This window comes from Pedobacter hartonius, assembly GCF_900107535.1.
Classification (GTDB): domain Bacteria; phylum Bacteroidota; class Bacteroidia; order Sphingobacteriales; family Sphingobacteriaceae; genus Pedobacter; species Pedobacter hartonius.
The window spans coordinates 1-57,671 of record NZ_FNRA01000010.1; the positions used below are offsets into that span (position 1 = coordinate 1).

Here is a 57,671-nt window from a genome sequence, read left to right on the forward strand (position 1 = left end):
AACTCCTTCGGGTACGCTTTTCTTACTTGTGACATAATTTCTGTTAAGGTATGTAATTCTCTTAACTTACTGTCTACTCAAATATAGCAACTCCACTCTATACAAAGTATAAGCACGAATATCACCTGAACTAATCCAACAGCACTTTCTATGTACTATGTAATAGTACCAAACACTGGTAATGTATTGATGAAGTTACCCATCAGTTTACCTATCCTGTTACCACCATACACGTTAGGGTGAAGTTTATCACTTAAATGTGTATCCAAGTTATAGGAGTTGATACCTGTGTTGGACAACAAATCATAAGATGGTATACCTAAGTATTTACAGCAATCTTGTATACCATCCGCAACATTCTTAATAGTCAACCCATTGGTATTAGGTGCAAAACCATTACCTTCACCGTTATAAACACCCCTATTAAATGGAGTAAAGAATACAATACGGATGTTTGGTTTTAAAGTTAGAATCCTATTGATAACAAGCTTAACAGAACCATAAATAGTTGTAGCATTCATTGGACTATTGATGTCCCCAACGTTGCGCTACCGTGTCCGTAGTCATTGGTTCCCGCTAAAACAGTGATAATATCTAGGTTTGCAATAACATCAACAATCCTATACAGCCGTTCTTCGTTTAAAGCGGGCCCATGATGACCTGACGCGCCTAATTGTCTGATCCATTCTATATATAAATTTAGTTTAAGTTCAGTTTTTGCCGGCTAGCTAAGTATCGGGACGTTCAGTTTTTTGATCACCTCAGCAAATATCTCATAAGAATGAAGTCGTGCCTGGTGATCGAATATATGAGAGGTAACCATCAATTCGTCAACCTTTGTCTGGTCCATAAAAGATTGCAAATCTTCCTGAATCGTTTCAGGACTGCCGATAAATGAACAGCCGAGCATCTGCCCTACTGCTTCTGCTTCCTGTGCTGTCCAGATACTCTCCATATTGTCTACAGGGGGTTGCAGTAACCTGCGTTTTCCTGTGATCACACCCATAAAGAACTGCAGCAGAGAGGTAACCAGTCTGTTTGCCTCAGCATCAGTATCTGCAGCAACTACGTTTACACATGAAATCACATACGGTTCTTTCAAATGTTCTGAAGGTTTGAAATTCTGACGGTAGATGTTGATCGCGGTTAAAAATTGTGCCGGTGCAAAATGACTGGCGAAAGCATAAGGAAGTCCTTGGGCAGCGGCAAGTCTGGCGCTGTCAGTACTGGAACCCAATATCCATATAGGAATATCCAGTCCTTCGCCCGGGACTGCCCTTACCTGGCTGTCTGCATTATCATCCGAAAAATAAGTTTGCAGCTGCTGAACATCCTCCGGAAAATCATTGGCAGCATTGAAACGGGTACCCCTGATGGCCATTGCTGTGATCTGGTCAGTACCGGGTGCCCTTCCAAGGCCGAGGTCTATCCTGCCGGGATACAGCGACGCCAAAGTTCCAAACTGTTCTGCAATTACTAAAGGAGAGTGGTTTGGCAGCATGATACCGCCCGATCCTACCCTGATCGAGGTTGTACCTCCTGCAATATATCCGATCAGTATTGATGTTGCCGAACTGGCAACGCTGATCATATTGTGGTGCTCTGCCAGCCAGTACCTGGTATAGCCTAATTTTTCCACAAATCTTGCCAGGTCGAGGCTATTGCGAAAGGTATCTTCAGGCGTCTTTCCTGCCACAACGGTGGCTAAATCTAATACGGAGTAAGGGATTCCTGTTATTTTATGTGTTTGATCTGCCATTTCTATAATTTTAGCACGCAGCTGAAACTGCGATTAATATAAAATTAGAGAATAACTATGGTAAACATTTACTGTAACTGAAGATTTGACTTTACATACAGATGGAACAGACACATCGTGCTAAAACCTTTTGATCGTTACACAGCCACAGAAATCTGTTCCTGTCCTGAGGACATAAAAAAACCTGCAGACCAAAGATCTGCAGGTTTCTGTTTTGCCAGAAAATAGAATGAATCTATTCAATGTGCCCGAAGAGAGACTCGAACTCTCAAGGATCTTACTCCAACGGCTTCTGAGACCGCAACGTTTACCAATTTCGCCATCCGGGCATTTGACAACGCTTAGAGCATCCTGTCGTGGCGACAAATGTAGCATTATTTCTTAAATGATGTAAAATTTTTAATAAAAAACCTTCTTTAAATTGATCAAAGGGCTTGATTAGATCTTTATATAAAGCTATCCTACTCTAAATTAAGCAGGTAAGTTTCGGGACGAAAATTAAAAACAAACACCGGCTTTGCACTGTTCAACCTGCAACCACTGATTTTCAACTAAAAATTCAGATCCGAATGCTGATGAATAGCTAATTTTACAATTATGAACCCACCTATATCAAAATTACAGGCTGTCATCCAATGCAAGTGCCCAAGATGCAGAAAGGGCGATATCTTTACCGGAAAAATGTATTCACTTTCTTTTAAAGGACAGATCACCAATGAATATTGCCCGTATTGTAGCCTGCGTTTTGAAAGGGAACCCGGATTTTTCTATGTATCTATGTTTATCAGTTATGCCATGAATGTAGCAGAAATGATTACCGTAAGTGTAGCATCCTATATCCTGGGTTTAGCCCTCACTTATGATAATCTCTGGTACTATGTGGCCCTCCTATTCCTTACCGTGCTCATCTTTTCTCCTTTTAACTATCGCTATTCAAGAGTAATGCTGCTGCATTGGTTAACCCCGGATCTGGGTTATGTACCCGGCAGCGGCGATGATATGCAACTGAATAAATAATTTAAATACCAATTCGGTTTTTGGTATAAAAACATCATCTATACAGATTAAAACTAATATATTTGTAGAATATATAATCATATTCGCACAATGGATATATCCAAGATTTCACAACTGCCCGCTGCTCAAACGCTATTGGTAAATGAAATTCCGGTTACCTTTTATGAAGCAGGTACAGGCCAGACGATCGTATTACTGCATGGATGGCCCCAGACATCTTATATATGGAGAAAAGTGTTTCCGGAATTAACCAGAGACTATCATGTTCTTGCAATTGACCTTCCGGGGATGGGAAATACACATCAAACCGCAACTGCCGATACGCAAACGGTCGCAAGGCTTTTAAGATCATTTTTTGATCTGCGCCAATTGGAACAGATAAATTTAGTGGGACATGACATTGGCGCATGGGTGGCTGTAGCTTTCGCCCTCGAATATGAGGATACACTCAAATCACTTACCGTGATGGATGCAGGTATACCCGGACTGATGCCGGCTGAACTGTTTTCACCTGCAAACGCCGGTAAGATCTGGCAGTTTTACTTTCATGGTGTCCATGATATACCGGAGTTCCTGATTCAGGGAAAAGAAAAGGAATATTTCACCTGGTATTTCACAAACAAATCAGCTGTCAAAACAGCCATTACCAGTGATGACATCCAGTTCTATTCCGATGCATACACGGGCAGGGAACTGCTGAGCAATGGATTTGCCTATTACCGGGCCTTTTCTGAGAGTGCCAGCCAGAATACCCGGCACCAGCATCAGTTAAAGATACCGGTGCTGGCTATAGGAGGTGAGCAAGCCCAGGGTTTGAATATGGGTACAACCATGAACAAAATCTGCCAGAATGTTGTAACGGCAGTGAGTATTCCGGATTGCGGCCATTACGTTGCGGAAGAACAACCGGATGAGTTTATAAGATTAATGAGGGAATTTTTAGCATCATCCGGCCCCAATACAGTACTCTAATTTAACATCAATACATGCAGTAAAACCTCTCAGGCTCCCGAACTGCGAACTACATTAATCATAACTTCACAAAAAGTTAACAAAATAACAAACACCTTTACCCTGTTATATTTACCGGTTAACACTAAGCTCCAGAAAATCAGGATGGCAATAATTATGAAAAAACAATTTTCAATCACACTCCTTGCCTTGTTTATGATCACAGGGCAGCTTATGGCACAGACAGCCAAACACGTTATATTTCTAACCATTGACGGATTCCGCCCCGATTTTTACCTGGATAGCGAATGGAAGATGCCCAACCTGCACGCCCTGATGAAAGACGGGGCCTATGCAAAAGGTGTAAACAGTGTATTCCCTTCCGTTACCTACCCTTCGCATACCACGATTGTTACGGGTGTGCAACCCGCAAAACATGGCATTTTCTATAACAATATATTCACCCCCGATGGAGCACCGCAACAGCCTTACTGGCAGGACAGTTCCATTCATGTTCAAACCATCTGGAAGGCGGCCAAAGAAAAAGGCATGACCGTTGCTTCGCTTTACTGGCCCGTATCTGCCAATGCTCCTGTAGACTACAACATCCCGGATATAGGCAGCCTCGGCGAGGCGGTTCTGGAACAATATTCTTTACCGCAGGGTTTTTATGCCGAGGTAAAAAAAGAAGTGTTTGGCGGCGTTGACAAGATAGATGCAGGAAAAAATCAAAACGTGGCTAAGATTGCCGCATACGTGATAGAGAAAAGCAAACCTGAACTAATGACTATCCACCTGTTTTCTGCCGACGGTGCACAACACGCCGTGGGGCGTTACGGAATACGGGTACAGGAAGCGGTGGCTGATGCAGATGCCGCCGTAGGCATAATCATAGATGCCCTGAAAGCAGCAGGTATATGGGAAAGCACTGTATTCCTTATCGGTGGCGACCACGGGTTCTATGATGTAAAGAAAACGATCTCGCCCAATGTATGGCTGAAAGAAGCCGGACTGATCAATGACCTGAAAACGGGCGACTGGAAAGCGCAATTCAATTCAGCCGGCGGATCTGCTTACCTTTACCTGAAAGACCCTGCTGATAAAGCAACCATCAACAAAGTAAAAGCAATACTGGAAGCACAGCCTGACAGCGTAAAGCAATATTACCGCCTCATCAGCAAGGAACAAATGGACAAAGGCGGTTATAACCCGAATGTTGCTTTCGCACTTACCGGAGAGCATGACGCCGCATTTAGCACTACAACCACCGGTGATGCCGTAAAGACTGGCAAAGGAGGTACACACGGGCATTTCCCCGACACAAAAAATATCCGTACCGGTCTGGTAGCTCATGGTCCGGGTATTCGCAAAGGCGCTGTAATTGAAAACATGAACCTGCGCGACATGACGCCGATCATCGTAAAACTTCTTGGTATTCCATTTCCAAAAGTGGATGGAAAGATCCCGGCAGGACTATTGGAATAACAAATCAGGATAAAAAATGATGCGGTAATGAAGGGCAAACGACTGTTTATATCTATTGGGGTTCTTTTCAACGCAGTTCACTCTTAAATAATCTGCAAGAGACCCATTGATCTTTAATATAATGCTATTGAAAAAGCCAAAGTATAAGGTAATTGATCTATATATCCCTGAGCCGCACAAACAAGTAAATTGATCTCTGTGAGAAAACTTTAATACCATAGAAATACAAACTTTGTGTCATTAACTCAAAATGAATAAAATGACAGCAATAGATAAAATACAACTCGGCAAAAATGGACCGATGGTCTCTAAGTTAGGACTTGGATGTTTGCGCATGTCGCAAAACTTCACCGATCCGGTGAACAGTGATGATGAAAGCATCTCCACCATCTCGGAGGCATTAGACTGCGGTATCAATTTTCTCAATACTGGCGACTTTTACGGTAGCGGAGCCAGTGAACTGCTCATTGGCAAGGCCATCAAAGGGCGCAGAGACGATGCTTTCATTAGTGTCAAATTTGGCTCAATCATGTACAACAAACGATTCATTGAACTCGATTTTCGTCCGGCGGCCATCAAAAACTTTATCAACTATTCTTTGGTACGCCTCGGTATAGATACCATAGATCTGTATCAACCCTGCAGATTAGATGGTAATATTGTTCCCATAGAAGATGTAATCGGAACGGTGGCCGACCTTATTCAGGAGGGTAAAGTACGCTACCTGGGCGTTTCACAGGTCACGCCAGAACAACTTCGCATTGCGCATGAAATATATCCTGTGAGCGCACTGGAAGTAGGTTACTCGCTGGCCGACCGTCAAATAGAGGATAAGTTACTTCCTGTAGCTGACGAACTGGGAATTGGCGTCGTTGCCTTTGCTGTGACTTCTGAAAGATTGCTGACAGGCAACATGAAAGCGCCTTTGGCAGATGATGATTACCGTAGGAATTTCTCCCGTTTTCAGGGTGATAATTTTTTAAAGAACCTTGAAAAGGTTGAGATGCTGAAGGATCTTGCACAAAAAAAAGGATACACCCCTGCACAGCTGGCAATTGCCTGGGTAAATGCACAGGGCGATCATATTATGCCCCTGGTAAGCATGGGCAACAAATCAAGACTAGCAGAAAATATCGAAGCAATGCATATAAAATTCGATCCCGATGAAATGGAAAGTTTGCATCAGCACTTTTCGCAGGGAGCTATAATTGGCAACACTTTCCTTCACCTATAATTACTATCTTTAATCCAGGTTATAGTATAGCTAATATTACACTAATGATCAATCCTACTGAACTCAGACCGGAGGTGCTGTTTTTATCCTTTATCTCTTCACAGAAAAGAGAAAGAATAGGCTTTATTGAACATAATGCTCTGGTATTGCAGGTCTCCGGGCATTTCACGCTCGAGACTGCCGGTGAACGCAACTCAATGAAACGGGGTGAAATGATGCTGGTAAAAAAGAACCAGTTAGGAGAGATCACAAAATTACCTCTGGAGGGTGAACAGTACCAGACAATCGTGATCTTACTGAAAGAAGAACTGCTGAGGAAAATTGCACTTGAAGAGCGGATAGAAAGCGTGCCAAAATACAACGGGCCGTCAACAATCCATATCAAAGTGAATGATTATCTCCAGGGCTTCTTTCAGTCAGTTATTCCATATGTACAGCATGAGGATAAAGAGATCACGAAGGCACTGGGCATACTTAAAGTCCGGGAAGCAGTAAAGTTACTGCTCTATACACAGCCCGGCCTGCAAGAATTCCTTTTTGATTTTTCGGAACCTCATAAAATAGATCTGGAAAAGTTCATGCTCAACAATTTTCAGTTCAATATCCCGCTGGAGAAGTTTGCAATCCTTACAGGAAGAAGTTTGGCAGGATTTAAACGGGATTTTAAAAAAACATTTAATATGGCACCCCGGCAGTGGCTCCTGGAGATAAGACTAAACGAGGCGCGGCACCTGATTGAAAAAAAGAATAGCAAACCATCTGCCATCTATCTTGACCTGGGATTTCAAAGCCTTTCACATTTCTCCCACTCCTTTAAGAAAAAATTCGGAAAGTCACCTACCGCCGGGTGAATGACATTACATCCTTAGTAAATCTGCATCCTCAGTCCTTACCCTGCTCTCAGCTACTTTTGGATATCAATAAAAAAGCACCCTTCTCCACTGATCATAAAAAGGGTTTAATTTGGTAAAGCACAACATCTGCTGAACAAAATTTAACAGCGTTCAATTGAACGAAGCCTTTAAAATATATAATTTCTTAGTTTGGCTACAAAGTTCTTCAATTAGGCTACAAAACAGGTATTTTTAATAATGACTTTTGTATTGTTAAGCGCGTTATCATATAAGTGGATAGCGCATCAGGCTGATCGTTTTAAACTGCATTAGTAACAATAACGATGATTAAGCTGGCTTAAAATATGAAAATTTGAATTTAAGTAGTTTCACTATGAAGAAGAAAGACAATAGCCCGTTGAAATTCGATTCTATATCAGAGGCACACCTGGCCTTTGGCTTGCCCATGCCCCCGCATCCGCTGATCAGTCTTGTTAACACTGCTGGTCTATTAAGTGATGCAGTACGGCCTTCAGGAAGCCATCTCCTTAATTTTTATAAAATATCCCTGCGGACAAAACTAAGCGGATCTTTAAGATATGGACAGGGATACTATGACTTTGCCGAAGGCGGACTATTATTTGCCGCACCGAATCAACTGATCGGGAGCAGCGACAACGAGGGTAATGATGGAATCTCAGAGTATGTCTTACTGATTCACCCTGACTTTTTCATCGGATATCCGTTAGCCAAAAATATCAGGCGATATGGATTCTTCTCCTATTCTACAAATGAAGCCCTGCATCTGTCAGAGCGGGAAAAGGCAACAATTGTTTCCACTTTTAAACTTATGGAGGAAGAATTGAACAGTATAATCGACGATTTCAGTCAGGAAGTCATTGTTACGCAGATTGAGTTGCTGCTCAATTATGCCAAGCGTTTTTACAAACGTCAGTTCATTACCCGTAAGGCTACCAGCAATGCTTTATTGCAAAAGTTTGAACTATTATTGGATGAATATTTCAACAACGAAAAATCCTTAAGCCAGGGCGTTCCGACCGTTCAATATTTAGCGGAGAACTTAAATATTTCACCGAGTTATCTCAGTGATATGTTACGTTCGCTGACAGGACAAAGTGCGCAGCAACATATTCATGACAAGCTTATTGCGAAAGCAAAAGAAAAATTATCGACTACCAATCTATCTGTTAGTGAAGTAGCTTATGTCATGGGATTTGAACATTCCCAGTCTTTCAGTAAGCTGTTTAAACTCAAAACAAAAGTGTCGCCACTGGCATTCAAGAGGTCTTTTAATTAAGTTCAGGCCAGCTCCCGTAGTATAACATTAAATATTCGTTTGATGCATGTAAGCAATTTCAATTGCTTGCATGCAGGCGACTTTCTATGTCCAAAATAAGCGCTTTAGGAATCATAAACATCTCAAATTTAATTATTATAACATGAAAAAAGTAAAGATTGCGATAGCAGTGATGAATATATTACTTAGCTACTCAACAATTGTCAGGAGCCAGACCCCGGCAGCATCGGCAAACCAACAGATGGAAGATCCATTGATTGGCAGAGCTTCAAAGATCCCCGTAAACCCTGCTACAAGCATAATATCAATCAGTCCGGTAATCTTGTCTGCCCCCGGACGTGTGGTCAATCTTCAGGTACGGATCACTGCGCCGCGAACAGGCAAAAATCTGCCGATTATTATTCTGTCACACGGGCATGGCAATTCCAATTACCTCTCTTCCCTGTACGGGTATGGTCCGCTTGCTGACTTTTATGCTGCTCATGGATTTATAGTGATTCAGCCGACGCATTTGGATTCTAAAACTTTGAAGCTAAATCCTATGAGGCCAGATGGCCCCCTGTTCTGGCGGTCACGGGCCAGGGACATTAAAAATCTTCTTGACCAGCTTGGTGCTATTGAAAGTTTGGTTCCGGAAATTAAAGGCCGCCTGGACAAAAGCCGTATAGCAATTGTTGGGCATTCCCTGGGTGGCCTCACTGCCGGGATGCTTTTAGGCGAGCAAAACACTGATGAAAAGGGGATAAAAGTGGATTTGTCAGACAAGCGCATTAAGGCCGGGGTAATCCTGAGCGGGCCTGGTAATGGCGGTGCTGATTTGAACCCGCTGGCAGCTAAAGCAGGCCCCTCATTTTACAACCCGAACTTTGCCGGAATGAAAACGCCGGCTTTAATTATTGCAGGCGACAAGGATACATCAGCCCAGGAAACCGTTCGTGGCCCACAATGGCATGCAGATCCATATAAGCTAAGTCCGGCGCCGAAATGCTTACTGACTTTTATCGGTGCGCAACACAATTTAGGCGGAATTTCCGGATATGATGCAGCAGAGGCAAAAGACGAAAATCCTGAACGTGTAGCCTTAATTCAGCGGCTTACCTGGACTTATTTGAGAAGCCAATTGTATGCAGATGACCCGGCTTGGTCAAAAGCAATTGCGGCTTTGCAGGAAATGCCTGATTTGGTCAAATCAGCATGTAAGTAAGCGATATGTTAACTATGTGTTCAGTCATTCTGTTGGACGTAATAACGCACAGCTAGCAATTGTTCAGATTTTACAGGAAAAGGCCAGAAGATATCCAAATATTAATCAAATTTTAAATGAAATCAATAATCATCACAGGCGCTAACAGCGGAATAGGTTTTGAATGCGCGTTGCAACTGGCAAATACTGCGAAAGATGCACAAATTATCCTGGCTTGCAGGAATGAACAGACCGGCGAAGAAGCAGTTAAAAAAATAAAACATAAAACCGGTCATCGCAATTTGGTTTGCCGGCCCCTGAATTTAGCTTCGCTGAAATCTATAAAACAATTTACCATTGACTTTGCAAAGTCGCCCGATCCTGTGATCTCAGCATTGATAAACCATGCCGGAGGCTTGTTTATGGGTAAAACATCATACACAACGGACGGCTTTGAAATGACCTTCGGCACAAACCACCTCGGCGGGTTTTATTTGACTTTATTATTGTTGCCCTTTATAGAAGTGGGCGGTAGTATTACATTTACTTCCAGCGGAGTGCATGATCCCGCTAATCATACTGGCATTGCGCCGCCGGTATTTACAAGTGGAAAAGAATTGGCTTTTCCGGAAACAACTAATGGAGCTGGAATGGCCGTGGCACAAAAGCGTTATTCGACGTCAAAACTTTGCAATGTTTTAACGGCCTATATCCTGCACGAGAAGTTAGCCGGCAAAAAGATTAGGGTTAATGCTTTTGATCCGGGTAAGGTACCGGGTACGGGTTTCCTGAGAACCCTTCCAACTCCCCTGCGTTTAATTGCCAGTCAATTGGCTCATTTATTCCTGCTTTTTGGTAAGAAAGATACATTTAGTGCTGCAACATCCGGCAAAAGGCTGGCTACATTGGCGTATTCAAAAGAATTAGAGAGATTAAACGGCATATATTTCAAGCGAGGTCAGGTAACAAACTCATCGGCTGATTCTTACAATCCTGCTTTCCAGGCTGAACTATGGAAATCAAGCATTGAATTAACAGGATTAAAACAAGAAGAGACCAACTTAAACCTGGAGGAACAATAATACAATGATGAAAAAGAAGAACTATATGTCTACAAACCAAATAACAACGAATTCACTTTCTCAAGCTGCAATCAGTAAGGAAAAAGCTAATATCACTCAATATATAAAATGGGGATTTATCATTTTATTTATCATTTTAACGGTTGCCGTGAGAATAGATCTGCCAGTTATTCCTATTAAAGCCATTATGTTCGTACCTATGATTGTTTTTGCCTGGATTCATGGATCTCAAAGGTATGGCATAAGTACCATGATCATTTGGTTTGTGATTACATGGCTGGTGAGTAATGGTTTTGAAGCATTGAGCATACGTACCGGCTTTCCTTTCGGACATTATCATTACGCCAAAATGCCTGGCCCCAGGGTGTTAGATGTTCCTATAATTATTATGGCACTATATTTTGCGTTAAGTTATACATCATGGACCGTGGCTCAAATGGTAACAGGAAATTTCGGAAAGAAGATCGTCGGCGTTTATCAAATATTCATACCCATTACAACAGCAGTTATAATGTCCATGTTTGACCTTGTCGGCGACCCGCAGGCTTCGACATTGAGCTCGGATTGGGTTTGGGAGCGCGGAGGCGCATATTATGGAGTTCCAATATCCAATTATGCCGGGTGGATTTTTGTTGTATATGTTTTTATGCAAATATTCACTTGGTTTATTTCAAAGAAAAACATAGATGTGAGTAAAGACGCGGTAACAACCAGTCGAAGTTATTGGTTGGAAGCATCAATAGTATATCTGTCTATGGGCTTAGGTGTGGTATTGGAAGGATTTACACGTACAGCACACGTTGAGGTGTACTCTTCAATGGCAATGATATCAGTCTTTACAATGGTCTTTACTGCAATGATTTCAATATCGAATTTAAAATTTATTAACAATAAATTTTAAATTCGATATACAAGCAATAGCGCAGTGTTTGAAATAATGAACAATTGTACTTACGCGGGACTAATAAATTGGCAGCTTACAAAGAGTTACCAGAATGCTGGTGCGGGGAATAGTGGAAAGGATATTACCTAGCCTTTCAAATCTGTTTTCGAATTTACGATAAATGTAGCGTAACACAGAAGCATGCTATCGTTTGCGTGGTGTTCAAAGATAATCTGGTTTACGCCGGGGGGGCAGTTTAGAACTAATTAAATCGACCCGACCTTTCATCATAACTTACTGAATACCAACAAAAAAAGGATTGCTTTTTTATGAGCAATCCTTTCCAAATCCGAACGAAAAATCGTTAAGTACCCGAGAGCAGATTCGAACTGCCACGCCGTTGCCAGCACCAGCCCCTCAAGCTGGCGCGTCTACCAATTTCGCCACCCGGGTAGGTTCTGTGCTGCAAATATATATTTATTCGGAATAGTTTTAACACCTAATTTGAAAAAACTACAATTCAATTTGCAATCCATCATATGCCAGCCTGATATTTGGAGGGAGTTCGGCCTCAATATCAGCATGTTTACCAAGATTATGGCTCATATGTGTAAAGTAAGTTGTTTCTGCACCAATATCTTCTGCAAAGGTTATTGCTTCTGATAAGGTAAAATGAGAGATATGTTCTTCTTTCTGCAGGGCATTTACAACCAGGATCTTCGTTCCCCTAATCTTATCAATTGAGATCTGCGGAACCGTTTTCGCATCAGTGATATAAGTAAAATCACCGATCCTGTATCCCAGAATAGGTAATTTATAATGCATGATATCCAGGGGGATAAACTCAGTCTGACCGATATGAAAATTCTCTCCTGTCACGGTATGCATGTTGATCTGAGGCACTCCGGGATATACTTTATCCGCAAAAATATAGGAAAATTCCTTTTTCAGAGCCTCCTGTACGCGTACTGTAGCATAGATATCAATGTTCTTCCGCAGGAGATAGTTGAATGGCCTGATATCATCCAGCCCCGCAACGTGGTCTTTATGTTCATGGGTATAGACGATCGCATCAAGATCTTTCACCTTCGCCCTGAGCATCTGGTACCTGAAATCGGGGCCGCTGTCTATTACAATAGTTTTATCTGCTGTTTCCAATAGAACAGAGACACGCAGACGGTTATCCCTGGGATCGTCTGACTGGCAAACCTCGCATCCGCAGGTAATCACAGGAATACCCTGTGAGGTGCCAGTACCCAGAAATGTAATTTTCAAAATGCGAAAGTTAAAGTCATATTTCAAAATTAACAAAAAAAGGGTTAAGACAATTTGCCTTAACCCTTTTTTATAAATTTTATTTCATTACCGTAAATCAACCACCTCTACGCCAGGATACTTTTTGCCATCGAAGCCGAAAGTTCCGGCCGGAACCTTTACGTTAGGAACAAAAGTTGTTACCACGTAGGTGTACTTGTTCCCGTTTTTATCAAAGATCACCACGTTTGCGATCTGATGCGCTGTTTTGTCTATACCCAGCCTGATCTTAAAATAAGACTTTTTTGTATCCAGAGGTGAAAGGTCTATCATCTGGTAAGTTTTAGCTCCCGCCTTCTTCTCTCCGGTATACAGATATTTAAAGCCTTTTTCGTAAAGGGTAAATATTCCCGCAGGGTTCAGTGCGTCACCGCTGTTGTCTACCGCAGAAACCTGCACTTCCTTATCTTTTTTCAGGTAAGTCCACTGGCTCTTTCCATCACTGATCATATCCTGATCAGTCATGACCACTTTATATTTATTGGCGGCAGACTGCACAATCAGCGTCCCCTGCTGTGTATCCTTTTCTTTATTCTGCGGACTTTCCAGGGTGAAGGCAAACGTAGCTTTTACTGCGTCGTACGATTTATATTTTTTACTTACCTCTGCCAGAATAGCTTTCGCTTTTGCATCGGTCTGCGTATAACCTGCATAACTTATTCCTGATAATATCAGCAACAACAATAGGATCTTCTTCATTTGGCTGTTCGTTATTTCCTGAGGTTAGTCAAGAACTGTTCCAAAGCGTAATCATCCGGCAGCAGTACCTCTCTGGCCTTGCTTCCTTCAAATGGCCCTACAACACCCGCAGCCTCCAGCTGGTCAATGATCCTGCCGGCCCGGTTATAGCCCAGCTTCAGCTTCCTTTGGATCAGCGAAGTGGAACCCTGCTGATGCATAACAATCAAACGTGCAGCATCTTCAAACATCGAGTCCCTGTCATCCGGATCAAAATCAGCCTTGGCAGATTCTGCCGCTTCATCCAGGTATTCCGGTAACTGGTAAGCCTCGGGATATCCCCTCTGGTTACCGATAAATTCAGAAATCCGGTCCACTTCAGGAGTGTCCACAAAGGCACACTGTAACCTGATCAGATCGTTTCCTGTAGACAACAGCATATCTCCGCGACCAATTAACTGGTCTGCCCCACCACTGTCAAGGATGGTCCTGGAGTCAATTTTAGACAATACCCTGAACGCTAACCTTGCCGGGAAGTTGGCTTTGATCGTACCTGTGATGATATTCACAGAAGGACGCTGCGTAGCAAGCACAAGGTGGATCCCAACCGCACGTGCCAGCTGTGCCAGACGCGCAATAGGTGTTTCCACTTCCTTACCTGCGGTCATCATCAGATCCGCAAACTCATCCACGATCAGCACAATATAAGGCAGGAAACGGTGTGAATTATTCGGGTTCAGCTTCCGTTTGATAAATTTATCATTGTATTCCTTCAGGTTCCTCACCTGTGCGTCTTTCAGCAGGTCATAACGCTGATCCATCTCAATACATAAGGAATTCAGCGTATGGATCACCTTTTTTGTATCCGTGATGATCGCATCTGCCTCACCCGGAAGTTTGGCCAGGAAATGGCGCTCAATTTTATTGAACAGCGTAAGCTCAACCTTCTTTGGATCTACCAGTACAAATTTCAGCTGCGACGGATGTTTCTTATACAGCAGTGAAACCAGGATGGCATTGATACCTACTGATTTACCCTGACCGGTAGCACCCGCAACCAGCAAATGGGGCATTTTCGCCAGGTCAGCAATATATACTTCATTGGAAATAGTTTTACCCAACGCTATTGGCAGGTCCATTTCCGTTTTCTGGAATTTTTCTGTAGCCAGGATGCTCCTCATGGAAACCATCTCCGGATGCATATTCGGCACCTCAATTCCAATGGTTCCTTTTCCGGGCATCGGCGCAATAATACGGATACCCAGTGCCGCGAGGCTCAGCGCGATATCATCTTCCAGGTTTTTAATTTTAGAGATCCTGATTCCCGGTGCGGGAATGATCTCATAAAGGGTAACCGTCGGGCCGATCGTCGCTTTGATCTTATCGATCTCTATATTGTAATGGTTGAGGGTCTCAACGATCTTGTTTTTATTCGCCTCCAGCTCGTCTGCATTTACAGAGATCTTGTTTGATCCATAATTCTCCAGGAGGTCCAGATTGGGATATTTATAACTTGCCAGATCAAGCGTAGGGTCATAATTGCCAAATTGCTCTACCAGCTCTTCAGATTTCTTTTCCTCTTCACTTTTTTCTACCGTCAGCTGCGGCTCGGGCTTAACCTCCTCATAGACGATCTCCGACAGGGGCTCCACGACCGGAGAGAGAATGATCGGCGCATTCATCACATTCAGCAGCGGTGATTTCGGAAGGATGACCTCCTCCTCCATCGGCGGCTCTTCAAAACGGCTTGGGGTCAGTATGATATTCTGTTCTTTTTTTCGTTGTCCCGCCAGGCGGTCATTCAGCGTAAATTCTACCTGTCCCGGGTTTTTCTCAGGTACAGCAATTTCCCGCTCTGCATTTACGGGTGCGGCGGCCGCCGCAGGGAAATGATTACCGGTTTCAGGGACGATGATCTCTTCATCTTCTTCCTCAACAGCTGCCCGCGGCCTGCGTTCAGGAAGTTTAAAGTCAATATTGTAGGCGATGATTAGGATGGTAAGTCCAAGGAACGCGATCAGGCCGCCCACACCGGTGATACCGATCTGCGCAACCAGCAGCTTATTGGTCCAGTATCCTACCTCACCCTCGAGGTAGTGGGGCGCATCCAGAAAAAAAGAATGGAAGAACCCAAAGGTCATTGATAAAAAAAGAAGGGAAAACAGGCTGTAACCCAGCGTTTTTTCCAGGGCGAATATTTTAACCTTAAATAACAGGCGGTAGCCGATGACAAAGAATACGAATACAAAGATAAAAGAGGATACACCAAACCATTCATAGATAAACTGGTGTGACAGCAGCGCGCCGAATTTGCCAAGCCAGTTCTGCACTACAACAGGAATATTGTTCTGCTGCAGTTCTTCCATCGTTTTGAACAGATTATTCCAGCCGCCGTTGGCATCGATCACATAACTGTAATCTTCCTGCCAGGTAAAGAGGTAAGAAGTAAAAGCAACAAGGAAATAGATGGCCAGGATCAGAAAAAACAGCCCTGCGATCTTCAATACCCGCTCATTCTGAAAGTTCAGTGAAGGCATTCGTTCAAATAGCTCTCTGGGTGGTTTGGCCGACGCCCTTGAACCTGGCTTCTCCCCGTATTCGTTTTTGAATGAATTAGATTTAAATTGGTTTCCCCTTACCGACATTTTTTTTAACTCTATTAATAAACAACAAATATAAAATATATAGTTGTATGTGTCATCTTATTCTGAAGCGCAGAAGAATAATAAAATATTGAAGCCACCAGCCTCAGCATTACATATCCCAGATCCGCTGCCTGATCCTTTTAACATAATGGCGCACATCCAGTATCAGCGCTGCCATGATATAAAACACAATAGGAAACCCTACTGCAAGAAATGAGGAGTAGATAAAGAAAAGCCTGATTTTGCTGATAGACATATTGAACCGCTCTGCGATATAAGTACATACCCCAAAACTTTGTTTCTCAAAATAGGTGACGATGTTCTGAAACATGATAGTAGATTTATGTCCGTTCATACAGCCCCGGCCTTATGCAGGTTTCAGGGTACGCAATTGAATTCAATTATTGATCAATTTAGATATTATTTATTTTAAAACAAAAACCATACCCTAAATTCTCACTTATTTGGTGATAATTTCTATCCCTATCTCACAATTTAAACATTTCCTGGAAGAACAGCAGTATTTATGCAGCTGAAGTACGGCCTGGGAATCATAGGCAGTTGACAATTTCAGTCCCGCTTTCCGGTAATGTGCAGTGACGGCGTTCCGCTCGGCAGGTATCTTTTTCAGGAACCCGGTCGCGCGTTGTTTCAGTTCCGGCAGGTTAAAATATGTGCCATAACAATATAAAATGAAGCATACCGTATTGATGATCAGGTTCTCGGCAGATTTTCTGCCCAGCCTTACGGGCATCTCCCTGCGGCCACGGTCAAAGTTAACATGGTCTTTCCAGTACGGATGTACCTCGCCGGGAGAGAACAGGCGCCGCAGTTCTTTGAGATCATTCAATCCGATGATCTCTGCAAACAGGTGGCTGCTGCCGGTCAGCATGCCGGCCAGCTGTGCGATCCTTAACACCGGAAAATTCTGCGGGTGCATCCTCAGAAACTTCCAGAGTGACTTATCCTCCGGTTGTAACTGATATTTCTTTTTGAGGAACAGATACTCAGATTGTAGCTGCCGGGGATAGCTGTCTTTAAAATCGCCCTCCAGAAAGCCTGCCTGTCCAAAAAGCAGGGCTTCAATCTGCAGCGGCTGATCCCTGTGTTTGGCCAGCAGCGTGGCGGGTAAACCGGCAGCGAGCAGCTGAAAGGGGAGGTTATTTACCCGGAAACCGAAATTCCGGATGAGCAGCATGTGGAAAGTTTCATTCCAGTTGTGATGATTCTGTTCCAGGTGAAACTCCAGTTCGGCCGTTTTCTCCAGGAAACGTTCTGTGACCATTCTGTTCAGCATTCTTTGCACGGTGATGTGATCTACCTGCCCTATCTGCTGTGCACAGGGGAAAAAGTTCCGCCCTTCCAGCAGCGCGCGGTATTTGCCGAACATGGCTTCGGGAATAAGGTCCTTCAGCAAGAATACGGGAACCAGGCTGCCGTCTGTCCGGCAGATTACGGCGTCATCTTCACAAACTACATGCAGGATCACCGAATCATACGAGCGGTTTTCCTGGTGATGGTGCAGGAGCCAGTCGGACGCCCTGACATGGATCTCCACATCCCCTACCCATAACTGCCCGCCGATCCTGAGTTTAGCCGTATTGAAATCCGGACCCGCATTTGTATTCCGCGATCCCGGATGGATGATCTGTAAGGTTTCTCCGTTGGTGCAGTACAGATCAAGCCTGGTCAGCAACCTGTACTGCCAGATATAGTGTAAAAAATCTTCATTAAGTCGCATCTGCAAACTTAATTCAAAGAATTTATTTCCTGTAAATTAAATACTTTATATCAACTCTGCTTCTTCCAGTATCTGCTGCATTTCCAGCTGTAATTTCAGGGCTTCTTCCCTTGCTTTTTCTGCAAAATCTTCGCCTTTACCGGCGTATATAATGCCCCTGGCCGAATTGACCAGCAATCCGCAGTGGTCATTTAACCCAAATTCACAAACCTCTGCCAAACTTCCGCCCTGGGCACCCACTCCGGGCACCAGCAGGAAACTGTCCGGTGCCAGGCTCCTGATATTGGCAAATTCAGATCCCCTTGTGGCACCAACAACATACATCAGACGTTCGCTGTCTGCCCAGGTGGAGGATATCCTGATGACCTGTTCGTATAATTTACCTTTTGGTGTCTGCAGCAATTGAAAATCATTGTGGCCTTCGTTTGAAGTTGCAGCCAGCAGGATCACCCATTTATTTTCATATTTCAGAAAAGGGCTTACAGAATCCCTGCCCATATAGGGAGCAACAGTAATGGCGTCAAAGCTCATCCCTGATTTTTCTTTATTGAAAAAGGCATCGGCATACATGGCCGAAGTGTTCCCGATATCCCCTCTTTTTGCATCGGCTATGCTAAAAATATCTTCCGGAATATAAGCCCAGGTTTTCAGCAAACTTTCCCAGCCTTTCAAACCTCCCGATTCATAAAATGCAGTGTTCGGTTTGTAGGCAACACACAGGTCTTTTGTCGCATCAATAATCTGCCTGTTGAACTCGAATACCGGATCTTCATGACTTAACAGGTGTTGCGGGATATTTTCCAGCACCGGGTCAAGTCCCACACATAAAAATGATTTTTTAGACTTTATCTGTTCAAATAGTTGCTTTTTATTCATTTGGGCTTAGATTATGCGCAAATATGCCAATTTTTCTACAGGTTTTTAAAAAGCGGAATTACAATTGTTAAGTAAATTATTTCTAACATTTTCAAATTTTACTTGGAGATTCAGTTACAAATACATACAATTGCAACATAATTCTCTAAAGTTTATCTGATCAGTCCAGAAAATCTCACAAAATTTTGTTCTATTTTTCAAATCCTAGTTGCATTTTTTGCTCTGATATGCCGATAAATACGTTTATAAAAATTTCTCTACACCCACATAATGTTTAACAAAACAGAATTAAATGAAAAGCTTACGGCTGAATTGCGTGAGCTAGCAAAATCTAAGGGGATCCTAAATGCCGACGATATGCGCAAAGCCGAACTGGTTGAAGTCATCCGCCAGATCAGCGAACAAACTGGTGAGCCGGCCCCCATTCCAACAACTGAATCAACCATAGCCGAAATCATTACCAACGATGCAGTTAACCAGGCTCCGGTAAAACAGACAAAAGCGAAGGCTCCAAAGAGCAGCACAGCAGAAAAACCCCTGAGAAAAAGAACGCGCATCTCCAAAGATGAGCCTGAAACAGCCCCGGCTGCAAACCATAACTTTAACAGGGCTTCATTGTTTGACGGTCCGTCAGCAGAAGAACAACAGGAAGTTGTTGCCCAGCCTGAAGCAGAGACTGAAATTACAGCAGCAGCTGCTCCTCAGGCAAAAAAAGAAGAAAGCTCTCCATCCCAGCTACCTGCCAACCCAAATGCCGATCAGAAAAAAGTGAAGCCTTTGAGAGAAGACAACAGGCAGAAGAATGGCAATAACGGGAACAGCAGTAACCAGAAACAAAACGAAAACAGTTATTCTAACCTGGATTTCGACAATACGATCACCAATGAGGGTGTGCTGGAAATCATGCCTGACGGTTACGGATTTTTAAGATCGGCCGACTATAACTACCTTTCTTCTCCTGATGATATCTACGTATCACAGTCACAGATCAAATTATTTGGTCTGAAAACCGGTGATACAGTGAAAGGAAGTATCCGCCCTCCGAAAGAAGGCGAGAAATATTTCCCTCTGGTAAGGGTAGAAACCATTAACGGCCGTCTGCCAGCCGATGTAAGGGACAGGGTTCCTTTCGACTATCTTACTCCGCTGTTCCCTACTGAAAGATTAAACCTTTTCACCGAAACAAACAACTACTCCACACGGATCATCGATTTGTTTACGCCAATCGGTAAAGGTCAGCGTGGTTTGATCGTTGCACAGCCTAAAACCGGTAAAACCAACCTGCTGAAGGAAGTGGCAAATGCGATCGCCAAAAATCACCCTGAAGTATACCTGATCATCCTGCTGATCGATGAGCGCCCGGAAGAGGTGACAGATATGGCAAGAAGCGTACGTGCAGAGGTCATTGCATCAACATTTGATGAGCCTGCTGAACGTCACGTAAAAATTGCCAATATTGTTCTTGAAAAAGCAAAACGCCTGGTAGAATGCGGCCATGATGTAGTGATCCTTCTGGATTCCATCACCCGTCTTGCCCGTGCATACAATACAACGGCCCCTGCTTCAGGTAAAATCCTGTCAGGTGGTGTGGATGCCAATGCCTTACATAAACCAAAACGTTTCTTCGGTGCTGCACGTAACATTGAAAGAGGCGGTTCATTAACTATCCTGGCTACTGCCTTAACAGATACAGGATCTAAAATGGATGAAGTGATCTTTGAAGAATTCAAAGGTACAGGTAACATGGAGCTGCAGTTAGACCGTAAATTATCTAACAAACGTATCTTCCCTGCAATTGACATTACTGCATCAAGTACACGTCGTGATGACCTGCTGCATGACAGAGATACTTTACAAAGAGTATGGATCCTGCGTAACCACCTGGCTGATATGAATGCCCAGGAAGCAATGGAGTTTGTTCAGGCCCAAATCAAGAACACAAAAACCAATGAGGAGTTCTTAATTTCCATGAACAGCTAATTCAAAATGAAGAAACACATTCCTAATGCATTAACTTGCGCCAACCTTCTCTCGGGATGTATTGGTGTAGTTTTTGCATTTAAAGGTAATCTGGATGCAGCGGCCTACATGGTGCTGCTATCCGGAATATTTGATTTCTTTGATGGTTTCGCAGCCCGTTTTCTGGGCGTAAAATCTGCTATTGGCAAGGAACTGGATTCCCTGGCAGATATGGTAAGTTTTGGCTTTCTGCCTGGCGTAGTCATGTTTCAGATGCTTTCGCAAAGCGATTTTGCTTCACCATACCTTCCCTACACCGGTTTCCTGATCACCATGTTCTCGGCATTGCGCCTGGCCAAATTCAACATTGATGAACGGCAGACGGAAGACTTTATCGGGCTGAACACGCCTATGAACACACTGTTTATCGTTTCTCTCCCGTTTATTCAGCGCGATTACCCGGGCTTAGCCAATTCAACGCTGTTACTGCTCGCTATCACTGTGGTCATGTGTTTCCTGCTCACCAGTGAGATCAGGATCTTCTCCCTGAAATTCGGCTCAATGGAATGGGCACAAAACAAGATCAAGTTTATCTTTTTGATCTTGTCAGCATTACTGATTGCCTTTCTGAAATTCGCGGCCATACCTTTTGTACTGGTGTTATACATCAGCATGTCGGTTTTGCATTTCAGGCGTATCCCAAAAATATAAAAAGCCTTCCTTTTACAGAAAGCTTTATTCATCTGTTTACAGCTGAACTAGAGACGTTTCTCCAGTTCAGCTTTAGCTTCGTCCAGCTGCCTGTACAGAATTTGTGCAAAATCAGTAAATTCACGCAATGCCTGGGGCATTACCGAAAGATCTTTCTGGTCACGCGCAGTGTTCTCTATCAGCTGAAGATGTCCCCGCGCATCTTCCCTGCCTACATACGAAAGCGTAGGTTTTATCTTATGCGCATACCCGGCCGCTTTATCCCAATCACCGGCAGCGATGGACTGCTCCAGATCGGTGATATACAGAGGTGTTTGTGATTTGAACATGTCGATCATTTCGATCATAAATTCTGCGCTGTCGCCAGACATATCACGTAGATAAGATAAATCAAGAGGGCTGTTGTTTTTTTCTGCGTCAATCATTTGAGATAAAACTATATAAATTTATGGAAATTTGTGACTGCTAAGTTATCTTTTAATAAGGACAATAAGCCTGTAATATTTTGCTGTAATAACGGGTGGTAAACTTCTCCGGCAATTTCAGCCAGAGGTACCAGCACAAACTTTCTTTCGTGCATTCTCGGATGCGGTACCTGAAGTGTTTCGCCATCACTGACCACCTCCTCCCCATATAAAATAATATCAATATCAATCACCCTCGCGCCCCATTTTTCAGCCCTTATCCTGCCCAGCTCTTCTTCAATCTTCAGCGTATGGCTCAATATTTCGTGCGGTGCCATTGCAGTTTTAATGCCTATCGCAATATTCAGGAAAGAGGGCTGGTCTTCATTCCCCCAGGCGGCAGTTTCATACAGTGACGATACCGCAACGATTTCCCCGATTTCATCCCCGCTTTTGCTGACCGCCTGTCTGATGATCGCCTCCCTGTCCCCTAAATTACTTCCAAGTAACAAATAAACTGTTTTGGTCTCTAAGTGCATATCAACCTTGATTCATTTAATATATATTTACAAATTAATAATTAATCAGCCACATGAGAGAATTTTTTAAGTATGTTTTTGCTACAGTAGTAGGTATTATTATTTCTACATTCCTTATTTTCCTGGTCTTTATTCTTCTCGTAGTGGGCGTTTTATCATCTATAGACGAGGATAAAAGTGTAAATGTACTCAGTAACAGCGTACTTTATCTGAATCTCGACCAAAGCATAAAAGAGCGCACCCCCAATAAAACCCTGGAGAACCTCCCTATCGTTGGCTCCGGCGGAGGAAAAAGTATTGGCTTCAATGAGCTGATCAAAGCCATCAAAAGGGCCAAGACCGATGATAATATCAAATGTGTCTACCTCAATGTAAGTTCTCCCGGTGCAGGAAAAGCTACCCTGAAAGAGATCCGTGATGCCCTGATCGATTTTAAGAAAAGTAAAAAGCAGATCATTGCCTATAGTGAAGTCTATACACAGGATGCCTATTACCTGGCCTCTGTTGCAGATAAAATCTACCTGAACCCGCAGGGTGCCCTGGAGTTTAAAGGTTTCAGCTCGCAGCTTACCTTTTTTAAAGGTGCCCTGGAAAAACTGGGAGTTGAAGCACAGATCATCCGTGTAGGAAATTATAAAAGTGCTGTGGAGCCTTTTATCAATGATAAAATGAGTGATTATAACCGCAAACAGGTGACAGCTTATCTCGGCGGTCTGTATGATACTTTCCTGGAAGGTATCTCTGCCTCCAGGAAGATCCCTAAAGACAGCCTCTTTGTCTATGCAAATACGTACAGGATCCAGCAGCCAAATGATGCCCTGCAATATAAAATGGTGGACGGCCTTAAATATAAGGACGAAGTTCTGGATGAATTAAAATCTTTGAGCGGTACCGAAAAGAACGAAACGCTCTCCACTGTGACGATCAACGATTATGCGGCAAACCAGAAAACTGAAAACAGCGACAGTAAAAATAAAATAGCAGTCATTTATGCCAACGGGGAAATTACCGGCGGCGAAGGCAATGATGAATCTATCGGCTCTGAAAGGATCTCCCGTGCGATCAGAAAGGCCAGAATGGATGAAAAGATCAAAGCGATCGTGCTCCGCGTGAACTCCGGCGGCGGAAGTGCCCTGGCTTCGGATGTGATCTGGAGAGAGATCGTGCTGAGTAAAAAAGTTAAACCCGTGATCGCCTCTTTCGGCGACGTTGCAGCTTCAGGAGGTTATTATATCGCCTGTGCCGCCGATTCCATCTTTGTACAGCCAAATACGATCACCGGATCGATCGGCGTGTTCGGCATTATCCCCAACTTCCAAAACCTGTTCAACAATAAACTGGGCATTACCTTCGATGGGGTAAAAACCGGTCAGTATGCTGATATCATGAGTGTGAACCGCCCGCTTACCGCAGGCGAAAGGCTGATCATTCAAACGGATGTGAACCATGTGTATGACAGCTTTATCACAAGGGTAGCAGAGGGGCGGAAGAAATCCAAAGCTTATATTGACTCCATTGGTGGCGGTCATGTGTGGATCGGTACTGACGCCGTTAAAATCGGTCTGGCCGACAAGCTTGGCAGCTTCAACGATGCCGTAGCGGCAGCCGGTAAAAAGGCCAAATTAAAGGAATACCGCGTAGTGGAATATCCGGAACAGATCAGTACGCTGAAATCCCTGCTGGATGATGGTGCTGATAATGTAAAATTGTATTACGCAAAACAGGAATTCGGTGAGAACTTCATGTTATACCAGCAGATGAAAAAAGCGATTGTGAATGCAGGTATACAGGCGCGGATCCCTTTTGATATTACAGTTCAATAAGGGCATCATACGATCCTGATGCAGGAGCTGCTGTTATTTTCTCACCCAGATCATCACCGGGCAAGAAAATAACAGCAGCTTTTTTATAGAGAACACTTTACAATCTTTTCCAGTCCGGATGTACAGGCAAATAAACAGCATTTGCAGCCCGGTTTTTTACGTGTACTGTGATCGCTGTACAAGTATCGCTTTGCACGTCAAATGCAATCCCTTCAGCAATACTGTCGTAAACACGGAGGGTATCTGTTTTATCTTTACTGTTCAGATAAGTCTCCGTTTTTTTGAGCGAAGGATAAGCGGCCAGCAATGCCGACAGCCTGGTTCCCATACGGATGCCCTCAGCAGTTTGAAACCCCTGAGCCCCTACTGATATTTGTTTGACCGACTTCACCACCATATTGCTGTCGCGATAAGAGGAGAAAATCACAACCGGATCCTTTTTTCCCGTCAGCGTGTCTTTGCCGTACCAGATGCCAAGGGCACTGCCCATTGCCGCATCCCCCTCATCCGGCTTTCCCAGTAGTTTAAATACTTCCTCCATGTCCTGCCCCAGAGATATCTTACCAACCTGCTTTCCTGCAACGATCAGTTCAGAAGGGCCTGCCGTTGGTTTTTTCTTTTCTGTAAAGGTACCGCTGTCCTTAACTGTACTGTCCTGCTTTATTTTCTGATCGGTGGGCGCATGGCAGGCAGCCGTCAGGCCAAGCAGTACCGCTCCCAGATAATTTATACATTTCATACGCTGCAGATCCAAAAAACTATGCCATAAATACATTGTTGGGAGAAAAACGCATCTTTTTATTTATTTTAGCGCCCAATGGAAAACAAGACCATCGCCCGCAGTTTACGGCTCCTTTCTCAACTGATGGAGTTGCATAACGAGAATCCCTTTAAGATCAAAAGTGTAGCAAATGCCGCTTTCAAGGTAGATAAGCTGCCTTTTGCCATCAGTACAAAAAGCCGGGAGGAGATTGAACAGATCGACGGACTCGGTAAAAGTACAGCCTCAAAGGTCTGGGAGTTATTGCAAACCGGAACCATGACCGATCTGCAGCAGATCCTTGCAGAGACACCTGAAGGTATCGTAGAAATGCTGTCCATTAAGGGAATAGGCCCAAAAAAGATCGTAGTGATCTGGAAAGACCTGGGCATAGAAAATATCGGTGAGCTGTATTATGCCTGCAACGAAAACCGCCTGATCGAAGCCAAAGGCTTCGGCCTGAAAACCCAGGACGAGATCAGAAAGGTAATTGAATTTAAAATGGCTGCACAGGGTAAATTCCTGTATGCACAGGCAGAAACATTAGTGGAAAACCTCTCTGCGGAACTCCTGCTGTGGTTAACCCAGACCGGGCTTGCCCCACTTTTCAGTATAGCAGGTGCCTATCGCCGTTACAATGAGATCATAGAAGAGCTGGATTTTGTTGTCGGAGCTGATGACGCAGCAGCTGTAATGGATAAACTGTACTTATTTGCCCCGCTCCCATTTGAGCAGAGCAGCAGCAACCTGTTTACCGCCATGAGCCCTTTTGGCTTAAAGATCCGGCTGCATGTATATGATAAAACTGATTTTTACCTGAACCTGTTTAAACTTACAGGGAATGAAAAACATGTAAATTCCGTACTTCAGCTGGCAGGAAACGGGCCCTTTGCAGATGAAAACGAGATCTACTCAAAAGCAGGGCTGAATTTTGTGGAACCTGAACTTCGCGAAGGACTGAATGAAATTGAACTTGCCGCCTCGGGTACCCTGCCGCAGCTAATCACTTATGAAGATCTGAAGGGCAGCCTGCACAACCACTCTACCTGGAGCGACGGGGTCCATACGCTTGAACAAATGGCCACCTACTGCAAAGATACCCTGAAACTCGAATACCTGGGGATATGCGACCACTCCAAATCGGCATTTTATGCCAACGGATTAAATGAGCAGCGAATTTATGCCCAGCATAAAGAAATTGAAGCCCTGAATGAAAAACTCGCTCCTTTTAAGCTATTCAAAGGCATAGAAAGTGATATCCTGAATGACGGCTCACTGGATTATAGCGATGATATCTTAAAAAGCTTCGATTTTGTTGTGGCCTCTGTACACAGCAATTTAAGGATGGATGAGGAGAAAGCCACCGCCCGCCTGATCAAAGCGATAGAAAATCCGTACACCACCATATTGGGCCACCCTACCGGAAGGTTGCTCCTGAGCAGAAAAGGTTACCCTATAGATTATCATAAGGTGATTGATGCCTGTGCCGCCAATCAGGTGGTCATCGAAATCAATGCCAACCCTCTGCGGTTAGACCTCGACTGGAGATACCATCGTTATGCCCTGGAAAAAGGAGTGTTGTTGTCCGTAAACCCTGACGCACACCGTATGGAAGGTTTCAGGGATATGCATTACGGGGTATACATCGGCAGAAAAGGCGGACTGGAAGCCGCACAATGCCTCAATGCCCTCAGCCTGGCAGAGATCACGGCGTATTTCAACACCGTAAAATAGTAGATACTGTAAGCTCATTATACCTATATTTGAAAATTAATCCCACAGCATGCTCGGAGAAAAACTATACAATGCACATTATAACCATCCAAAACCGAATATCCTGGTTATAGGTGACCTCATGCTGGACCACTACATCTTTGGCAGCGCCTCAAGGCTTTCGCCTGAAGCACCGGTGCCCATTGTAAACGTTAAAAACGAAAATAAGATCATCGGCGGAGCAGCAAATGTGGCCAGTAACCTCATAGACCTTGGTGCAAACGTATTCCTGGCCGGCATAACCGGCAACGATGCCTTTGGCGAAGAGATCAGGGCCATCCTGCAAGCCAAAAACATCGGTACAGACCTGATCATGAAGGACAGCTCCCGTACCACGACAGTGAAAACCCGGGTGATCGCCTCCAATCATCAGATCGTAAGAATAGACCAGGAAGATATCCATGATATCTCAGGGGAAATTGAAGCTGCATTTTACAGTTCATTGCTTCCGTATATCGAAAAGAGCGATATCGTGATTCTCTCCGATTACAATAAAGGATTGCTTACACAAAGCCTTTCCCTGCAGCTCATCAGCGTTTGCAATGCGCTGCAGAAAAAAGTGATCGTAGATCCCAAAGGACTGGATTACACCAAATACAAGGGCGCCTTCATCATCAAGCCAAACCGCAAGGAACTGGCCGAAGCCGCCAAAACAGAAAAGATCCACCGCCAGGAAGACCTGGAATCGGCAGCCAAAGTCATATTTGGGGTTACCGAAACGGCCTACCTGATCGTAACGCTTTCAGAAAACGGAATCGCCATCATTACACCTGAAACCTGCAAGATCATTCCTGTAGTGGCCAACCAGGTGTATGACGTTACCGGCGCCGGTGATACCGTCATCGCCACGCTGGCCTATTGCGTAGGACTGGGTTTTTCTATAGAAGAAGCCTGTACGATCGCAAATTATGCGGCTTCAATTGTGATCAAACATATCGGCAGTGCCACCACCACGATTGACGAAATACTAACAGCTATAAACTAACATCAATGGTTTTAGAAGAACTCAACCATCATCAGCAAACTACAAACAGGGTAATCGCCACACTCGTTCCGGATATTGAAAAAGGCTGCGAAATGGTTACCTCCGTGCTGCAGGCCGGGGGAAAGATCCTGCTTGCAGGAAATGGCGGAAGTGCCGCTGATGCCCAGCACATTGCCGCGGAACTGGCAGGCAGGTATGTGAAAGAGCGAAAAGCCCTTCCGGGAATTGCACTCACTGTAGATACATCGGCCATGACAGCGATCAGTAATGACTATGGTTTCGACTTTGTGTTTTCCAGACAACTAGAGGCACTGGCCCGCGAGAATGATCTTTTTATAGCGATATCGACCAGTGGAAACAGCAGGAACATCATCCATGCCCTGCATACGGCCAAAGAACTGGGCTGCAAAACCATAGGCTTATCCGGAAGGGACGGCGGGGAAATGAACGGCCTCTGTGATCTCAACATCGTGGTACCCGACGAAACCACTGCGAGAATCCAGGAAATGCATATCCTCATCGGTCATATTTTCTGCAATGCCGTAGATCTGAATTATTAAACCCGTTACGATGAACAGTCAGGATACTTTAAACCAAAAAATAGTTTCTTCTGCCCGTTTAGCAGAACTTGTTGCCGGATGGAAAGCAGAAGGAAAGAAAATTGTCTTTACCAATGGCTGTTTTGATCTGCTGCATGCGGGTCATATCGCGTATTTGTCTGAAGCTGCCGACCTGGGCGACAAACTCATTGTTGCGCTGAACAGCGACAGCTCGGTACAATGTATCAAAGGACCTGCAAGGCCCATTAACAATGAGCATACCCGTGCTTCCCTGCTGGCAGCTATGTTCTTCATAGACGCCGTGGTGTTATTCAGCGAAGATACTCCCCTGGAAGTCATTAAAACGGTACTGCCTGCAGTACTTGTAAAGGGCGGGGATTATAAGGCGGAAGACATTGTAGGTGCCGCAGAAACGATTGCGAACGGAGGCAGGGTTGAAGTCCTGAGTTTCCTGACGGGATATTCCTCTACGGCCATCATCGAAAAGATAAAGCATACCTAGTGAAAGCGCCAAAGAAAATACTGGTGATCAGGCTCAGTTCAATGGGCGATATTATTTATACCACACCCGTTGTGCGCTGTTTGAAACAGCAGATACCCGGCTGCGAAGTCCACTTTCTGACCAAGGAGCAATTTAAGTATATCTATCAGCAGAATCCCTATCTCAGCAAGCTGCATCTCCTGAAACCAAAATTAAAAGATACTATTCAGGATATCAAAGATGAAAAGTTTGACCTGATCATAGACCTGCACAATAACCTGCGTACCTCGATCATCAAAATCGCAACGCAGATTCCCTCTTCTACCTACAAAAAAGACAGTATCAAAAAATGGCTGGCCTTAAAATTCAAATGGACCTCCCTCTTTTCGAAAGACCATCTGGTGGACAGGTACCTGGAAACCGTGAAATTCCTCGGTGTGAAAAATGATGATAAACCGATCGATTATTACGTACGCAACCAGTACCGGATCGGGGAATTTCTCCCACCTTCTCACCAGGCTCAGTTCATTGCCTTCGTCATCGGGGCTACCCATTTTACAAAACGGATGCCCAATGAGAAGATCATCGAGATCTGCCGGGGCAGTAAGCTGCCTGTGGTATTGCTGGGCGGAAACGATGTAAAAGACAATGCAACGGAGATCTGTAATGCCGTTGGCCCAAACGTCTATTCCACCTGCGGATTGACCAATCTTGACCAGTCGGTCTTTATTGTTTCACAGGCCCATAAGGTCATCGGCTTTGATACCGGACTTACCCATATTGCGGAAGCATTTGATAAACCCATTGTTTCGGTATGGGGCGGAACAACACCCGAACTGCTGGGCGTATATCCTTACAAGGTCAAGGACTCGCTCATTGCAGGGATAGATTTATCCTGCAGGCCCTGCTCCAAATTTGGCCTGGAGCAATGCCCGCTCGGACATTTTAAGTGTATGAAAAACATTCCTGCGGCGGAAATTGTTAATTTTACAAATACCTAAAGCAACCGAATGGCCAAACAACTTATAGTCGTACGACACGGAAAGTCAGATCAGGGCGAATATGGAATGTCTGATTTTGACAGGACATTAAACCATCGTGGCAATAAAAATGCCCATGAAATGGCGGAAAGGATCATCCAGAAAGGCATTGTTCCTGAATTGATTGTAAGCAGTCCGGCGAAAAGGGCCTTAACTACAGCCAGACACTATGCCGACGTACTAAAAGTTCCTTACGGAGATATTCAGCTGGAGCCGACAGTGTACGAAGCAAATACTACTGCCCTGCTCCGGGTGATCAACCGCCTGCATAACGATTATGACCGCATTGCATTGTTTGGGCATAATCCCGGTTTTACAGAGCTGGTCAATTACCTGGCCGATGCAAAGATCTATAATCTGCCAACAGCAGGCGTAGTGGTGATAGATTTCCCGTTTGATGACTGGTCAATGGTAAGTCAGCATACAGGAAATGTGTTGTTATTCGATTCTCCGAAAAACGCCGACGATTAAAAATGAAGGTGTTTTACCGTGAGGCCGTTATTGATCAGCTGTTTTAAGGAATCAATACCTATTCTCAGGTGCGACTCTACATAATTGGTAGTCACTGTACTATCGCTTTCTGCAGTTTTAACTCCCTCAGGGATCATTGGCTGATCAGAGACCAGTAACAACGCGCCGGTAGGTATTTTATTTGCGAAACCAGTGGTAAAGATAGTTGCGGTTTCCATATCTACGGCCATTGCCCTCAATGTTTTCAGGTATTTCTTAAATTCTTTGTCATGCTCCCAAACCCTGCGGTTAGTGGTATAACAGGTTCCTGTCCAGTAATCACGGGAGTGGTCACGGATGGTCGTAGATATTGCTTTCTGCAAGGCGAAAGCAGGTAATGCGGGCACTTCTGCGGGCATATAATCATTAGAAGTACCTTCACCTCTGATCGCGGCGATCGGCAGGATCAGATCACCCAGCTGGTTTTTCTTTTTCAATCCACCGCATTTCCCCAGAAACAAAACGGCCTTGGGGCTGATTGCACTCAGCAGGTCCATCATTGTGGCTGCCAGCGGGCTTCCCATACCAAAGTTGATGATCGTGATCCCATTGGCCGTTACGCTTTGCATGGGCTTATCCAGTCCCATAATCGGGGCATCATCATTCCACTCCGAGAACATCTGCACGTACTTGCTGAAATTGGTCAGCAGAATATATTGTCCGAACTCTTCCAAAGGCCGGCCTGTATATCTTGGCAGCCAGTTTTTCACAATATCTCCTTTAGATTTCAGTCCGGATTTAACCGGCGATTCTACTTCTTTGATCTTTTTTGCTTTTTCTACGATGATCTCATCTTTTTTTACTTCTTTTTCTTCATTCATATCTATTCATTTTAATTCACATATTTTACCCCGCAAAGATCACCTGGCGCTGCATATGGCCAAGAGCTGCTGTGGGGTAAAATAACAAGGTAAAAAAAAATCCCCGTTAAACGGGGATTAAATTTTTATGCAGCTTTTAACTTTTTAAAGTCGGCCTTTTCAAATTTTTCAACCGCATAATCGAGCGAGATGACCAGCTCCTTTATACTGGTATCGGACGGTATGTCAAACATGGCATCCAGCATAATTGCTTCACAAATGGATCTTAATCCCCTTGCACCCAGTTTGTATTCCATCGCTTTATCCACGATAAAATCAAGAACATCGTCTTCGAATACCAGTTTTACGCCTTCAAATTCAAACAGCTTCACATACTGGCGGAACAAAGAATTCTTTGGTTCGGTCAATATATTACGCAATGCCTGTTTATCCAGAGGATTCAGGTGCGTCAATACCGGCACACGGCCGATCAGTTCAGGTATCAGGCCAAATGATTTCAGATCCTGGGGAGTGATATACTTGTAAAGGTTATCGAGGTCAAGTTCCGTATCGTCCTTTTTTACTTTGTATCCTACTGCCTGTGTACGTAATCTGTTGGCAATCTTACGCTCAATACCATCAAACGCTCCACCGCAGATAAACAGGATATTATTGGTGTTTACCGGAATCATTTTCTGGTCAGGATGTTTACGTCCTCCCTGAGGGGGAACATTCACGACAGTACCTTCCAGGATCTTTAACAATGCCTGTTGTACGCCTTCACCAGATACATCTCTTGTGATAGAGGGGTTATCGCTTTTACGCGCCACCTTATCCACCTCATCGATATAAACAATTCCACGTTCTGCAGAAGCCACATCATAATCCGCAGCCTGAAGCAAACGGGTAAGGATACTTTCCACATCTTCACCTACATATCCTGCTTCTGTCAATACCGTAGCATCACAGATACAGAAGGGCACATGCAGGATCTTGGCAATAGTTTTCGCCAGTAACGTTTTACCCGTACCAGTTTCGCCAACCAGCATAATATTGGATTTTTCGATCTCTACCTCATCGGCCTTGTCTACCTTCTGCCCTAACCTTTTATAGTGGTTATACACAGCTACTGACAGCACCTTCTTGGCATCATCCTGACCAATAACATACTGATCAATATGTGCCTTAATCTCCATTGGTTTGAGCAGGGTAACTGATGCATCAAGGCCTTTCGACTGTTTATTGCCGAATTCCTGCAGCACCAGTTGATGAGCCTGAGTAACGCATTTATCACAAATGTATGCATCAAGCCCTTCAATAAGCATCAACGTATCCTGCTTACTTGAACCGCAAAAAGAGCAACGGGATTCTTTTGTTTGTTTAGCCATTATCTATTTTTTATCCGTATTGGAACCTAATACTTCGTCAATCATTCCAAAGCTTTTGGCTTCATCGGCTTTCATCCAGTAATCACGGTCTGAAGCTTTTTCTACCCATTCGTATGTTTGGCCGGAATGATCAGAAATAATATCATACAATTCTTTTTTCAATTTCAGCATTTCCCTTAAGTTGATCTCCATATCTGAAGCAACACCCTGAGAACCTCCTGAAGGCTGGTGGATCATTACACGGGAGTGAGGTAACGCTGCGCGTTTTCCTTTGGCTCCTGCAACTAACAATACTGCACCCATTGAAGCAGCCATACCTGTACAGATTGTAGCTACATCAGGAGTAATATACTGCATTGTATCATAAATGCCTAATCCTGCATAAACAGAACCACCTGGTGAGTTGATATAAATCTGTATATCCCTGTTGTTATCGGTTGACTGAAGGAACAGCAATTGTGCCTGGATGATATTGGCATTGCCATCATGAATGGCGTCACCCAGGAAGATGATCCTGTCCATCATCAGACGGGAGAATACATCCATTTGCGCAACATTCAGCTGACGTTCTTCAATGATGTAAGGAGTCATGCTTTTAGGAGACATATTGGTTTGGCCAATATAACGATCAACGTTTAAGCCGTTAATACGGTGATGTTTAACTGCGTACTTTCTAAATTCGTCTTTATCTATATTCATTGTTATAATAATATATATTAATTTATTTGTCGTTTATCATTGCCAAAGTAATCAAACTAAGTTGGCAATTTATTTGGGTATTGTAAAATTTAAATTAGCGGATATAAATAAGGCGGCCTTAAATTAAAGCCGCCTTATCATAAGATTAAGAATTTGAGTAATCTTATTAAAAGATTAATTCATTTCTATAAATTTATTATAAGCTATATCTTTTTGGTCTAAAGTGGCAACCGATTGAATGTATTCAAAAACCTTAATGGCTTTTACTTCTTCAAAAATGCGGTTCGCATTGTCTTTTTCCTGAAGGAAAGTAGCTGTATATTCAGCCAGCTGTTCTTCAGGAAGCGGAGCAGGACTATACATTTTGAATTGCGCATCCAAACGTTGCTTAGCGGTTGCGAATACATCTTCGTATTTAATTTCGAGACTGTTGTCTTTAATGATCTTGTTTTCAATCAAAGTCCATTTTAAGTTTTTCGCGAAATCGTCATATCCTTCAGCCAGTTCAGCATCAGATAATTTCTCATTCGTAGCTTTCAGCCATTTGCGCAAAAACTCATCAGGCAAGTCCATTTTCACACTTTCAGTCAATTGAGTGTACATATCGTTCTGCAGTTTGCGGTCCGCATCCTGTTTGAACATACCTTCAATTTCTTCTGTGATCTTTGCAGTAAAACCAGCTTCGTCAGTCACTACACCTTCACCAAATATTTTATCAAAGAACTCCTGGTTCAAATCCGCTTCTTCCAGACGGTTTACATTTTTAACCGTCACCTGGAAGTTAGACTTCAGATCTTTGGCTTCTTCTTCACCGATGTTCAATAATTTAGCAATTACTGTTTCATTGTTGTCAAAAGCTTTCTGAACGTCCAATTCAAATACGTCGTCTTTTTTCCTGCCGGTCAGAGATTTTAAAATCGCTTTATCTTTAACCAGGTCTAAACGGATAGAGCCAGTACTATTGATACCACCTTCAAAAACTGAACCATCAGGAGAAAGTTGTGCTAATTCGGCATAAAGTACATCTTCGTCTGCCGAAACTTCCGGGTTTGACATTTTGCCATAGCTGCGACGGATATTTTTGATACGTGAAGCGAGGGTTTCTTCGTCTGCTTTTACATTGTACTGAACGAATTTATCTTTTGATGTGATGGTGATATCAACAGCCGGAGCAAGACCAATTTCATAGTCGAACTCAAACTCATCGGCACCGTCCCATTTAAAATCTTTTGAATCATCCATTACCGGCACAGGCTGACCAAGGATCTCCACTTTGCTGTCTGTTAAAAATTTGTTAAGGTTTTCACTTAACAATGTATTTATAGTTTCGATAAGGATGCTTTTGCCATACATTTTTTTGATATGTGCAGCTGGCACCATTCCTTTACGAAAACCTGGAAGATTAGATTTCTTGGCTTGTTCTTTTATAGACTTGTCGACCTTTTCAGTATAATCTTCAGGCGAAATTTTAATTTTTACAACTGCGTTTAAGTCGTCAATTTTTTCCTGTGTAATATTCATCTTTCTGAATCAATGTTTTAAAATGTCTTTTAATCAAAAATCCAGCCGATATGCTGCCGGATGGTTGTAGGGTGCCAAAAGTATTATTTTTTCCCGAATTAGACGATTTAAATGTCAATTTGTCTGCCGGGCACAGCTTTACCTGCAATTACGGCTTCGGAAACAAAGGTCTTCGTCCTTAACAAATCCTTAACACCGGCATTACTGCCCGGTAATCCCGGAATGATATTTTGGGCGCTTAACCCCATAACCGTATGAAGAATACACTACTGCTCTTACTTCTGCTGCTGACTTTTGCAGGATGTAAAAAAGACAAACAAGATTCTGCCGCTGAGGGCGAGTTCTTTGTAAATGAAGATGCTGCTACATTTTCACAAATCAGCTCTCTTGACATTGGCGATACCGGAGCTGCCGAGATCACTGCCTTTGATCCGGCTACAAACCGCCTCTTTGTGGTAAATAACGGAACTGTTAATAAAATTGACGTGATCGATTTTAAGGATCCCGCAAACATGAAGGTCATTGGCTCTATCAGTATGGCACCTTATGGAGGCGCAGTAAACAGCGTAGCCGTTTCAGATGGCAAGCTCGCTGCTGCTATAGAATCACTGGATAAGCAGGCAAATGGTAAGGTGGCCGTGTTTAAAACGAGCGACTATAGCGAGATCAAAGTGATCAGCGTTGGCGCATTACCAGATATGATCACCTTCTCCCCTGACGGAAAATACATCCTGACAGCAAATGAAGGCGAGCCCAATGATGCCTATACCGTTGATCCTGCCGGCACAGTTTCCATCATTTCAGTAAATGATAATTATGCAGTCAGCACCCTCGATTTTTCCAGCCTGGCTGGTCAGCAGGCTGCCCTGACGGCCAAGGGATTCAGGATATTTGGCGTTGGCAAGGATTTCGTGAAAGATATTGAACCGGAATATATTACGGTATCTGCCGACTCAAAAACTGCCTGGATCACTTTGCAGGAGAACAATGCGATTGCAAAACTGGACCTTAGTTCAAAAACGATCACGAATATCTTTCCTTTAGGCTTTAAAGATTACAATGCGGATGGTAACGAGATTGATCTGAGTGACCAGGACAGCAAAACGGCACTGGCAAAATGGAACGTTAAAGGAATATATATGCCGGACGGAATAGCGGTAATAGAATCTGGTGGCACACCTTACCTTTTTACCGCCAATGAAGGTGATTCAAGAGAATATACGGGTCTGACAGAAGTAAAAAGGGCAAAATCAGTGAAGCTTGACCCAACCCTGTTTCCAACGGCAGCTCTCCTGCAGCAGGATGCCCAGTTAGGCAGGTTAAATATCACCACCACGCTTGGCGATACCGATGGAGATGGTGATTTCGACGCGCTGTACTCCCTTGGAGCCCGTTCTTTCAGCGTATGGAATGGGAATGACGGTTCGCAGCTATTCGACAGCAAGAATGAACTTGATGTAAAAACCATCGCCGCAGGTGTTTACGATGATACCAGGAGTGATGACAAATCGGTAGAGCCTGAAGGCATAACCATTGGTAAGATCGGCAATAAAAATGTAGCCTTTGTAGGCATGGAAAGAGCAGATGCGGTAGCAGTTTATGACGTGACAGTTCCAACCAAGCCCGTTTTTCTGCAGCTGCTGAAATGTGGTGATGCCCCTGAGGGAGTGCTGATCATACCTGCAAAAGACAGCCCGACAAAAAAGAGCCTGCTCGTAGTGAGCAGTGAAAATGACGGCGTAATCACAGTTTACACGCCAAAAACCATTTAACTTTTAGTGCTGGTGGGTACACTGGCGCGTAAGGGATACTACCAGGCGGTACCACTGGTAATATACTGATCTGCTAAAAATAGTAAGGAGATCGTAAACCAGTCCTGCCGGGCATAGCCCGAAGTTACCTTTTAATTACCCCGGCTATACCTCAGCTATACCTACGGGGGTATAGCTGAGGTATAGCCGGGGTATGATTTGAGTACATCTGAAGTATGCCTGATCAGACCAGACTAACAACAAGATACAACCTGTATCATTCCTATGATAAGGCCATTACCGGGCCGTTACAGCATCGTATGCGATACCTTGCTGATGAGGTTACAGCTGGATTTTCTTAAAATACAAACGGTTGTGATCCACTGAGTTTGTAGCAGGGAGTATTTTGGCCATAAAGCCGCTGTTGCCGTTATCCACTACACCAAAGTCATCATCATTGGAGATCACTAGTATATTACCAGGTAATATGGCCAGTCCTTCGGCTTTATCATGCGGATATACCGATGGCAGGTCTTTCAAAAGATCCAGTACTACTGTTTTCGAAACGGGAATAATACCGGCAGACTGAAGCCCTGCTGCATCATTGAACTGTTCTACCGTTTTACCGTCATAGAGCTTGCCATTTGCTCCGTTCGCCGGATCAGATATATCCGTGGCCTTGCTCAGGTCGATCTTGAAGATCTTTTTAAAGGTAGCAGGATTGGTAGCGGCACCTCCATAGTTACCATCGCGTTCTACAGTTAAAAATGTAGTGCTGTTCACTGCTACGATATCACTCACCCCGGTAAGCGTCACATTGTCCATTACATAGGCATACTGTTTGGTCGCGCCTGTGGCAATATCAAAAGTAAGGATACGCAAAACTGTGGAATTCGCAGTAGCCGTTTTTGACGGGTTATACATGGGTGACTGCATCATGCCAACCAGTGTTTTTCCATCCGGCGTAATGGCCAGGCCTTCCATACCGCGGTTTGCCCTGCGGGTGGCAAATACCGCCGGGATTTTACGTCCCCCGGTTCCCGTTCCGAACGGATTAATACGCTCAATAGTACGGCCACTGGCATCAAAATGTACGATATGCGGTCCATATTCATCACTGATCCAGAAGGATCCGTCAGCAGCCAGTACCATCCCTTCGGAGTCAATTCCATCAGCACTTGGCGCAATGGTCTGACCGGTAAGGTCATAAGCAGTTTCACCAGATGCACCCATTCCGGCAGGATTTGGAAGTCCGTTGAGTTTAGCCCCCAAAGCATTCTTTAATTCGATAGTTTGTTCCAGTATCAATTTGCCATCCTTCAGTCTGAATTTACCGATAGCAGGTGCAAAATCAGGTTTCCCTATAATAATTGAATTCGCCAGCTGACCCGCCACATTAGGACCACGATCAGTTAACATATAAAAAACATCGGGTGAATTGGGATCTGCGGCTACTGCGGAACCAAAACCTCCATTGTACACCTTCACCCCGCTGGCAGTGGTCATCAAAAGAGCCGGATCAGAGGCTTCCGCCATATCCGGATAAGTGAATGGTGTTTCATTGTTATGGTCTTTTTTGCAGGCAGAAATAGTTACGGCAGCCATAAGCAGCGTATGAAGTAATTGTTTTTTCATGTGAAATTTAGTTAGAATTAATTTTCACAAAGTAGATTAACGGTATAAACACAGCGTTAAGCTAACGATAAGAAAATGAGACAGGAGATCTGATGGTGTCTCAACTACCGCGAAAAAAAGTACACAACCGTAACATTTATAATAAATTTATTTAGTGTTATTTTTGCTACATTTGCAATTGACCTGCAAAAATTAGAATAATAATGATTCAATACCTCAAAATAAAAAACTTCGGTCCAATTAAAGACGAAGTTGAATTAAGTTTCGAAGCAATACTGAATGAAGAAATGTCTGATGATATCTATTCGGTGATCATGCCTGATGGTTGCAAGCTGCTAAAGCTGGCGTACATCTATGGGGCGAATGCTTCTGGTAAAACTACAATACTGAAAGCAATTGAATTTCTCCGAAAACTACTTTTAAATCCACTGCTTGAAAAGTCGGAAAAATTAGATTTCGAACCCTTTTTATTTTGCGAAGACGCGCAAACATCAAGGTCCTCAATAGAGTTTGCCTTTTATGCAAACCAGCGCCGTCACGTATATCAAATAAATTTTAATTCCGAGGCTGTTATCAGCGAAAGGCTTGTCTATTACCAAAGTGCCAAACCAACCGAAATCTTTAATCGGGAGACAGACCTTGAAAAACGATTGGCAAAAATCCAGTTTGGAAGTAAAATTAAAGTCCCGGCAAAGGAAAGAGAGCGCCTTGAAGCCAATACACTACACAACAATACCGTACTGGGGGCATTTGCGAAAACCAATGCGGATATCTTCGAGCTCGAAGCCTTGAATATGTGGCTAAGTACATTTTTCCTGGGAATGATCACCGGCAACAGCAATATCACCTCGCCAATCGCTGAAATGATGGCCACTAATCCAAACGTCAGTACATGGCTTAATACATTTATGAACAAAGCCGACAGGCAGATAACAAAAGTACATACCGAAAGTGACGATACACTGAGCACTATACTCAAAAATTTCGACATTAAAAACACAGATAAGTTTCCTCAAGGCTCTGTTAAAATCAACAGCTCCATAGATCCGGCAACAGGTTCATTCACAGACAAATTCAAGATCAATGGGGCCGCTGTTGCTGTCACCCGGCGGGTGGAAGTGACACATGAAACGCCAGCAGGCAGCTTCATCTTACCAATTGAATCAGAAAGCACTGGCACACAGCGATATTTTGCCTTAGGTGCTCCTTTATACATGCTAGTCCACTCAAAAGCATTACTATTGATTGACGAGCTGGAAAATTCACTGCATCCAGACCTGATGAAACATTTCCTGCAAACCTTTCTGGCGAATGCAGGAGAATCTCAGATGCTGATCACCACGCACAACGTTGGACTGATGGAAGAAATCGACTTCATCCGCCGGGATGCCCTGTGGTTCGCTGAAAAAAAGGAAGATGGATCGGTAGATTTATATTCTGCTGCAGATTTTGACAGCGGTATATTGCGCAAGGGGGCAAGCCTTGTCAACGCTTACCGTGCGGGAAGACTGGGCGCAAAACCCAATCTTGGCTCACCATTTATTCCGCAAAACTAAATGAACAGGCAGTCAAAACTAAGAAACCTTCGATATAGTGTTGCCCTTGTGGGTGACGGATTTTCCGAAAGCATTTATTTCACGGACTTTAGAGACACAGAAAGACCCGAAGGGCTTAAGATCATTCCCGATTTTCCAGGGCGAATCGGGAGCTATTCCGGCGTACTAGACCGAGCCATCTCTCTTAAGGAAGATTATGACCGGGTTTATGCAATGGTCGATATGGACGCGGTGATCTCACAACAGCAAGATCAACAATACCAGCGTCATAAACGTGCCGCCGAGCGTGAAGGAGTAATTATACTAGAAAACAATCCGTGTTTTGAATTCTGGCTATTGCTTCACTTCCAGCAGACCGGACGGTTATTTCAAAACTGCGAACAGGTAATTACCCTACTTCGCCGACATATTCCAGAATATAATAAGGGCTTAAAATTCCTTGAAAAACTACGGCTCTTTGCCACCTTACGTGATCGTCTACCTCAAGCCATGGAAAATGCCGCCCGTCTTGAGCACAACCGTGATGATCACGATCCGCTTTATCCAAGGGCTGAAATTTTTAAGTTTTTCGAATGGTATACAGTCCGCCAAAAAGCTACCCATATCCTTTCTTAGCCTTGTTGGTCCTATATCATCTATCTAAAATAGATGATATGAACTTAAATAAAAACTCTTAAAAAAAAAAGCAGTCCGTTAAGACTGCTTTTTTGTGATGGTGTGCGGATGAAGGGACTCGAACCCCCACGCCGTGAAGCGCCAGATCCTAAGTCTGGTGCGGCTACCAATTACGCCACATCCGCATCTAGGAGTTGTTTAGGACTGCAAAGATAGCTATAGTTATCACTTCTCAAAAACCTTTCGTGTTTATTTTGTCCTTACAGCCTTAAACCATTCATTTTAAGGCTTATTATTTTAGTTTAGGCTGTAACTGGAAATGATATTGAACTGCTTTCAGCAGTCTGCTGCCATACCAGGAGAACATTTCCCCGTCCACCAGCATAATTTCCGCATCCGGAATAACCTGCTTCAGCTCCTCCAGATGTTTTTCTTTAAAGGGATAAGGTTCTGAAGACAGGAAGACCAGGTCTGGTTTCAGGGCCGCGAGTTTTTCCATATCAGTTTCAGGATACCGGCTTTCTTTCGTGATATTGGTAAGGCCGGTCTTCATCAGGATATCATTGATAAAAGTATCTCTCCCGGCCAGCATATAAGGATCCTTCCAGATCAGGTAGGCCACCTTTTTATCTATTCCGAGCTGCAGGGCCAGCGTCTGCAGATCTGTAAAACCCGCATTGATCAGGTGGTTCAGGTAAGCGGCTTCAGGCTCTCTGTCTACCAGCCCGCCGATCTGACTGATCATGCTCATCGCATCTTCCAGGTGATTGACATCGCTCATCCAGACCGGAAATTCTGCGCTCAGCAACTCAATGCTCTCCCTGGTATTTTCTTCCTTATTGCCAATAATGAGGTCAGGCCTGAGGCTTCTGATCAGTTCGATATCGAGTTTTTTCGTCCCCCCTATTCTTGTTTTCGTTTTATACTGCGCAGCAGGATGTACACAGAATCTGGTGATGCCTATCACTTCGTCTGTTAGTCCCAGTTCAAATAACAACTCTGTCTGTGAGGGCACGATGGAAATGATCCGCTTCGGTGGATAGTTCATCGTCACTTTCCTGCCGAGCTGATCAGTAAAGGTTCTTTGCATCCCGTAAAGATAAGGAACGCAGTATAAAGTTTATATAAACAGTTTTTATAGATTCACTACATTAAGGTCTTCTTTGATCACACCGTCCAGTAAATGGAGGATACGGGAGCCATAACCTGCGTTGACCTCGGAATGTGTAACCTGTATAATGGTGATGTTCTCCTCTTCGTTTAACTTTTTGAAGAGCTCCATGATCTGCAGGGCCTGTGCAGACTGCAGGTTGCCCGTTGGCTCGTCAGCCAGGATGATGGAAGGCTGGGCTGCCAGGGCACGCGCGATGCCCACCAGCTGTTGCTGACCACCTGAAAGCTGGTTTGGGAACAGGTCTTTTTTACCTACGATATTGAAACGGTCGAGCATGTCGGCCACCCGGCTTTTGCGTTCCGCCCCAGCTATCTTTTTATACAGTAACGGTGCTTCGATATTTTCCGCTACGGTCATTTCATCTATTAAATGATAAGCCTGAAATACAAAGCCGATGTGGTTCCGGTAGAGTTCTATTTTTTTTCGCTCGCTCAGCGAAGTGATGTCCTCCCCCATAAACTCATAGGTGCCGTAGGTGGGTTCTTCCAGCATGCCCAGGATATTGAGCAGGGTGGATTTACCGGCTCCGGAAGGGCCCATGATCGAGACGAACTCGCCCTGCTGAATGGTAGTGCTTACATGTCTGAGAATGTAACTTTTCAATCCTTTAGTGGCGTAATATTTTTCTATATTCTGTAATGTGATCATCTTGTTATGTTTAGGTAGTTTTTATAAAATTATAGTATTATTCGTATTTCAAAGCATCAATCGGGTTGGTCTTCGCAGCGCGGTACGACCTTAAACTTACTGTCAGCAGCGTAACCAGCATGGAGATGGCCATGGCAGCTGCAAAAGGCCATATGCTCAGTTCAATTCGGTAGGTATACCGGGAAAGCCATTTGGAGATAAAGATATAGGCTACAGGCCAGGCCACAAGATTGGCAATCAATACCATCAGCACAAATGATATGTTCAGCATCCTGACCAGCTCAAAAGTGGAAGCCCCCAGTACTTTCCGTATGGCCATTTCCTTTGTTCTCTGGGTGGCAACAAAAGAGATCAGTCCAAACAAGCCAATAAAGGCAATAAAGATGATCACGGAGGCAAATACTTTAAATAAAGTTCCCATTACGCGTTCGTTTTCATAATATCTCTCAATGTCCTCCTCCATAAAGGTGGACCTGTAAACGTTATTCGGAAAAGTGGAATTCCAGATGGCTTCCACCGCTTTCATGACTGAAGGAATCTGATGGGAGTCCATTTTTATGGCCAGGGTACCTATATTATTCTTACTTGAATAGATTAGTATCGGTGAGATCGCTTCCCGGAGGTTCATGTTGTTAAAATCCTTTACCACGCCAACAATGGCTGCCTTATGGCCATCCCCGACGGTGATCATCTTTCCGATAGCCTCCTCAGGGTGTACAACATTTAGTTTCCTTAACAGGGTTTCATTCACTACATATTCCTTTATGGTATCGCTTTTGGACAAGGCCCTGCCGGCAACCAGTTGCAGGCCAAAGGTTTTAAAATAGTCCAGATCGGCAGGTTTGACATTTACCTGGAAGTCTGCATCTTTTGTTCCTCCGTAAGAAAAATTTGTCAGGGTGTTATCTCCTGACGAAGGACCGCTGGCGCAAAAACTTGCGGAGAGTACCCCGGGGATATTTTCTATCCTGGTTTTCAGGATATCATATTTCAACCGGTTCAGGCTGTCACCGGGAACATAGGGCATTGCAACTGCTGATGAATTAAAGCCAAGGGGTTTTTCGCGCATGAATTTCATTTGTTTGAGCACAACGAGTGTTCCTGTGATCAGAATGATCGTAATGGCAAACTGTGCAACAACCAGTACCTTCCGCAGGGCAGCACCACCGGAATTTCCAACATTCACTTTGTTTTTGATGGCCAGGGCCGGACTAAAACCAGACATGACCATTGCCGGATAAAACCCTGCCAGGAAACCTACAAACAGCACCATGCAGCCCATAAAACCCAGGATCTCCGGTTGTTGTACCAGGCTAAAAGATAACTTTTCCCTGAATAATCCGGCGAGGCCCGGCAATGCAGCCTCAGTAATGGCACAGGCAACAATCAGGGCAAAAATGGTAAGTGTAATGGTCTCTGTTAAAAACTGGACCATCAGCTGCTTACGCCTGCTGCCCATTACCTTCCTCACCCCTACCTCCTTAGAACGGCTTACCGCTTGTGCGGTAGCCAGGTTAATAAAGTTGATACAGGCCGTCAGCATCAGGAAAACCCCGATGATGCCCAGTCCCCAGATCTCTTTCATTCCCGTGGTGTTGTTTGAGGAATTCCCATAGCGGTCATCCCGGTGGACTTCAGCCAGGGGCTGGAAGAGATGACCTTCTTTTCCCACACCTTTTTCTACATAGTATTTTTTGATGAACGCATTTTTGGGGCCTTCCAGATCAGCTATATTCCTGCCCTCTTTCAACAGTATATAACATTCAGAAGCATCGCTGACGCTGCCCCAGCTTTTCATATTCCTGTTTACATATCCTGAATAGGCAATAGCAATCTGGATGGGGTTACTGCTATTCTCGGGGACGTTTGCAAATACACCGGTCACTTTCAGATCTGTCTTGTTGTTGTAATTGATCGTCTGTCCTACGGCTTTGTGCCAGTCGCCAAACAGTTTAACCGCCATATCCTCACACAGCGCCACTGAGTTGGGTGCTACCAGGTCTTTTTGCGGGTCTCCCTGCAACCAGCGGTAGTCGAATATCTTAAAGAACTGGGGTTCCACATAAAATGTCCTTTCATCCGTTTTGATCCTCACGTTCCCGGAGGGATCTTTTATGGTGATCACCCCACGTCCGCGCTGTATTGCCGCAACCTCATCCAGCATGGCAAAATCGTTCCGCATTGCGGGTGCCAGAGGCAAAGGAACTCCGCCCGAGAATTCTTCGCTCCCGCTGTATTTCCAGGAAGAAACCACGCGGTAGATCCTGTCTTTACGGGCAAACTGCTGGTCGTAACTCAGCTGGTACCTGATGAAGATAAAGATCAGGATACAGCTTGCCATGCCAATAGAGAGGCCTGCGATGTTGATAAGTGTGTATCCTTTGTTCTTCCAAAGGCTTCTCAATGCGATTTTAAGATTAAGTTTAAACATATCTGTCAGTTTAATAAGGTAATTCATCTTTTCGCGGATCAATTCCCGCAGCTTACAAAGCCCTAACCCTACGCACACCAACTTCTATCAATCCGGCCTGGCTTGCGCCTACGCCCGATCAATGAAGTTAATGTACGCGGTAATTAATAGAAACATCCCTATAACTATCAATCATACATCCCGTTACTGCCGGCAGATCCCCTAAAAATCTGCCACAGCATGCTCCGTGATGTATATCTTTATTCATATTTCAAAGCATCTACTGGGTTGGACGTTGCTGTTTTATAAGCCTGGTACCCCACCGTCAGCAATGCAATAAGTAACGTTCCTGATGCCGCAATCAAAATGATCCACCAGGAAATTGTGGTATGGAACTCGAATTTCTGCAGCCAGGCCCCCATAAAATAATAGGCCAGGGGAACAGCAATGACGATGGCAACAACGATCATTTTCAGAAAAGAGAGGGACAATAACTGCATCAGGCTATACACTGAGGCCCCAAGTACTTTTCTGATCCCAAACTCTTTGGTGCGCTGCTCTGCACTGTAAACTGCCAGGCCAAATAATCCAAGGCAGGAAATAAAAATCGCAAGTCCGCCAAACAGGTTGGATAATATGCCCAGTGTAACCTCCTGCTGAAGCAGGGCGGCATACGCAGCACTTACAAAGTTGAGTTCCAAAGGATAGGCCGGATTAAGTTCCCTGCTGATTTTCTCAATGACCTCCGTATTTTCCTTTAAGCTGCGTTCCGGGTTCAGGCGCATGGTAATTGCCCCTTTATTCCTCTTGTTCATGGTAACGATCAGGGGATTATTGGATTTATAGGGCGAATCGAATACGTAATCGTCGAAAACACCGATAATGGTTAACTTTTCTCCGAACAGATCGATCACCTGCCCTAAAGGATGGGCTAAGGCCATTGTTTTTACTGTAGCAGAACTCACCAGCACAGCAGCGGTATCAGAAGCATATTTCTCTGAAAAGTCCCTTCCCTGTATTACTTTCAGCCCGGTTGTTTTGATAAAATCAACTGTAGTCAGTACTTTATTGAACTGGATATTGTTATCGGCCGTCATACCGGGCCATTTGATTCCGCTGATGTTATTATTATGGTGCACTAAGCCGGAGTATGAATGATACATGCTGGTTACGGCACCACTTTTTAGCAGCCGGGCCTTAAGCAGGTCATATTTAGTGAGCAGTGCGCCTTCCTGCGGCATCTCCACCAATGCGTTCACCTCCACACCAAGAGGCCGGTTTTTGATGTATTGAATCTGTTTGTAGATCACCAGCGTAGAGATGATCAGCATGATCGTAAAGCAAAACTGGCCGATGATCAATACCTGCCTCATGCTCACATCCAACATCTTCCTGCCCTGTGTTTTTCGCTTCAGTGTCTGTATAGGATTAAAGGAGGACAAATAAAACGCAGGGTAACTGCCGGCGACAAGACCTGTGATGACTACCAGTCCCACTATCCCAAGCCAGCTGCGGGTATCAAAATAACTCATCTTCAAATTCATCTGCAGGAGATTATTGAAGGCCGGAAGACATATTTCGGCCAGCGTGATGGCAATGGCAATACTAATCATCGTCAGCACCATAGATTCTGTCAGGAACTGGATGATCAGGGACGGCCTGCTTGCACCCATAGTTTTTTTAATCCCCACTTCTTTGGCACGTTTTTCCGATTTGGCGGTGGCCATATTCATAAAGTTGATGCAGGCAATCAAGAGTATACCTATAGCGAGGCCCATAAAAAGCCATATCCTTTCAATGTCACCTCCTGTGCTTCTGCCATTTTCAAACTTTCCATACAGGTGGATTTTATTTTGCGGAAAAAGGAAATGTGTTGCAAATTTTAACTGTTTATAGTTTTTCAGCAGTTTGCCAAGTTTTGCGTTGACCAGTTCAGGATTGGCATCTGCATCCAGCAGCACACGCGTCAGGTAACTGAAATTGCCCCAGTTCAGATCTTTGGCATCGGCATCCAGTTCTTCATAAAAAGACCAGGGCATCAGGTAATCAAACTGGTCAGAGCTGTTGGCAGGCAGGTCCTTAATAACTCCGGTCACTTTAAGATTGATATTGTCCTGATAACGTACAGACCTGTTCAATACATCGGTTGTTCCGAACAAGGTCTTTGCCATGCCCTCGGTAAGAATAACAGAATGAGGATCATTTAAAGCTATCCGGGGATTTCCATAGCTAAACTGATAGTCATAAATACGAAGAATATCAGGTTCGGCAAATCTGGATGTTTTTTTGAAACTGTTTTCGCCATTGGCGATCAAACCTTTCCCCCCATAGTCCATACGGCCAACATACTTCACTTCGGGTATCTGCTGTTTGATCAGTGGCGCAAGTGCTGTAGTTGTTCCGTCAAAGGTCATGAATACCTTTCCGTTGTCGTTGCTGATATTGGTCATGGCCATATAGATGTTCGCTGAATTTTTAGACTGCTTATCAAAATTCCACTCATAGGTTACATAAATCAGCAATATCAAACATGCCGCAAGGCCGATAGCCAAACCGATCACGTTAATGAAAGAAGACACCTTATTTTTCCAAAGGTTGCGTAATGCGATTTTTAAATTGAGTGTAAACATCTTCAGATCAGTTTAGGTATTCATAATTTTTAAAGCAGCGGCTTCTTTATTCCATTTTTTAAAACTTCTTTATTCGTACTTTAAGGCATCTACAGGGTTTGCTTTCGCCACCTTGACAGACTGTACGCTTACGGTTAAAATGGCAATGATCAGGGACAGGCCGAGTGCAATGGCAAAAGGCAGCACTGAGATAGACACCCTGAAACTATAGGTAGATAACCAGTGATTGATGATCAAATAAGCAATCGGAAAAGCGATCAGATCAGCGATAATGACCAGTTTGATAAAATCCTTATTCAGCAGCGTCACGATGTTCATGTTACTTGCGCCTAAAACCTTTCGGATACTGATTTCCTTTTTCCGCTGCTCGGCCATATACAAAGCCAGCCCCAGTAAACCCAGGCAGGAAATGAAAATGGCAAATCCCCCGAACCAGTTGGCAACCGTGCCCAGCAGTTTTTCATTCTGGAACTTCTGCTCGAAATTGTCATCCACAAATTTGGTATCCACAGGGAAGCCGGGGTTAAGCCTTTCAGTTACTTCTTTGATTTTATCCATAGATGAGCTGATATTAGTCCCTGCATTTAAACGTGCCACCACGACTTCCACCTCGTTCATCTTGTGGTATAAAATTAAAGGTGCCGTTTGGCTATATGGATTTTCCATGACAAAATCTTTCATCACCCCAATGATCGTGACTGGGCTGTTCCAGAACTTAATAACGGTACCCACCGGATTTTTTAATCCCATGATCTTGACCGCAGCTTCATTGATGATCACATTTGCTGTATCTGTATATTTAGGAGAGAACTCCCTGCCGTTAATGATGCCTGAACCCATCGTTTTTGCAAAATCGTATCCCGCACTCCTGTGGTTAAATAATACATTCTCCTTAGGATTTTTTCCCTGCCAGTTCACGTCAAATGTGTTATTGCCCCCCTCGCTGATGCTGCGGCTAAAAAAAGTAACATCGCTCAACGCACCGGATTTCAAAAGCTGGTCTTTTAACAGAATTAATTTCTGCTCGTTATGCATAGACCCCTGAATGGGAATTTCAACCAGGTTATTTTTGTTATACCCGATGGATTTATTTTTGATAAAATTTAGCTGTTGGTAGATTACTGCTGTACAGATGATCAGGCAGGCCGCAAATACAAACTGGAAAACCACCAGTACCTGCCTGACAGACAACGAGGTACTTCCGGTCGTCTTAACTCCTTTCAAAACCTGTAAAGGCTCAAAAGAAGAAAGATAAAATGCGGGATAACTTCCTGCAATACATCCTGTAACTATCGTCAGTCCGGCAAAAACACCCCAAAACTTCCAGTCCGAATAATGAATGACCAGTTCGGTGTGCAGTACCCCATTAAAATAAGGCAGGCTGATCTCTATCAACACAAATGCAACTACCATCCCGAGAACGGAGAGCAAAACAGATTCGAGCATAAACTGGCTAATCAGCGATTTCCTTGAAGAACCGATCGCTTTGCGGACACCTACTTCTTTCGCTCTTTTTTCAGAACGTGCTGTTGACAGGTTCATGAAATTCACACAGGCGATCAGCAGGATGCAGAAAGCGAGCATGAAAAAGATTCTGACCTGGTCAATCTTTCCTCCAACTGACCTTCCGTTTTGAAATTCACTGTATAAATGCCATTTTGATAACGTATGCAGGGAATAATGCCCTGTTGCACCCTGTTGATGATTGGCTAAAACGTGGCTAAGCAATTCATCGGCTTTGCTAAAGTTTTCTCCCTTCTGCAGTTGCACCAGTGTAAGGCAAAAGTTATTGCCCCAGCCAGACTCTTTTACAAAGGGCTGCTGTCTTTCCCATAAACTCCAAGGCAGCAGGTAATCAAATTCAATACTGCTGTTTTTCGGGATGTCAGCAATGACAGCATCCACTTTTAGATCTTCCTTATTATTGAGTTTAACAATTTTATTGATCGGGTCTTCATTCCCAAACAGATTTTTAGCCAGGGTTTCGGTAAGTATGACAGAATTGACTTCCCGAAGTGCGCGGGCAGGGTTGCCTTTTAAAAATTTATAGTCCATGATTTTCAGGAACTGCGGATCGCCATAAACGGCAGCTTTTTTGAAATAACTTTCATGGAAGCTCAGCAGCTGCGGCTGCGGATAACTGGAATGGGAGGCCATAACAGCCCCCGGAATAGTTCCACTTAGCTCTGGTGCAAGCACTCCCGGAGTCCACGCCCAGCTCATCATGCCCGAGCTTGTAACCTGATGCTGGTAGACCACATAGGTATCCGCATAATTTTTTGATTGTTTATCGTATGACCATTCATAGGCGACATACAGCAGCAATACCATACAGCTGGCAAGGCCAATGGCAAGACCGCCAACATTGATCAGCGTATACCCTTTGTTTTTCCAAAGATTTCTAAGGGTTATTTTAAAATTGAGTCTAAACATGATCTTTTCTGGTATGGGTTGGTGGGTAAACGGAAAATCTTACTCATATTTCAACGCATCCACTGGGTTTGCCTTTGCGGCTTTATAAGCCTGGTAACTGACCGTAAGCAGGGCGATAGTTATCGTACCGGCCGCGGCCATCGCGATCATCAGCCAGCTGACCGTAGTATGAAAATCGAACTTCTTCAGCCAGTTATCCATTACATAAGTAGCGACAGGTATCGCAATGATGATCGACAGTACCACCATCTTCAGGAAGTTCAGTGACAGCAGTTGCATCAGGCTGGCCACAGAGGCGCCAAGTACCTTCCTCACCCCTATTTCTTTTGTCCGCTGTTCGGCACTGTAGGCTGCAAGGCCAAACAAGCCCAGGCAGGAGATGAAAATTGCCAGTCCGCCAAAAACATTGGAAAGCAGCCCCAGGATCTTTTGGGACTTCAATTTTTCGGCATAGAGCGCATCAACAAATTTAAATTCTACAGGGTATGCGGGGTTAATGTCTTTAACGATGCGCTCAATCACAGCCAGATTAGCTGACGCAGGATTCGCAGAATTTAAACGCATGGTGATATATCCGCCCTGCTGTTTTCTGAAAGCCACCACCATCGGGTCTTGTTTTTGAGAGGGGGCATTCCAGACAAAATCCTCAAATACACCTACTACGGTACAATTATCCCCTTGGTATTTCACGATTTTTCCAACCGGATTAACGAGGTTCATCTGCTTTACCGCGGAAACGCTAAGCATCACTGCGGCAGAATCTGAAGGAAACTGACGGGAGAAATCCCTGCCCTCAACCAGTTTCAGCCCGGTGGTCTTTACAAAATCATAAGTGGTAGCCATCTGGCTGAAGACCATATGCCGTTCCGTTTCATTGGACCCCGGCCATTCCATCCCCCAGAAATTGGAGTTGTACATGGCCATGCTGCCGGACAGCTGACAGATCCCTTCTATCGCGCCGGACTGCATTAACCGTTCTTTCAGCAGCTCAAATTTACCTTCCAGCTGCCCGTCCTGTGCCAATTCCACCAGCTCATTCATCTGGTAACCAGCAGGCTTATTTTTAAGATACTGTATCTGTTTGTAGATTACTGTTGTAGCAATGATCAGGATCACGGCAAAACTAAACTGCACCACCACCAGTACCTGGCGAAGGCTGACAGACAATATCCCGCGGGAAGGGGTCCTTTTCCGGAGCACCTGCAGCGGGTTAAACGAAGACAGGTAAAATGCAGGGTAACTGCCTGCCACAACCCCGGTAAAAAGAACAATACCGATCAGGCTTATCCACAGGTAAGGATTGGCATATACGATGTTCATTTTTATCCCCAGCAGGTTATTGAATAAGGGAAGGAACACCTCCACCAGCACGATGGACATGACGGCACTGCACAAGGTAAGCACCAGTGATTCCATCAGGAACTGGCTGATGAGGCTGCCCCGGGTTGCCCCGATCGTTTTTTTAATTCCTACTTCCTTTGCCCGTTTCTCTGATTTTGCAGTAGCCATGTTCATAAAGTTGATACAGGCGATCAGCAGAATGCCAATGGCAAGCCCCATAAACAGGCGCAGTTGTTCAATTCCACCGCCTGTACTTTTTCCCTCTGTGAACTCCCCATAGAGGTGTAATTTGCTGAATGGAAAAAGCATGGGAGATGACGTAGCATCGGATACATGTTTTTTGATGATCCCTTTGATAGAATTGTTGAGCAGGTCCGGATCGGCATCCGGGCTTAACGTCACCAGGGTTGTCCAACTATAATTTGTCCATGCCGGACGTTTTGTCCATTCGTACATTCCCTCAAACAGCGTCCAGGGCATCAGGTAGTCCAGTTGAAGTGAAGTATTGTCCGGTAGATCTTTGATCACCCCGGTAATTTTGAGATTCACTTTGTCCTCAAAACGGACAGACCTGTTTAGTACGTCCGCAGTACCAAACAGCAGCTTAGCGGTAGATTCGGTAAGCACCACGTTGTTTGGCGCATCAAGTGCTGTCTTTTGGTCACCGGAAATGAAATGGTAATCAAATATTTTAAGAATACCGGCATCCGCAAAACGGCCTCTCTTTTTAAAACTGTTTCTTCCATTGGCAATGAGCCTGGAATCCCCGTCATCGATCCGGCTCATCGCCTTCACACTGGTGTAGCTTTGTTGAAGAGCCGGCCCGACGGTATTTGGTGTCCGCGGTCCTGTTCCACTGATACTTCCGGCAGGGCCGTCAAAGTTGATCATGATCTGGTAAACGTTGGCTTCATCCTTTAACTGCTTATTGAAATTCCACTCATAGGACACATACAGTAATAGCAACAGACAGGAAGCCAAACCTATAGCCAGTCCGCTGATATTGATCAGTGAGGCAGTTTTATTCTTCCACAGGTTCCGTAAGGCGATTTTGAAATTGAGTTTAAACATGTCAGACCGGGTTAAAATATGTTTATGCTGGTGTTGTTATTTTTATTGTTATTTCTTAGTGTGCTGTCCATTATCCTGTTATTCGTACTTAAGTGCATCAACAGGATTGGCATTTGCCGCTTTGTAGGCCTGGAAACTTACGGTCAACAGGGCAATGGCCAGGGTTCCCGCAGCGGTCAGCAATACGATCAGCCAGCTGATACTGGTGTGGAATTCAAAATTCTGCAGCCAGTTATTCATCACATAGTTGGCTATGGGAACGGAAATGATGATTGCAAAAGCCACCATTTTCAGGAAACTGAAGGATAACAGCTGCATTAAACTGGAGACAGACGCGCCCAGTACTTTCCTTACGCCAATCTCTTTGGTACGCTGTTCAGCGCTGTAAGAGGCAAGGCCGAATAAGCCAAGGCAGGAAATGAAGATGGCCAGACCGCCAAACAGGTTGGATAAGATTCCCAGTACACGCTGCGTTTTTAATTTCTCCGCATACAATTGATCTACGAACGTAAGTTCTACTGGATACGCGGGGTTCACCTCTTTTACAATCTTTTCTATGGTAGCTATATTCTCAGTAACGCTATTGGAAGGGTTCATTCGCATGGTTACCTTACCGCCCCAACCCTTCATGAAAGCTACCACCAAGGGGCTTCCTTTCAATGTGGGAGAGCCGAGTATAAAATCTTCAAACACCCCCACTACAGTGACCTTATTGCCATGGGCAACTACCGTTTGCCCTACCGGATCTTTCAAATTCATTCTCTTCACCGCGGAGCGGTTCAATAATACCGCAGCACTGTCAGAAGCGAAACTACGGGAGAAGTCCCTGCCCGCAACCAGTTTTACACCTGTAGTTTTTACAAAATCATACGTTGTGGCCAGCTGGGAGAAATTCTGCAGCTTATCGGCCTCCGAAGATCCCGGCCATTCCATTCCTGAAAACCACGAGGTCTCAGTGGCAATCGTTCCGGAAGACTGGTAGAGCGACAGTACGGCACCTGATTTAGCCAGCCTTTCTCGAAGGACATCTAATTTATCATACAATAAACCTTCCTGTGGCAATTCCACCAGCTGATTGATCTCGTATCCGACTGGTCTGTTTTTGATGTATTGAATCTGCTGATAGATCACCGTAGTAGCAATGATCAGGATGACGGCAAAACTAAATTGCCCCACCACGAGTATCTGCCTGAGGTTTACAGAAAACAGTCCGTTCTTTATGTTACGTTTCGTTAAAATCTGGATAGGGTTAAAAGACGACAGGTAAAATGCGGGATAGCTGCCTGAAATTAAACCTGTGATCAGTACAACGCCCATCAGGCCAATCCATATAGAGCTATTGGAATAATTTATACCCAGCTGAATGTCCAGCAGCCTGTTAAAAAACGGGATGCAGAGCTCAATCAGCACGATGGCCAGGGTAGTACTGAGAACGGTCAATACCATTGACTCCATCAGGAACTGGCCGATCAGGCTGCCACGCGTTGCGCCGATCGTTTTCTTGATGCCAACTTCTTTTGCCCGCTTTTCAGATTTAGCGGTAGCCATGTTCATAAAATTGATGCAGGCGATCAGTAATATGCCAATCGCAAGCCCCATGAACAAACGCAGCTGATCTATCCTGCCGCCTGTACTTTCTCCCTTTACAAAAGTATCATAGAGATGCAGTTTGCTTAACGGAAACAGTACCATCTCGTTTGATGACCATGAAGCATGCTGTTTGATCACTCCTTTTACAGACCGGTTAAACTGTTTGATATCGGTTTCAGGATTCATCCTTATGATCGTCTTGTAGTTTAAATTTCCCCAGTCGGGACGCTTGATCCAGGACCGGTATGCCTCATTCAAAGACCATGGCAGCAGGAAATCAAAACTAACAGATGTATTGCCGGGCAGGTCTTTGATCACGCCGGTGATCTTAAGATCCGTTTTATCGTCATACCGCACCGATCTGTTCAAGACATCAGTTGTTCCGAATAACATCCTGGCTGTGGATGCTGTAACAATCACACTGTTCGGCTCAGTCAGGGCAGTACGCTTATCTCCGTAGATAAAATGATAATCGAAAATATTCAGGAGGTCAGGATCTGCAAAATAGGTGGTTCTTTTCAGGGTCTGAGCACCATTGGCAATCAGTCTTTTTCCCTGGCCTTCTATTCTGGCTGCGGCTTTGACGGCCGGATAATTCTGCTTAAGCAAAGGCGCTATCGCATTGGGTGTAGCATCTGCTGTTCCATCAACTTCTCCGTTAGCATCCCTCCCATTGATCATCACCTTATAGGTCTGCCCGGTATCAATGGTTTGTGTATCATAATCATATTCATAGGCAACATACAACAGCAGCAACAGACAGGCAGCCAACCCAATAGCCAGTCCGCTGATATTGATCAGGGAGGAAGTTTTATTTTTCCAGATGTTTCTTAAAGCTATTTTAAAGTTAAGTTTAAACATGATAACCGGGATTTAGGTAACTTATGTAGTTTACTGTTGATCTGTTGTGAGTTGATGTGCTATTATTTATTCGTATTTTAATGCATCTACCGGATTTGCTTTCGCCGCCTTGTAAGCCTGGAAACTTACGGTGAATAAGGCGATTCCTATAGTGCCGGCCGCCGCCAGCAGGATGATCACCCAATTCACCGAAGTATGAAACTCAAAACTCTTTAGCCAGTCAGACATGATATAATTTGCAACAGGTATGGCAATGACAATGGCAACGCCTACCATTTTCAGGAAGCTGAATGATAAGAGCCCCATCAGGTTGCTTACCGATGCGCCCAATACTTTCCTTACGCCAATCTCTTTTGTACGCTGTTCGGCACTGTAAGAGGCAAGGCCGAACAAACCCAGGCAGGAGATAAAAATTGCCAGTCCGCCGAAGAAGTTAGACAATATCCCCAGTACCTTCTGGGATTGTAATTTTTGCGCATACAGCTGGTTCACAAAGGTGATATTTACGGGATATGCAGGATTGATCTCCTTCACGATCTTTGCTATTGCAGTAATATTTTCTGAGGCAGGATGTGCAGGGTTCAGCTTCATCGTCACCATTCCGCTCCATTCCCTGCTGAAACCGACGATCAGCGGCTTTTCGCTCTCAAAGGGAGAACCCAGGATGAAATCCTCAAACACGCCTACGATGGTAGATTTATACCCATGGTGGTTTACAATCTGACCAATGGGGTTCTTCAGGTTCATCACATTCATGGCCGAATGGCTGATCAGTATCGCGTTTGTATCTGAGGCAAACTTTGGCGAAAAATCCCTGCCATATATTAATTTTACTCCCGTTGTCTTTACAAATCCATAGGTGGTGGCCATGGTATTGAACCTGATCAGCTTATCATCTTCAGATGAGCCCGGCCATTCGCCACCACTTGAACTTGACAGTTCTTTTGAGATCGTTGATGAAGAAGACAGTACTGAAGAAACTGCGCCGGATTCCAGTAACCTGGATTTCAGCAGTTCGTATTTCCCATACAGCTCACCTTCCTGCTCCACCTCTACGAGTTCATTTACATTGTAGCCTACCGGCCTGTTTTTGATGTACTGGATCTGCTGATAGATCACTGTAGTGGCAATGATGAGGATGACCGCGAAGCTGAACTGCCCCACCACCAGTACCTGACGTAACGTGATAGAAAAGATACCCCTGCCCAGGTTTCGTTTTCTTAAGATCTGCACCGGGTTAAATGAAGACAGGTAAAAGGCAGGGTAACTGCCTGCGATCAGCCCGGTGACCAATACTACGGCGACTAAACCCAGCCACATTGCCACACTGGAATAGTTGATATTCAGTTCAATGGCAAGCAGACGGTTAAATAAGGGGAGGCACATTTCAATCAGCACAACGGCCATCACGGCGCTGAGGACGGTTAAAACCAGTGATTCCATCAGGAACTGACTGATCAGACCGGCCCTTGAAGCACCGATAGTTTTTTTAATCCCCACTTCCTTGGCGCGCTTTTCAGATTTGGCCGTAGCCATATTCATAAAGTTTACGCAGGCAATCAGCAGGATGCCAACGGCCAACCCCATAAATAAACGCAGCTGTTCTATTCCGCCCCCGGTGCTTATACCGTTGACAAAGTTTCCGTACAGATGTAAGCTGCTGTATTGAAAAAGGAAGGGCTCAACCTTTAGCTTTAGTCCGTTTTTCTGATAAAGATCTTTAATGGAGGCGTTGATCTCAGACACATTGGCCCGGGGATCTATTTTCAGCAGGGTAGTATAACTGTAGCTTTCCCAGTTAGGTTCCCGAACCCAGGAAAATTGTGATTCATAGACAGACCATGGCATCAGGTAATCAAAAGACCTGGATACATTGGGCGGAAGGTCCTTAATCACACCGGTGATCTTCAGGTCAAGCTGGTTCTGGAAACGGATGGACCTGTTCATTACGTCGGTAGTACCGAAAAACAGTCTTGCTGTTGATTCCGTAACAATGACACTGTTCGGCGTGCTTAATGCCGTATGTTTATTGCCATAGATAAAAGTATAGCCGAAAATATCCAGGATCTCAGGGTCAGCAAACTCCCCCATTTTTTTATAACTGTTCAGCTCGCCAGATACTAAGAAAGGCATGGCCCAACTCAGTCTTGCAGCTGTTTTTACCCAGCTGTATTTCTGCTTGAACAGAGGTGCAATCACATTTGCCGTACTTGGCCCCGTTTCTGCAATCTGTCCGTTTGCTCCCTTGTGGTTCATCATCACCTGGTAGATATTTACATCGTCTTTTGCGTGTTTATCAAAGTTCCATTCGTAAGACACATACAGCAATAACACCAGGCAGGCGGCCAAACCAATGGCTAGTCCGCTGATATTGATCAGTGAAGACGTTTTGTTCTTCCAGATGTTTCGTAAGGCTATTTTAAAGTTGAGCTTGAACATATCGTCGCTATTATTTATGATTTACCACCTGAGGCGGCCAGTGTGCAGAAGAGCCCCAGACGAAATCTTCAGCTACACTCACCGTCCTCAATGGTATTTCTTTGGTTAGATCAGTTCTTCAGTACGGCTTTTATTTATTTTTTCGGAGATCACATGCCCGTCTTTCAGGTTGATAATCCGGTTTGAGAAACTTGCATCATGTGAAGAGTGGGTTACCATCACAATGGTTGTTCCCTGCTCATTCAGCTCACAGAGCAGCTCCATCACTTCATTCCCGTGGGAGCTGTCCAGGTTACCTGTAGGCTCGTCGGCCAGTACCAGCTTGGGTTTGGTCACCAGTGCACGTGCCACCGCAACACGCTGCTGCTGACCACCTGATAGCTGCTGTGGAAAGTGGCCGCTCCGGTTAACGATGTTCATCCTCTCGATGATCTCGTTCACGAGGCGTTTACGTTCTGTAGCAGGAACCTTGTTATAAATTAAGGGCAGTTCTATATTTTCAAATACAGTCAGTTCATCGATCAGGTTAAAATTCTGGAACACAAAACCCATGTTCTGCTTACGG

Annotated in this window: 47 protein-coding genes and 3 tRNA genes (1 of these 50 running past the window's edge); 21 read left to right on the forward strand and 29 right to left on the reverse strand. The window is 44.3% G+C overall.

What is annotated here, in order from left to right; genetic code table 11:
• Nucleotides 1–155: 155 nt before the first annotated feature.
• The 3 genes from BLW16_RS16370 to BLW16_RS16380 form a co-directional block, all read right to left on the reverse strand.
• Nucleotides 156–521 carry an SGNH/GDSL hydrolase family protein gene (locus BLW16_RS16370; protein WP_090558628.1) on the reverse strand — a complete coding sequence of 122 codons (366 nt, stop codon included), beginning with the start codon at nucleotides 519–521 and terminating at the stop codon, nucleotides 156–158.
• A 203-nt stretch (nucleotides 522–724) separates the two neighbouring features.
• On the reverse strand, nucleotides 725–1,759 hold the full coding sequence (locus BLW16_RS16375) for an LLM class flavin-dependent oxidoreductase (protein WP_090558631.1): 1,035 nt from the start codon (nucleotides 1,757–1,759) through the stop codon (nucleotides 725–727).
• Between the two features lie 245 nt (nucleotides 1,760–2,004).
• A tRNA-Leu gene (locus BLW16_RS16380) sits at nucleotides 2,005–2,088 on the reverse strand.
• 268 nt (nucleotides 2,089–2,356) lie between these two features.
• Here BLW16_RS16380 and BLW16_RS16385 point away from each other — a divergent pair.
• The 9 genes from BLW16_RS16385 to BLW16_RS16425 all read left to right on the forward strand — a co-directional run bounded on the left by BLW16_RS16385 (nucleotide 2,357) and on the right by BLW16_RS16425 (nucleotide 11,763).
• Complete coding sequence (locus tag BLW16_RS16385) at nucleotides 2,357–2,776, forward strand: DUF983 domain-containing protein (protein ID WP_090558634.1); 420 nt, start codon at nucleotides 2,357–2,359, stop codon at nucleotides 2,774–2,776.
• A 90-nt stretch (nucleotides 2,777–2,866) separates the two neighbouring features.
• Nucleotides 2,867–3,748 carry an alpha/beta fold hydrolase gene (locus BLW16_RS16390; protein ID WP_090558636.1) on the forward strand — a complete coding sequence of 294 codons (882 nt, stop codon included), beginning with the start codon at nucleotides 2,867–2,869 and terminating at the stop codon, nucleotides 3,746–3,748.
• Nucleotides 3,749–3,904: 156 nt separating this feature from the next.
• Complete coding sequence (locus tag BLW16_RS16395; RefSeq protein ID WP_245735345.1) at nucleotides 3,905–5,212, forward strand: alkaline phosphatase family protein; 1,308 nt, start codon at nucleotides 3,905–3,907, stop codon at nucleotides 5,210–5,212.
• A gap of 259 nt (nucleotides 5,213–5,471) precedes the next feature.
• Entirely contained in the window at nucleotides 5,472–6,446 is a 975-nt protein-coding gene (locus BLW16_RS16400; RefSeq protein ID WP_090558929.1) for an aldo/keto reductase, read from the forward strand.
• Nucleotides 6,447–6,490: 44 nt separating this feature from the next.
• Nucleotides 6,491–7,297: a helix-turn-helix domain-containing protein gene (locus tag BLW16_RS16405; protein ID WP_090558640.1), complete on the forward strand. Its 807-nt coding sequence runs from the start codon at nucleotides 6,491–6,493 to the stop codon at nucleotides 7,295–7,297.
• A gap of 376 nt (nucleotides 7,298–7,673) precedes the next feature.
• Nucleotides 7,674–8,597: a helix-turn-helix domain-containing protein gene (locus BLW16_RS16410; RefSeq protein ID WP_090558642.1), complete on the forward strand. Its 924-nt coding sequence runs from the start codon at nucleotides 7,674–7,676 to the stop codon at nucleotides 8,595–8,597.
• A 142-nt stretch (nucleotides 8,598–8,739) separates the two neighbouring features.
• Entirely contained in the window at nucleotides 8,740–9,801 is a 1,062-nt protein-coding gene (locus BLW16_RS16415) for an alpha/beta hydrolase family protein (protein ID WP_245735348.1), read from the forward strand.
• Nucleotides 9,802–9,917: 116 nt separating this feature from the next.
• Nucleotides 9,918–10,862, forward strand: a complete 945-nt coding sequence (locus BLW16_RS16420) for an SDR family NAD(P)-dependent oxidoreductase (protein ID WP_090558644.1) — start codon at nucleotides 9,918–9,920, stop codon at nucleotides 10,860–10,862.
• Between the two features lie 25 nt (nucleotides 10,863–10,887).
• Nucleotides 10,888–11,763 (forward strand): carotenoid biosynthesis protein, encoded by an 876-nt coding sequence (locus tag BLW16_RS16425; protein ID WP_175470619.1) that lies wholly within the window; start codon nucleotides 10,888–10,890, stop codon nucleotides 11,761–11,763.
• Nucleotides 11,764–12,114: 351 nt separating this feature from the next.
• Here the strand turns inward: BLW16_RS16425 and BLW16_RS16430 are convergent.
• The 7 genes from BLW16_RS16430 to pyrF form a co-directional block, all read right to left on the reverse strand.
• A tRNA-Leu gene (locus tag BLW16_RS16430) sits at nucleotides 12,115–12,198 on the reverse strand.
• Between the two features lie 60 nt (nucleotides 12,199–12,258).
• Entirely contained in the window at nucleotides 12,259–13,020 is a 762-nt protein-coding gene (locus tag BLW16_RS16435; protein ID WP_090558648.1) for an MBL fold metallo-hydrolase, read from the reverse strand.
• An 87-nt stretch (nucleotides 13,021–13,107) separates the two neighbouring features.
• Nucleotides 13,108–13,758, reverse strand: a complete 651-nt coding sequence (locus BLW16_RS16440) for an outer membrane lipoprotein periplasmic chaperone LolA1 (protein WP_090558650.1) — start codon at nucleotides 13,756–13,758, stop codon at nucleotides 13,108–13,110.
• An 11-nt stretch (nucleotides 13,759–13,769) separates the two neighbouring features.
• Nucleotides 13,770–16,382: an FtsK/SpoIIIE family DNA translocase gene (locus tag BLW16_RS16445; protein WP_090558652.1), complete on the reverse strand. Its 2,613-nt coding sequence runs from the start codon at nucleotides 16,380–16,382 to the stop codon at nucleotides 13,770–13,772.
• 109 nt (nucleotides 16,383–16,491) lie between these two features.
• A complete protein-coding gene (locus BLW16_RS16450; RefSeq protein ID WP_090558933.1) occupies nucleotides 16,492–16,713 on the reverse strand; it encodes a PspC domain-containing protein in 222 nt (73 codons plus the stop codon).
• 129 nt (nucleotides 16,714–16,842) lie between these two features.
• Entirely contained in the window at nucleotides 16,843–18,123 is a 1,281-nt protein-coding gene (locus BLW16_RS16455; RefSeq protein ID WP_090558655.1) for a DUF2851 family protein, read from the reverse strand.
• A gap of 45 nt (nucleotides 18,124–18,168) precedes the next feature.
• Nucleotides 18,169–18,999 (reverse strand): orotidine-5'-phosphate decarboxylase, encoded by an 831-nt coding sequence (pyrF, locus tag BLW16_RS16460; RefSeq protein WP_090558657.1) that lies wholly within the window; start codon nucleotides 18,997–18,999, stop codon nucleotides 18,169–18,171.
• Between the two features lie 270 nt (nucleotides 19,000–19,269).
• On the opposite strand from pyrF, the gene rho reads away from it, so the two are divergent.
• Together rho and pssA are read left to right on the forward strand one after the other, a co-directional pair.
• Nucleotides 19,270–20,979 carry a transcription termination factor Rho gene (gene rho, locus BLW16_RS16465; protein ID WP_090558659.1) on the forward strand — a complete coding sequence of 570 codons (1,710 nt, stop codon included), beginning with the start codon at nucleotides 19,270–19,272 and terminating at the stop codon, nucleotides 20,977–20,979.
• 6 nt (nucleotides 20,980–20,985) lie between these two features.
• Entirely contained in the window at nucleotides 20,986–21,669 is a 684-nt protein-coding gene (gene pssA, locus BLW16_RS16470) for a CDP-diacylglycerol--serine O-phosphatidyltransferase (protein ID WP_090558661.1), read from the forward strand.
• Nucleotides 21,670–21,716: 47 nt separating this feature from the next.
• Here the strand turns inward: pssA and BLW16_RS16475 are convergent, their stop codons facing one another.
• Nucleotides 21,717–22,094 carry an Hpt domain-containing protein gene (locus BLW16_RS16475; RefSeq protein WP_090558663.1) on the reverse strand — a complete coding sequence of 126 codons (378 nt, stop codon included), beginning with the start codon at nucleotides 22,092–22,094 and terminating at the stop codon, nucleotides 21,717–21,719.
• 11 nt (nucleotides 22,095–22,105) lie between these two features.
• Nucleotides 22,106–22,612, reverse strand: coding sequence for a 2-amino-4-hydroxy-6-hydroxymethyldihydropteridine diphosphokinase (gene folK, locus BLW16_RS16480; RefSeq protein ID WP_090558665.1), 507 nt, complete (start codon nucleotides 22,610–22,612; stop codon nucleotides 22,106–22,108).
• Between the two features lie 53 nt (nucleotides 22,613–22,665).
• Between folK and sppA the strand changes: the two genes are divergently transcribed.
• Nucleotides 22,666–24,435, forward strand: a complete 1,770-nt coding sequence (gene sppA / locus BLW16_RS16485) for a signal peptide peptidase SppA (RefSeq protein ID WP_090558667.1) — start codon at nucleotides 22,666–22,668, stop codon at nucleotides 24,433–24,435.
• 97 nt (nucleotides 24,436–24,532) lie between these two features.
• Here sppA and BLW16_RS16490 read toward each other — a convergent pair whose 3' ends face one another.
• Nucleotides 24,533–25,174 carry a hypothetical protein gene (locus tag BLW16_RS16490; RefSeq protein ID WP_139298343.1) on the reverse strand — a complete coding sequence of 214 codons (642 nt, stop codon included), beginning with the start codon at nucleotides 25,172–25,174 and terminating at the stop codon, nucleotides 24,533–24,535.
• A 78-nt stretch (nucleotides 25,175–25,252) separates the two neighbouring features.
• On the opposite strand from BLW16_RS16490, the gene BLW16_RS16495 reads away from it, so the two are divergent.
• The 6 genes from BLW16_RS16495 to BLW16_RS16520 are packed head-to-tail and all read left to right on the forward strand — an operon-like array spanning nucleotide 25,253 to nucleotide 30,505.
• Nucleotides 25,253–26,929 (forward strand): DNA polymerase/3'-5' exonuclease PolX, encoded by a 1,677-nt coding sequence (locus BLW16_RS16495; RefSeq protein WP_090558672.1) that lies wholly within the window; start codon nucleotides 25,253–25,255, stop codon nucleotides 26,927–26,929.
• A 49-nt stretch (nucleotides 26,930–26,978) separates the two neighbouring features.
• Entirely contained in the window at nucleotides 26,979–27,953 is a 975-nt protein-coding gene (rfaE1, locus tag BLW16_RS16500) for a D-glycero-beta-D-manno-heptose-7-phosphate kinase (RefSeq protein WP_090558674.1), read from the forward strand.
• A 5-nt stretch (nucleotides 27,954–27,958) separates the two neighbouring features.
• Nucleotides 27,959–28,513: a D-sedoheptulose 7-phosphate isomerase gene (gene gmhA / locus BLW16_RS16505; protein ID WP_090558675.1), complete on the forward strand. Its 555-nt coding sequence runs from the start codon at nucleotides 27,959–27,961 to the stop codon at nucleotides 28,511–28,513.
• Nucleotides 28,514–28,523: 10 nt separating this feature from the next.
• A complete protein-coding gene (rfaE2, locus tag BLW16_RS16510) occupies nucleotides 28,524–29,015 on the forward strand; it encodes a D-glycero-beta-D-manno-heptose 1-phosphate adenylyltransferase (RefSeq protein WP_090558677.1) in 492 nt (163 codons plus the stop codon).
• The gene (locus tag BLW16_RS16515) at nucleotides 29,015–29,995 is read left to right on the forward strand and encodes a glycosyltransferase family 9 protein (RefSeq protein WP_245735349.1); all 981 of its coding nucleotides are present in this window, start codon (nucleotides 29,015–29,017) and stop codon (nucleotides 29,993–29,995) included. The genes rfaE2 and BLW16_RS16515 overlap by 1 nt, the downstream gene beginning before the upstream one ends.
• A 9-nt stretch (nucleotides 29,996–30,004) precedes the next feature.
• Nucleotides 30,005–30,505 carry a SixA phosphatase family protein gene (locus BLW16_RS16520; RefSeq protein ID WP_090558680.1) on the forward strand — a complete coding sequence of 167 codons (501 nt, stop codon included), beginning with the start codon at nucleotides 30,005–30,007 and terminating at the stop codon, nucleotides 30,503–30,505.
• Here the strand turns inward: BLW16_RS16520 and BLW16_RS16525 are convergent.
• The 5 genes from BLW16_RS16525 to BLW16_RS23320 form a co-directional block, all read right to left on the reverse strand.
• Entirely contained in the window at nucleotides 30,502–31,365 is an 864-nt protein-coding gene (locus BLW16_RS16525; RefSeq protein ID WP_175470620.1) for an AMP nucleosidase, read from the reverse strand. The genes BLW16_RS16520 and BLW16_RS16525 overlap by 4 nt on opposite strands.
• Nucleotides 31,366–31,490: 125 nt before the next feature.
• Nucleotides 31,491–32,732, reverse strand: coding sequence for an ATP-dependent Clp protease ATP-binding subunit ClpX (gene clpX, locus BLW16_RS16530; protein ID WP_090558681.1), 1,242 nt, complete (start codon nucleotides 32,730–32,732; stop codon nucleotides 31,491–31,493).
• Nucleotides 32,733–32,735: 3 nt separating this feature from the next.
• A complete protein-coding gene (gene clpP, locus BLW16_RS16535) occupies nucleotides 32,736–33,431 on the reverse strand; it encodes an ATP-dependent Clp endopeptidase proteolytic subunit ClpP (RefSeq protein ID WP_090558682.1) in 696 nt (231 codons plus the stop codon).
• 174 nt (nucleotides 33,432–33,605) lie between these two features.
• Nucleotides 33,606–34,952: a trigger factor gene (gene tig, locus BLW16_RS16540; protein ID WP_090558683.1), complete on the reverse strand. Its 1,347-nt coding sequence runs from the start codon at nucleotides 34,950–34,952 to the stop codon at nucleotides 33,606–33,608.
• Nucleotides 34,953–35,059: 107 nt separating this feature from the next.
• Nucleotides 35,060–35,200 (reverse strand): hypothetical protein, encoded by a 141-nt coding sequence (locus BLW16_RS23320; protein WP_175470621.1) that lies wholly within the window; start codon nucleotides 35,198–35,200, stop codon nucleotides 35,060–35,062.
• Nucleotides 35,201–35,206: 6 nt separating this feature from the next.
• On the opposite strand from BLW16_RS23320, the gene BLW16_RS16545 reads away from it, so the two are divergent.
• The gene (locus BLW16_RS16545) at nucleotides 35,207–36,724 is read left to right on the forward strand and encodes a choice-of-anchor I family protein (RefSeq protein ID WP_090558684.1); all 1,518 of its coding nucleotides are present in this window, start codon (nucleotides 35,207–35,209) and stop codon (nucleotides 36,722–36,724) included.
• Between the two features lie 321 nt (nucleotides 36,725–37,045).
• On the opposite strand, the gene BLW16_RS16550 is transcribed toward BLW16_RS16545, so the two are convergent.
• A complete protein-coding gene (locus BLW16_RS16550; protein ID WP_090558685.1) occupies nucleotides 37,046–38,338 on the reverse strand; it encodes an esterase-like activity of phytase family protein in 1,293 nt (430 codons plus the stop codon).
• 203 nt (nucleotides 38,339–38,541) lie between these two features.
• Here BLW16_RS16550 and BLW16_RS16555 point away from each other — a divergent pair, with 203 nt between their 5' ends.
• The gene (locus tag BLW16_RS16555) at nucleotides 38,542–39,894 is read left to right on the forward strand and encodes an AAA family ATPase (RefSeq protein ID WP_090558686.1); all 1,353 of its coding nucleotides are present in this window, start codon (nucleotides 38,542–38,544) and stop codon (nucleotides 39,892–39,894) included.
• Complete coding sequence (locus tag BLW16_RS16560) at nucleotides 39,895–40,509, forward strand: RloB family protein (protein ID WP_090558687.1); 615 nt, start codon at nucleotides 39,895–39,897, stop codon at nucleotides 40,507–40,509. It begins immediately after the preceding gene.
• A gap of 103 nt (nucleotides 40,510–40,612) precedes the next feature.
• On the opposite strand, the gene BLW16_RS16565 is transcribed toward BLW16_RS16560, so the two are convergent.
• From BLW16_RS16565 to BLW16_RS16610, 10 genes are all read right to left on the reverse strand, one after another.
• Nucleotides 40,613–40,694, reverse strand: a tRNA-Leu gene (locus tag BLW16_RS16565).
• Between the two features lie 107 nt (nucleotides 40,695–40,801).
• The gene (locus BLW16_RS16570) at nucleotides 40,802–41,599 is read right to left on the reverse strand and encodes an ABC transporter substrate-binding protein (RefSeq protein ID WP_090558688.1); all 798 of its coding nucleotides are present in this window, start codon (nucleotides 41,597–41,599) and stop codon (nucleotides 40,802–40,804) included.
• A gap of 45 nt (nucleotides 41,600–41,644) precedes the next feature.
• Nucleotides 41,645–42,331, reverse strand: coding sequence for an ABC transporter ATP-binding protein (locus BLW16_RS16575; RefSeq protein ID WP_090558689.1), 687 nt, complete (start codon nucleotides 42,329–42,331; stop codon nucleotides 41,645–41,647).
• 37 nt (nucleotides 42,332–42,368) lie between these two features.
• A complete protein-coding gene (locus BLW16_RS16580; RefSeq protein WP_090558940.1) occupies nucleotides 42,369–44,762 on the reverse strand; it encodes an ABC transporter permease in 2,394 nt (797 codons plus the stop codon).
• Nucleotides 44,763–45,001: 239 nt separating this feature from the next.
• Nucleotides 45,002–47,371: an ABC transporter permease gene (locus BLW16_RS16585; protein WP_090558690.1), complete on the reverse strand. Its 2,370-nt coding sequence runs from the start codon at nucleotides 47,369–47,371 to the stop codon at nucleotides 45,002–45,004.
• A 69-nt stretch (nucleotides 47,372–47,440) separates the two neighbouring features.
• A complete protein-coding gene (locus BLW16_RS16590; RefSeq protein WP_090558691.1) occupies nucleotides 47,441–49,804 on the reverse strand; it encodes an ABC transporter permease in 2,364 nt (787 codons plus the stop codon).
• Between the two features lie 39 nt (nucleotides 49,805–49,843).
• The gene (locus tag BLW16_RS16595) at nucleotides 49,844–52,216 is read right to left on the reverse strand and encodes an ABC transporter permease (protein ID WP_090558692.1); all 2,373 of its coding nucleotides are present in this window, start codon (nucleotides 52,214–52,216) and stop codon (nucleotides 49,844–49,846) included.
• A 78-nt stretch (nucleotides 52,217–52,294) separates the two neighbouring features.
• A complete protein-coding gene (locus BLW16_RS16600; RefSeq protein WP_090558693.1) occupies nucleotides 52,295–54,667 on the reverse strand; it encodes an ABC transporter permease in 2,373 nt (790 codons plus the stop codon).
• A gap of 66 nt (nucleotides 54,668–54,733) precedes the next feature.
• Nucleotides 54,734–57,106, reverse strand: coding sequence for an ABC transporter permease (locus tag BLW16_RS16605; protein ID WP_090558694.1), 2,373 nt, complete (start codon nucleotides 57,104–57,106; stop codon nucleotides 54,734–54,736).
• Nucleotides 57,107–57,211: 105 nt separating this feature from the next.
• Nucleotides 57,212–57,671: the 3' portion of an ABC transporter ATP-binding protein gene (locus BLW16_RS16610; protein WP_090558695.1), read on the reverse strand. 239 nt of this gene lie beyond the right edge of the window; only the last 460 of its 699 coding nucleotides appear in the window; the start codon falls outside the window, past its right edge; the stop codon is at nucleotides 57,212–57,214.

Excerpts from the sequence above, each read along its gene's own strand:
- BLW16_RS16370 (WP_090558628.1), bottom strand. The coding sequence starts at position 521 with ATGAATGCTACAACTATTTATGGTTCTGTTAAGCTTGTTATCAATAGG.
- BLW16_RS16375 (WP_090558631.1), bottom strand. The coding sequence starts at position 1,759 with ATGGCAGATCAAACACATAAAATAACAGGAATCCCTTACTCCGTATTA.
- BLW16_RS16385 (WP_090558634.1), top strand. The coding sequence starts at position 2,357 with ATGAACCCACCTATATCAAAATTACAGGCTGTCATCCAATGCAAGTGC.
- BLW16_RS16390 (WP_090558636.1), top strand. The coding sequence starts at position 2,867 with ATGGATATATCCAAGATTTCACAACTGCCCGCTGCTCAAACGCTATTG.
- BLW16_RS16395 (WP_245735345.1), top strand. The coding sequence starts at position 3,905 with ATGAAAAAACAATTTTCAATCACACTCCTTGCCTTGTTTATGATCACA.
- BLW16_RS16400 (WP_090558929.1), top strand. The coding sequence starts at position 5,472 with ATGACAGCAATAGATAAAATACAACTCGGCAAAAATGGACCGATGGTC.
- BLW16_RS16405 (WP_090558640.1), top strand. The coding sequence starts at position 6,491 with ATGATCAATCCTACTGAACTCAGACCGGAGGTGCTGTTTTTATCCTTT.
- BLW16_RS16410 (WP_090558642.1), top strand. The coding sequence starts at position 7,674 with ATGAAGAAGAAAGACAATAGCCCGTTGAAATTCGATTCTATATCAGAG.
- BLW16_RS16415 (WP_245735348.1), top strand. The coding sequence starts at position 8,740 with ATGAAAAAAGTAAAGATTGCGATAGCAGTGATGAATATATTACTTAGC.
- BLW16_RS16420 (WP_090558644.1), top strand. The coding sequence starts at position 9,918 with ATGAAATCAATAATCATCACAGGCGCTAACAGCGGAATAGGTTTTGAA.
- BLW16_RS16425 (WP_175470619.1), top strand. The coding sequence starts at position 10,888 with ATGTCTACAAACCAAATAACAACGAATTCACTTTCTCAAGCTGCAATC.
- BLW16_RS16440 (WP_090558650.1), bottom strand. The coding sequence starts at position 13,758 with ATGAAGAAGATCCTATTGTTGTTGCTGATATTATCAGGAATAAGTTAT.
- BLW16_RS16445 (WP_090558652.1), bottom strand. The coding sequence starts at position 16,382 with ATGTCGGTAAGGGGAAACCAATTTAAATCTAATTCATTCAAAAACGAA.
- BLW16_RS16450 (WP_090558933.1), bottom strand. The coding sequence starts at position 16,713 with ATGTTTCAGAACATCGTCACCTATTTTGAGAAACAAAGTTTTGGGGTA.
- BLW16_RS16455 (WP_090558655.1), bottom strand. The coding sequence starts at position 18,123 with ATGCGACTTAATGAAGATTTTTTACACTATATCTGGCAGTACAGGTTG.
- pyrF (WP_090558657.1), bottom strand. The coding sequence starts at position 18,999 with ATGAATAAAAAGCAACTATTTGAACAGATAAAGTCTAAAAAATCATTT.
- rho (WP_090558659.1), top strand. The coding sequence starts at position 19,270 with ATGTTTAACAAAACAGAATTAAATGAAAAGCTTACGGCTGAATTGCGT.
- pssA (WP_090558661.1), top strand. The coding sequence starts at position 20,986 with ATGAAGAAACACATTCCTAATGCATTAACTTGCGCCAACCTTCTCTCG.
- BLW16_RS16475 (WP_090558663.1), bottom strand. The coding sequence starts at position 22,094 with ATGATTGACGCAGAAAAAAACAACAGCCCTCTTGATTTATCTTATCTA.
- folK (WP_090558665.1), bottom strand. The coding sequence starts at position 22,612 with ATGCACTTAGAGACCAAAACAGTTTATTTGTTACTTGGAAGTAATTTA.
- sppA (WP_090558667.1), top strand. The coding sequence starts at position 22,666 with ATGAGAGAATTTTTTAAGTATGTTTTTGCTACAGTAGTAGGTATTATT.
- BLW16_RS16490 (WP_139298343.1), bottom strand. The coding sequence starts at position 25,174 with ATGAAATGTATAAATTATCTGGGAGCGGTACTGCTTGGCCTGACGGCT.
- BLW16_RS16495 (WP_090558672.1), top strand. The coding sequence starts at position 25,253 with ATGGAAAACAAGACCATCGCCCGCAGTTTACGGCTCCTTTCTCAACTG.
- rfaE1 (WP_090558674.1), top strand. The coding sequence starts at position 26,979 with ATGCTCGGAGAAAAACTATACAATGCACATTATAACCATCCAAAACCG.
- gmhA (WP_090558675.1), top strand. The coding sequence starts at position 27,959 with ATGGTTTTAGAAGAACTCAACCATCATCAGCAAACTACAAACAGGGTA.
- rfaE2 (WP_090558677.1), top strand. The coding sequence starts at position 28,524 with ATGAACAGTCAGGATACTTTAAACCAAAAAATAGTTTCTTCTGCCCGT.
- BLW16_RS16520 (WP_090558680.1), top strand. The coding sequence starts at position 30,005 with ATGGCCAAACAACTTATAGTCGTACGACACGGAAAGTCAGATCAGGGC.
- BLW16_RS16525 (WP_175470620.1), bottom strand. The coding sequence starts at position 31,365 with ATGAATGAAGAAAAAGAAGTAAAAAAAGATGAGATCATCGTAGAAAAA.
- clpX (WP_090558681.1), bottom strand. The coding sequence starts at position 32,732 with ATGGCTAAACAAACAAAAGAATCCCGTTGCTCTTTTTGCGGTTCAAGT.
- clpP (WP_090558682.1), bottom strand. The coding sequence starts at position 33,431 with ATGAATATAGATAAAGACGAATTTAGAAAGTACGCAGTTAAACATCAC.
- tig (WP_090558683.1), bottom strand. The coding sequence starts at position 34,952 with ATGAATATTACACAGGAAAAAATTGACGACTTAAACGCAGTTGTAAAA.
- BLW16_RS23320 (WP_175470621.1), bottom strand. The coding sequence starts at position 35,200 with ATGGGGTTAAGCGCCCAAAATATCATTCCGGGATTACCGGGCAGTAAT.
- BLW16_RS16545 (WP_090558684.1), top strand. The coding sequence starts at position 35,207 with ATGAAGAATACACTACTGCTCTTACTTCTGCTGCTGACTTTTGCAGGA.
- BLW16_RS16550 (WP_090558685.1), bottom strand. The coding sequence starts at position 38,338 with ATGAAAAAACAATTACTTCATACGCTGCTTATGGCTGCCGTAACTATT.
- BLW16_RS16555 (WP_090558686.1), top strand. The coding sequence starts at position 38,542 with ATGATTCAATACCTCAAAATAAAAAACTTCGGTCCAATTAAAGACGAA.
- BLW16_RS16560 (WP_090558687.1), top strand. The coding sequence starts at position 39,895 with ATGAACAGGCAGTCAAAACTAAGAAACCTTCGATATAGTGTTGCCCTT.
- BLW16_RS16570 (WP_090558688.1), bottom strand. The coding sequence starts at position 41,599 with ATGCAAAGAACCTTTACTGATCAGCTCGGCAGGAAAGTGACGATGAAC.
- BLW16_RS16575 (WP_090558689.1), bottom strand. The coding sequence starts at position 42,331 with ATGATCACATTACAGAATATAGAAAAATATTACGCCACTAAAGGATTG.
- BLW16_RS16580 (WP_090558940.1), bottom strand. The coding sequence starts at position 44,762 with ATGTTTAAACTTAATCTTAAAATCGCATTGAGAAGCCTTTGGAAGAAC.
- BLW16_RS16585 (WP_090558690.1), bottom strand. The coding sequence starts at position 47,371 with ATGTTTACACTCAATTTAAAAATCGCATTACGCAACCTTTGGAAAAAT.
- BLW16_RS16590 (WP_090558691.1), bottom strand. The coding sequence starts at position 49,804 with ATGTTTAGACTCAATTTTAAAATAACCCTTAGAAATCTTTGGAAAAAC.
- BLW16_RS16595 (WP_090558692.1), bottom strand. The coding sequence starts at position 52,216 with ATGTTTAAACTCAATTTCAAAATCGCCTTACGGAACCTGTGGAAGAAT.
- BLW16_RS16600 (WP_090558693.1), bottom strand. The coding sequence starts at position 54,667 with ATGTTTAAACTTAACTTTAAAATAGCTTTAAGAAACATCTGGAAAAAT.
- BLW16_RS16605 (WP_090558694.1), bottom strand. The coding sequence starts at position 57,106 with ATGTTCAAGCTCAACTTTAAAATAGCCTTACGAAACATCTGGAAGAAC.